This is a genomic window from Enterobacter sp. SORGH_AS_0287 (genome assembly GCF_031453695.1).
Classification (GTDB): Bacteria; Pseudomonadota; Gammaproteobacteria; order Enterobacterales; family Enterobacteriaceae; genus Enterobacter; species Enterobacter ludwigii.
The window spans coordinates 173,014-213,508 of the sequence record NZ_JAVIZW010000002.1 but is presented as its reverse complement, the minus strand read 5'-3'; the positions used below and the strand labels follow the sequence as shown (position 1 = coordinate 213,508).

Annotated in this window: 30 protein-coding genes; 11 read left to right on the top strand and 19 right to left on the bottom strand. The window is 54.0% G+C overall.

Annotated features, from left to right (window positions below; all coding sequences use genetic code 11):
• Window positions 1–199: 199 nt before the first annotated feature.
• Together QE396_RS23450 and QE396_RS23445 are read right to left on the bottom strand one after the other, a co-directional pair.
• Entirely contained in the window at window positions 200–1,117 is a 918-nt protein-coding gene (locus QE396_RS23450) for a hypothetical protein (RefSeq protein ID WP_309952930.1), read from the bottom strand.
• Window positions 1,118–1,678: 561 nt separating this feature from the next.
• Window positions 1,679–2,065 (bottom strand): helix-turn-helix domain-containing protein, encoded by a 387-nt coding sequence (locus QE396_RS23445; protein WP_185791775.1) that lies wholly within the window; start codon window positions 2,063–2,065, stop codon window positions 1,679–1,681.
• Between the two features lie 317 nt (window positions 2,066–2,382).
• Between QE396_RS23445 and QE396_RS23440 the strand changes: the two genes are divergently transcribed.
• The 5 genes from QE396_RS23440 to QE396_RS23420 all read left to right on the top strand — a co-directional run bounded on the left by QE396_RS23440 (window position 2,383) and on the right by QE396_RS23420 (window position 7,827).
• The gene (locus QE396_RS23440) at window positions 2,383–2,901 is read left to right on the top strand and encodes a PTS glucitol/sorbitol transporter subunit IIC (protein ID WP_185791774.1); all 519 of its coding nucleotides are present in this window, start codon (window positions 2,383–2,385) and stop codon (window positions 2,899–2,901) included.
• Window positions 2,901–3,281 carry a PTS glucitol/sorbitol transporter subunit IIA gene (locus tag QE396_RS23435; RefSeq protein WP_185791773.1) on the top strand — a complete coding sequence of 127 codons (381 nt, stop codon included), beginning with the start codon at window positions 2,901–2,903 and terminating at the stop codon, window positions 3,279–3,281. The genes QE396_RS23440 and QE396_RS23435 overlap by 1 nt, the downstream gene beginning before the upstream one ends.
• Complete coding sequence (locus QE396_RS23430; protein WP_185791772.1) at window positions 3,272–4,255, top strand: PTS glucitol/sorbitol transporter subunit IIB; 984 nt, start codon at window positions 3,272–3,274, stop codon at window positions 4,253–4,255. Before QE396_RS23435 ends, QE396_RS23430 begins: the two co-directional genes overlap by 10 nt.
• 282 nt (window positions 4,256–4,537) lie before the next feature.
• Window positions 4,538–5,809, top strand: coding sequence for an MFS transporter (locus tag QE396_RS23425; protein ID WP_185791771.1), 1,272 nt, complete (start codon window positions 4,538–4,540; stop codon window positions 5,807–5,809).
• Between the two features lie 20 nt (window positions 5,810–5,829).
• Entirely contained in the window at window positions 5,830–7,827 is a 1,998-nt protein-coding gene (locus QE396_RS23420; RefSeq protein ID WP_185791770.1) for a heparinase II/III family protein, read from the top strand.
• Between the two features lie 48 nt (window positions 7,828–7,875).
• Here the strand turns inward: QE396_RS23420 and QE396_RS23415 are convergent, their stop codons facing one another.
• Together QE396_RS23415 and QE396_RS23410 are read right to left on the bottom strand one after the other, a co-directional pair.
• Window positions 7,876–8,835: a sensor domain-containing diguanylate cyclase gene (locus QE396_RS23415; protein WP_185791769.1), complete on the bottom strand. Its 960-nt coding sequence runs from the start codon at window positions 8,833–8,835 to the stop codon at window positions 7,876–7,878.
• A gap of 619 nt (window positions 8,836–9,454) precedes the next feature.
• Window positions 9,455–9,844: a DUF1090 domain-containing protein gene (locus QE396_RS23410; RefSeq protein WP_185791768.1), complete on the bottom strand. Its 390-nt coding sequence runs from the start codon at window positions 9,842–9,844 to the stop codon at window positions 9,455–9,457.
• An 895-nt stretch (window positions 9,845–10,739) separates the two neighbouring features.
• Between QE396_RS23410 and QE396_RS23405 the strand changes: the two genes are divergently transcribed.
• Complete coding sequence (locus QE396_RS23405; protein WP_185791767.1) at window positions 10,740–11,807, top strand: hypothetical protein; 1,068 nt, start codon at window positions 10,740–10,742, stop codon at window positions 11,805–11,807.
• A 2-nt stretch (window positions 11,808–11,809) separates the two neighbouring features.
• Window positions 11,810–12,736, top strand: a complete 927-nt coding sequence (locus tag QE396_RS23400; protein ID WP_185791766.1) for a hypothetical protein — start codon at window positions 11,810–11,812, stop codon at window positions 12,734–12,736.
• Between the two features lie 443 nt (window positions 12,737–13,179).
• Here QE396_RS23400 and QE396_RS23395 read toward each other — a convergent pair whose 3' ends face one another.
• Together QE396_RS23395 and QE396_RS23390 are read right to left on the bottom strand one after the other, a co-directional pair.
• Window positions 13,180–13,932, bottom strand: coding sequence for a hypothetical protein (locus tag QE396_RS23395; RefSeq protein WP_185791765.1), 753 nt, complete (start codon window positions 13,930–13,932; stop codon window positions 13,180–13,182).
• Window positions 13,933–14,813: 881 nt separating this feature from the next.
• Window positions 14,814–15,545 carry a hypothetical protein gene (locus QE396_RS23390; protein ID WP_185791764.1) on the bottom strand — a complete coding sequence of 244 codons (732 nt, stop codon included), beginning with the start codon at window positions 15,543–15,545 and terminating at the stop codon, window positions 14,814–14,816.
• 279 nt (window positions 15,546–15,824) lie between these two features.
• On the opposite strand from QE396_RS23390, the gene QE396_RS23385 reads away from it, so the two are divergent.
• A complete protein-coding gene (locus tag QE396_RS23385) occupies window positions 15,825–16,325 on the top strand; it encodes an SHOCT domain-containing protein (protein ID WP_185791763.1) in 501 nt (166 codons plus the stop codon).
• 471 nt (window positions 16,326–16,796) lie between these two features.
• Here the strand turns inward: QE396_RS23385 and QE396_RS23380 are convergent, their stop codons facing one another.
• The 3 genes from QE396_RS23380 to sopA form a co-directional block, all read right to left on the bottom strand.
• Window positions 16,797–17,615 carry a LysR family transcriptional regulator gene (locus QE396_RS23380; RefSeq protein ID WP_185791762.1) on the bottom strand — a complete coding sequence of 273 codons (819 nt, stop codon included), beginning with the start codon at window positions 17,613–17,615 and terminating at the stop codon, window positions 16,797–16,799.
• Between the two features lie 2,985 nt (window positions 17,616–20,600).
• Window positions 20,601–21,560 carry a ParB/RepB/Spo0J family plasmid partition protein gene (locus QE396_RS23375; RefSeq protein ID WP_185791761.1) on the bottom strand — a complete coding sequence of 320 codons (960 nt, stop codon included), beginning with the start codon at window positions 21,558–21,560 and terminating at the stop codon, window positions 20,601–20,603.
• The gene (sopA, locus tag QE396_RS23370) at window positions 21,560–22,726 is read right to left on the bottom strand and encodes a plasmid-partitioning protein SopA (RefSeq protein WP_104440593.1); all 1,167 of its coding nucleotides are present in this window, start codon (window positions 22,724–22,726) and stop codon (window positions 21,560–21,562) included. The genes QE396_RS23375 and sopA overlap by 1 nt, the downstream gene beginning before the upstream one ends.
• An 861-nt stretch (window positions 22,727–23,587) precedes the next feature.
• Between sopA and QE396_RS23365 the strand changes: the two genes are divergently transcribed.
• A complete protein-coding gene (locus QE396_RS23365; RefSeq protein ID WP_086463268.1) occupies window positions 23,588–24,604 on the top strand; it encodes a RepB family plasmid replication initiator protein in 1,017 nt (338 codons plus the stop codon).
• Window positions 24,605–25,282: 678 nt separating this feature from the next.
• Here the strand turns inward: QE396_RS23365 and puuE are convergent.
• The 5 genes from puuE to puuD form a co-directional block, all read right to left on the bottom strand.
• Window positions 25,283–26,554 carry a 4-aminobutyrate transaminase gene (gene puuE, locus QE396_RS23360; RefSeq protein ID WP_104440591.1) on the bottom strand — a complete coding sequence of 424 codons (1,272 nt, stop codon included), beginning with the start codon at window positions 26,552–26,554 and terminating at the stop codon, window positions 25,283–25,285.
• Window positions 26,555–26,579: 25 nt separating this feature from the next.
• Window positions 26,580–27,860 carry an FAD-binding oxidoreductase gene (locus QE396_RS23355; RefSeq protein ID WP_086463270.1) on the bottom strand — a complete coding sequence of 427 codons (1,281 nt, stop codon included), beginning with the start codon at window positions 27,858–27,860 and terminating at the stop codon, window positions 26,580–26,582.
• A complete protein-coding gene (gene puuC / locus QE396_RS23350; RefSeq protein WP_185791760.1) occupies window positions 27,857–29,350 on the bottom strand; it encodes an aldehyde dehydrogenase PuuC in 1,494 nt (497 codons plus the stop codon). The genes QE396_RS23355 and puuC overlap by 4 nt, the downstream gene beginning before the upstream one ends.
• A 150-nt stretch (window positions 29,351–29,500) precedes the next feature.
• Window positions 29,501–30,058: an HTH-type transcriptional regulator PuuR gene (gene puuR, locus QE396_RS23345; RefSeq protein WP_086463272.1), complete on the bottom strand. Its 558-nt coding sequence runs from the start codon at window positions 30,056–30,058 to the stop codon at window positions 29,501–29,503.
• Window positions 30,059–30,083: 25 nt separating this feature from the next.
• Window positions 30,084–30,848, bottom strand: a complete 765-nt coding sequence (puuD, locus tag QE396_RS23340) for a gamma-glutamyl-gamma-aminobutyrate hydrolase (protein WP_185791759.1) — start codon at window positions 30,846–30,848, stop codon at window positions 30,084–30,086.
• 212 nt (window positions 30,849–31,060) lie between these two features.
• On the opposite strand from puuD, the gene QE396_RS23335 reads away from it, so the two are divergent.
• Together QE396_RS23335 and QE396_RS23330 are read left to right on the top strand one after the other, a co-directional pair.
• Window positions 31,061–32,479, top strand: coding sequence for a glutamine synthetase family protein (locus tag QE396_RS23335; RefSeq protein ID WP_104440588.1), 1,419 nt, complete (start codon window positions 31,061–31,063; stop codon window positions 32,477–32,479).
• A 354-nt stretch (window positions 32,480–32,833) separates the two neighbouring features.
• Window positions 32,834–34,225 carry an APC family permease gene (locus tag QE396_RS23330; protein ID WP_185791758.1) on the top strand — a complete coding sequence of 464 codons (1,392 nt, stop codon included), beginning with the start codon at window positions 32,834–32,836 and terminating at the stop codon, window positions 34,223–34,225.
• A gap of 486 nt (window positions 34,226–34,711) precedes the next feature.
• Here QE396_RS23330 and QE396_RS23560 read toward each other — a convergent pair whose 3' ends face one another.
• From QE396_RS23560 to QE396_RS23310, 5 genes are all read right to left on the bottom strand, one after another.
• Complete coding sequence (locus QE396_RS23560; protein WP_404997372.1) at window positions 34,712–35,050, bottom strand: CfaE/CblD family pilus tip adhesin; 339 nt, start codon at window positions 35,048–35,050, stop codon at window positions 34,712–34,714.
• Complete coding sequence (locus tag QE396_RS23325; RefSeq protein WP_309952909.1) at window positions 34,959–35,783, bottom strand: CfaE/CblD family pilus tip adhesin; 825 nt, start codon at window positions 35,781–35,783, stop codon at window positions 34,959–34,961. Before QE396_RS23325 ends, QE396_RS23560 begins: the two co-directional genes overlap by 92 nt.
• Before the next feature lie 61 nt (window positions 35,784–35,844).
• Window positions 35,845–38,034 (bottom strand): TcfC E-set like domain-containing protein, encoded by a 2,190-nt coding sequence (locus QE396_RS23320; protein ID WP_309952906.1) that lies wholly within the window; start codon window positions 38,032–38,034, stop codon window positions 35,845–35,847.
• A 217-nt stretch (window positions 38,035–38,251) separates the two neighbouring features.
• Complete coding sequence (locus QE396_RS23315; RefSeq protein ID WP_309952904.1) at window positions 38,252–38,443, bottom strand: CS1 type fimbrial major subunit; 192 nt, start codon at window positions 38,441–38,443, stop codon at window positions 38,252–38,254.
• Between the two features lie 50 nt (window positions 38,444–38,493).
• Window positions 38,494–39,228, bottom strand: coding sequence for a fimbrial protein (locus QE396_RS23310; RefSeq protein ID WP_133164448.1), 735 nt, complete (start codon window positions 39,226–39,228; stop codon window positions 38,494–38,496).
• Window positions 39,229–40,495 lie beyond the last annotated feature (1,267 nt).

The following is a 40,495-nucleotide window of genomic DNA, read 5'->3' as shown; positions in this document are numbered from 1 at the left end:
TTAATGTCATCGACTGCGCATAGGCTTTTCTTTTTATCGCCTTAGCTTGCTTACTTGATTTAATAACATTAGAAATAGAGTTTTCAGATCCAATTTTATCCACAGCCTGCAACAAGGCATCTGCTAGTATACTATTTTTCATTGGTAGTTAGCCTCCTGACATTCTGTAGATTATGAAGCAATTAATTAAGAGCATAAGCTAATAATTTTCACGGATAACTTGGTCATACCGTTCAATAAAAGTTATTATTTTCTCACCATCATACGTTTCTAACCATTTATCCATAGCACTTTCAAATAACGGTATAAAATCTAAATAATTAAAAAACACTATCCCATCATGCTCTCTTGTGGGTGTACCGACTGGGCCGACACTATAGCTTATACGCCTTTCAACACCCTGTATTACTTTACGGGAGTTGAGGTTTGTCATATGAAGAAGTGAATGTCTTAACTCGTAAAGTTCGTTTGATGTTATTTTTAACGACGACAGTTCACAGTATTTATCAAGCCAAACCGGAAAGGCTTTATTTACATCACCAAATTCTAAATAAGCCACAGTGTCGATAAATGACATTAACAATTTTATACTTGAAAGATAATGTTTATTATTAAAAAGAAGATGTATCGCTTTGACATGATCATCTACTAACAAATCTTTAATGTAAAATCGCCCATCAATAATGTATTTATCTAAATAGTCAGGCATGTCTCTCACTCCCGCTATTGAGTTAGAGGGAAAGTCATCTCTTCTTAGTTCTTTATTAACGTCAATATTTCCATTCACCTTTATTTGTCCATTAACAACAGCAGTACATATAACTAATGGATTATCTGTTGCGCTTTTGGCTTGTAGGGCAAGTTCATAAACTAACGTAGCAATTCCTCTTCTAGCTAAAGCCATGTAACGCCCCACAGATAAAGTTTTATTAGTTCCAAGGCACTGTGGACTGACGTCGAAGTATTCACACGAGCATAAGTCAGTATTAATATTCTTTTTCAAGAAAGAAAGTTTCTCATCGTCGCTCCCCGATAAATTATGAGTAGCGATTCCTACATGGCTGATAGTTTTACCATCGGGGGAGAAATAAAATAAATTATAGACTTCCTCTAACATGTTTTGTCCTCTTCGCCGGTTAACTCGTACGTTAAACCTGTCTTGTGAATGAGAACAATATAAGTCATAAAGCCCCGTTGGTGGTAAAGCAACAAGCGGAGTCTATGGCGACTACATCACAGTTATGTCAGTTAGTGAGGCTTATCGGGATGACCATGTACCCAAGGGGAGCGAAACCGAACAGCTGGCAGAGCTTGAATATGGTCTGCAAGTACCGTGACCACCATAAACCTGTTTATCCCCTGCGGCGTCTCGCGACGGAGACAGAACGGGACATCGGGCCAAAATGCGCCATACTAAAAGTTTTTGGGATTGTTTAGGGATGCTGGCTACGTAATAGCTTTCAAGTTGAGTCAGTACGTTACTGACGCTTGGGGCTACATGCTGCCATGAGTTAACATCCCAATTACCAATATCAACCACAGCGGTTTTTTCAAGGGACACAACAGAGCATCTCTTACAGGAAAAAATTCAGGCCTTATTATCTAACTGGTTGTATTGTAAAAAATTTAGTGACTTAGTACGAAGCCGAGATCAAGCCTAATATTCTTGAAGTCAGAACTACTCCCCTTCCCTATTTTCACAAACATCTTTATCCAATTGTCCAGATACACTCGCTAGTATTCTCTTCAAAACACTCGCTCTCTGTGTAGGTGTCATATACCGAAATAATGAATTTAACAATTCAATATCTTTCTCGACACTACGAGGCTCTGGAACAGCAGCAAAATCATTAGCATCTTCTCCTAACAACCAAGAGGCACTGACACCTGTAGAACGCGCGATCTTTTGAAGTTGATCAATTCCGCTAGGTATAGAGTCACCTGCGACATAACCCCTGATAGTCGAATAAGGAATCTCGCATTTTTGAGCAAGATCTTTCATTGAGTTGCCGGTCATCGCCAGCAATTGTGACAATCTATTTCCGAATTCTTTCTTATCCATCATGAATGCTCTGCAAGCTTACTGACGATTTGTATTTCTAACAAATCTAAAATTAGAGATTACACGCTTCCAATTATCTAATTTTAGATCTAAGATACTGTACATATAACCTGCACTTTCAATCGAAAAGCGCAACTAATGAGAATCGCATAAACAGGGCTGAAATGCCACGCCTGCGCTCGCCCTGAAAAAACTAAGCAGGCGACGTCTGTACCGCCACTGTTCCCGGGGGCTCTGACTGTTGTAGCCGTCAATGCTCGCTCCTCCCGTCCGGTTAGCCCGGGCACCCCGGATTTTTTTTCATCCAGAGAGGACTGAACATGACACTGCTCAGCCTGACCGGGGGCGTGTTTGGCTTTATCCACTGCGCCTACGGCCATTTGATCACCCTGGCGGTGACCGTCCTGCCCGCCTTTGTGCTGCTGCGGATCCTCCTGACGGTCACCCTGCGCCTTGCCGGGACCGCCCGGACCGAAGCGCTGGCCAGAACCTTCGGGCGCTCGCGCATCCTGACCTACGGGCTGCTGCCCGTGATCGGCTGGCTGCTGCTCCGGGCCCCCGGCGCGCTGGCGCTCGGGTTTGTGCTGCCCGAGAAGAGCAAGCCCGGCTTCGAGGATGCGCTTACAACCCTCGCCCATCCCATGTCCACCGCCTTTCCGGGGGTGGTCACGCCCGAGCTGGTCGCCTGGCTCAGCATCTGCGCCGGGCTCCGGGCCCACGGGCTCTCCGTTACCCAGTTGGCCCTGCGCTACGTGCTCACGGCCGTGGTGGTGGGGCTGATCCGGGGCATCGTCACCGAGCGGATTTTCCTCCGGCTCGCGGCGCGGAGGAAAGCCTGATGCAGCTCTATCGCGCGCGCATTCGCAAACCGGGGACGTATGTCGAACGCTGGCTCTCCCGGGGGATCCTGATTACCTGCCCGGACAGCCTCACCGGACGGCTGCGGGCGTACGCCCTGCCACTGGAGTGCACCTTCCGGGACGAGCAGCAGACCTTCGGGCCCGGCGACGCGCTGCGCCTCGGCCACCGGCTGTTTCTCATCACCGCCACCGGAGACCGGGCCCGGGAGTCACTTTACCGCAACGGGCTGCTGGTGATGTGCTTCGACCACGCCCTGACGCCCCTGCATGACGCCGCCCTGCACCTGGGCGGTCCCGCCCCGGACATGCGCGACCTGCGGGGCGACTTTATCATCGAGGAGGGATACCCATGGAACTGATCCACGTTATGCCCGGCCCCGGCGGCACCGGCACCGGCCTCTGGCTGCCGGTGCGCAGCGGGCGCGTCATTCTCTGCCTCACCGGAGGCGACTTTCACCCGGTGGCCATCGAGCTCGCCGCCCTCACCGAGTCTGAGCTGGTCAACGGCTACGCCATCCTGCCCCCGGACGAGCAGGTCCTGTGCGTGGTCCTGGACGATCCGGGGTCGTTCCTCTGCGGCCTGTACCCGCAGAAGCATATCCCGGTCATCAACGTCCGGCCAGGCAGCTACAGAGGCCGCCTCGCCTGCTTTATCGACGACGACACTTACGTCTCCGACGTCACCCTCACCGAGCTGGCCCAGGCGGACCGGCAGCGTCTTCCCGACCCGGAACCGCTCAGCCTCCCGGTGAACGACGCGGTGGTGCATCAGGTGCCCGAGCCGCCCCGGGGCGTGCGGCGCGTGGTGGCGACCGAAGTGCGTCTCGCCGCCCTGCTCGGGGAGATGCTGCCGCTGCTGCGCGATGCCGCCCGGGATGCGATCCAGGTGGCCCTCCGGGACATCCTCCCCTTTATGGCGCTGATTGCCCTGCTGATGGCGTTCGCCGAGGACTCCACAGTCGGGACCGCCCTCGCGCACCTGCTCACCCCCCTGGTGAGTTCCGTCTGGGGGCTGGTGCTGCTCTCGGTCATCTGCAGCTTTCCCTTTCTCTCGCCCCTGCTCGGCCCCGGCGCGGCCTTTACCCAGGTGGTGGGGGTCATCATCGGGACGCAGATCGGGGCCGGGACGCTGCCCCCTGCCCTGGCCCTGCCCGCGCTGTTCGCCATCAACGTCCAGATCGGGTGCGACTTCATCCCCGTCGGGCTCGCCACCCAGGGGGCCACCCGGGCCACGATCGCCGCCGGGGTCCCGGCCTTCCTGCTCTCCCGCCAGCTGACCGGTCCTCTCGCGGTGGTCATCGGCTGGGCCTGCGCCACGGGGCTCTTCACCTGACGCCGGACAGGTGACGGTTCGGGCCTGACGGACCGGACGTCGCCGGGGCGGGTGCCCGCGAGGGCCTGATAACACGCGTTGACAACATCCTTCACCGGGTGGGGATGACTGTTGCCTGAATTCGGCACACCCGACGACAGGGAGGCTCCTGGATACCACGAATCGCCTGTGTTTTACCGACGCCGGTGTCTGGCGGTCCCCCGGTATATGCCGGGTGCCGCTCGCGTCCGGAAATAACAACAAAATCTGTTCCTTACCCCTCAGATAAGGAGGCCCTACACCATGAAAATCAAGAATCTGCGATGGTACATTATTGTCCTGGTCATGCTGGGCACCATAACCAACTACCTGTCCCGCAACACGCTCGGGATTGCCGCCCCGACCATGCTGAAGGACATCGGCTTTACCGAGCAGCAGTATTCCTGGATCACCGCCGCCTTCAATTTTGCCTATCCGGTCGGCGGGGTCTTCGCCGGCTATATCATGGACCGGTTCGGGGTGCGCGCGGTCTTCTCCCTCATGGCTATCCTCTGGTCAGTGTTTAATGCCCTGACCGGGTTCTTCAGCTCGTGGATCCCCATGATGATACTGCGTCTCGGCATCGGCCTCACCGAATCCACCTTCAACCCCGCCGGGATGAAGGTCTCCACCCAGTGGTTCCCCGCCCGGGAGCGCGGGCTCGCCTGCGGGGTCTACAGCGTCGGCACCTCGGCAGGGGCCATGCTTGCCCCGCCCGTCGTCGCCTGGTCCATCCTCCACTATAACTGGCGGATCGCTTTCGTCATTGCCAGCGTCTTCGGCATCCTCTGGGCCGTGCTCTGGTGCGTGGCCTACCGCGCCCCGGAGAAGCATCCCCTGATGTCCGCCGGTGAGCTCGCCCTGATTGGCCGGGATACGACGCCGGTGGTCCGTCGCCGCGTCTCGCTGAAAACCCTGCTGCCCCGCCGCGACCTCTGGGCCATCTCGCTGCCCCGGATGTTTGCCGACCCCACCTGGGCGGCGCTGGGGTTCTGGATGCCGCTCTATCTCGTCAGCGTCCGCCATCTGGATCTGAAGCAAATTGCCCTCTTCGCCTGGCTGCCGTTCCTCACCGCCGACGTGGGCTGCCTCTTCGCCGGGTTCTGCGCGGAAAGGCTCAACCGCTGGGGGGTGACCCTGGTCAACGCCAGGCGGATCACCTTTACGTTTGCGGCCCTCCTGATGACCCTGGTCCCGCTCATCAACCACGTCACCAGCGCCGGGATGGCCATCATCCTCTTCTGCGTCGCCGGGTTCGCCCACCAGTGCGCCTCCATCACCGTCATCAGCATGTCCGGGGACTACTTTGACGAGAGCGAGGTCGGGACCGTCACCGGCTTTGCCGGACTCATCGGCGGCGTGGGCGGCTTTACCGGCACGCTGCTCATCGGCGCGGCCGTGGCCAGCATCGGCTACAACCTCGTCTTTGATGTGCTGGGCTTCCTCGATCTCATCGGGGCGGCCCTGCTCTGGACGCTGCTCAGCAAACCCCATCCCGCCGCAATGTGCGACAACGCCTTCAATCCGGGTCTGTGACCCCACAGGGAGAAACCACCATGAAACAGTTCAGTGAAGCCGATATCCAGCGCCTGAGACAGGCGTATCACGACGATCCGCGTATCCTCACCAGAATCCGCGAGGACAATGACGTCGTGCTCAACAACCCCGTTCTGGTGCCGGAAACCGGCTGCGCCAGCTGGGAGCTCTTCTACTACTGTCCCCGACACGGGGTCCCGCTTATCTGGGACCGGCACGCCTCCGAGCACTATCGCTGCCCGGTCGACGGTGAGGTGTTCACCGGCGAACCGTACCGCGGGGCCTGGTGGCGTAAACTCAACGACCTCAACGCCCGCGCCTGTTACCAGCTCGGCATCGCCTGGATGCTGACCGAAGACAAAACCTACTTTGACCGGGTGCGGGAGATCCTGATGCAGTACGCCCGGTACTATCCGGGCTACGCCGAACACGGGGGGATCCCCTACAACGGGCCCGGCAAAATGAACGCCCAGACCCTCTGCGAGGCCCTGTGTCTGAGCGAATTTGTGAAGGGGTACGACCTGATTTTTGACGAACTGACGGAGAACGAGCGGCGGGTCATCGAGCGGGACCTGCTCCGGGCCTGCGCCGATTTTCTCATCAGCAAACGCTGGGAGCAGCTGCATAACCATGAGGTGCGGATCAACAGCGCGCTCGCCATGACCGGCGCAGTGCTGGACGATGCACACTATCTGGAGATCGGGGTGAATGCCGGGTGGGGACTGCGGGACCAGCTCCGCTGCGGGGTGCTGAAAGGCGGTCTGTGGTTCGAAGGCTCCCTGCACTACCACCACTACGCCCTGCAGGGCTTCTTCGAGTTTGAGCGCATGATCCGCTACGCCCACCAGGAGTACAGCCTGATGGGCATGCCGCAGCACCGGAAGATGCTCACCCTGCCCCTGCACCTGCTCATGCCCGATGACACCGAGCCTGCCTTTAACGACTGTATTCCGCTCAAGGATACGGTGAGATACCCCGATCTCTATGAGTTCGCCTACGCCACTACCGGGGACGAGATGTGCGCCAGGATGCTCTCCATCATTTACGACCACGAGCCGCGCACCAGTCTGGCCGCCTTTCTCTATGGCGATCCCCGGCTGCGTCTCACGGAGCCAGTCCGGGAGACCGGCAACTACCACGATCCGGACAACGGCATCACCATTATCCGCCATCCCGAACACGGCCGGGCCGTGGTGCTCAAACACACCCCGTACGGGGGCGAGCACGATCACTACGACAAGCCCGGGCTCATTATCTACGATGACAACGTGGCGATCCTCCCGGACATGGGCACGACCGGTTACGGTGCGCCGATGCACTACAGCTACTACAAAAATACCCTCACCCATAACGTCCTGTGTGTGGAGGAGTTTAACCAGCCCCCCGTGAATCCCCAGACCCTCAGCTTCACGGAAACGCATGACTATGCGGAGATCACCGTCGAAATTGACTGGCGCCAGCCCCCGGCAGACGTGCCGAGCCTCACCCGTGTGGAGTGGAATACGCACGCTTACCGGGATATCGTCTACCGGCGAAAGGTGATCGTCTATGAGCACATGGTGATTGATATCTCCCGGGTGACGAACCCGCACCGCCGTCAGCTGGACAACACCCTGCATATTGACGGGGAGCGGCTCCTGACCACCGGTGCGTACACACCGTTGCGCGATTACGACCCGAGCGATCCGGTGTACTACTTCAGCGACTGCTTCGTCAGCCGGATGGAGCGCACGATGAACGTGCCGTTCCGCACCCTGTCGGGGAAAAAAATCCAGATCCACTGCGCCTGCAGCGATCCGGATGCGGAACTCCATCAGCTGACCGGTCCGGCAAATCCGCCAGTCGACTCCCTGAGCTACCTTAAAACCCGCTCGCGGGCCCGGACGGTGGTCAGTGTGTACGTGATCGACCTGCATCCTGAGGAGGAACAGATGCGCAACGTCTTCATCTCCCTGCGTCAGAACACCATCAACATCGCCTCCAGCCAGCACCGGGAGATCCTGACCCATCACTTCTGAGTCTCAGGCCTGACGGCGGTTCGCCGCCGTCAGGCTCACACGCGCTGACTACGGCAGCATTTTTTTCCGTTTCTGTGAATACATGACGCTGTCGCTTTTCGCCAGCATCTCCTCCAGAGAAACCGGTTTGGCCGGATCCAGATGCTGTACGCCATACGAATAATTAATGTTGTATGGCTTTTCGGCCTGCCGGTTATGGTTCTCCACCGCGTCCTGGAGCACCGTAAGATACGTGGCGGCATCGGGCGTGTTTCCCAGCAGGACCACGAACTCATCGCCACTCAGTCGCGCGGCAATATCCCCTTCGGCAAGTGGCCCCAGTAACAGCGCGGAGAACGTCTTCAGTACGTGATCCCCTTCAGCATGTCCCCACAGATCGTTGATGGATTTGAACTTATCCAGATCGAAGAAAATCAGACTGGCTCCGGCATGCCGCTCATTGACCTCAGACAGGCGTCTTTCCGCCCGCCGGTAAAATCCACGGCGATTCGGTAAGCCCGTCAGGCTGTCCTTCATCGCCATCTCTGTCAGCTTAAATTCATCTTCCACGATGAAGGCCATATCTTTCAGCATCTCAATGTCAGCCTCGCTGAACTCACGCGGCATGCGGTCAATGATGCACAACGATCCCCCCACATGCCCGTCCGGAAGATGAACAGGGTAACCGGCATAAAAGCGGATGTACGGTGAGCCGGTGACCAGGGGATTGTCATGAAACCGGTCGTCCAGAGACGCATCGTTCACGATGAACGGCCCCTGCTGCAAAATAGCGTGCGCACAAAACGAAATATCGCGCGGGGTTTCGCGCTCCGCCACGCCTTCACAGGCGAGAAACCATTGCCGATCGCGGCCAAGGAGGCTGATAAGCACCACCGGGGCCTGAAAGAGTTTCTTCGTCACCCGGGTTAACCGCTGAAACTGTTCATCACTGCGAACATCCAGCATATTGCTCTGATACAGGGATTGCAGCCGCGCTTCTTCATTGTGCGGAAGGCCAGGAAATTTCATATCACCTCATCATGGCGTCAGGGGGGGAACAGACGCCTGTCCGGAACCCACCCCGAATAATCATCTCAGGAAGTATAGAACGTAAACCTGAAGGCTCCTGCGAAGAAGGGGGCATTGCGATGACGGCTTTCCGATCCAGTGCCGGCAATATATCACGGGGAAAAAGGAGAGAACGCGTCGACCTGCACAGCGAGACACCGTGTGCAGACGCCTCAGGACTGGCACTCGCTGTTAAGGAAAAAACGCCCTCCAGTGGTGCTTTTCCCGTGTGAAACCGCAGGTACCCAGCGCGAAGGGGATCACGGATGACCACACGACAGATTTCATCACCGGTTCCGCACCTGAGTGGACCCCCTTACGTATAAGGTCCTGACGCCCTAATCCCCGCTCTGATGACGGGAATGGCCTGTCCCGGGTACCTTATACCGTTCGCAAGCAAAGCTAAGGGTTGCCGGGTAAAATCTGGGCGTGCCCGGGAAAAACGCTAACGAGCTTCCGGCGCAGCGCCGTTTTATTGGGACCTTTTGCTGCGCCCTCCCCTTCGCCTGAAAATCTCATCCGGGTATACGGCCAGTATGATGACGGGAGGTAAGCCATGTTTACTTGCCAGGGAGGTCGGTTACTGCGTCAGCGCTGCTCTGGCCGCCTCCAGCTCTGCCCGGGCCTCGTCCAGTTTTCGCTCTTTTTTGCGGATTTTGTCCGCACGGCCATCAGCCCGTGCCTCAGCGAGCTCCTGTTCGCGCGCCGTCACCTTCCGTGCTTTTTCGCGCACGTCCGCTTCGCGTTCTGCCCGTAAACCGCTGTCAGTACAGTGCGCGTTGACCTCAGACAGCGCCTTTTCCAGACCGGCAGTGCGGTGATCGTTTCCCTGCGCTCGGGCATAACGGAGCTGCTGTTCGATATCCTGGCGTTTGGCCTCGCAGCCGGTGGCGACCGGCGTTGCCGCCAGAGCGGATACTGTCGGGGCCAGCATCAGCAGGCCAGCCAGAAGGGAGTGAGAATGTTTCATAGAATGCTCCTGAGTGTTTGCTTCGTCCTCATAGACGAAAACAACTTACCTGTCAGAGCTTAACGATTCCTTAAAATACACACAAAGTACAGGGGCATGGGTGAAAATCAGATTTTTTCAGGGCGTAACGCACGCACCGCCGTATCTCCCTGCGTCGCAATGTTCCAGGCATTGCCTCAGGGCGGATCAAAGGAGCGCTGGCCATGACCGGCGCGGTGCTGGACGACGCGCACTATCTCGAGGCTGGAGTGAACGAGGGATGGGGCCTGCGGGGCCAGCTTCACTGCGGCGTGCTGAAGAGGTGGTATGAGCACGTGTAATTGATTTCACCCGGGTGACCAACCCGCACACCGCCAGCTGAACTAAGAAGAGTCTGTGCAGAGAGAATCTCCGGAACACCAAAGGGAATAAAAGGTATATCTGTTCGGAGGGGTCATAAATGCATAATCCAGCGCTTCTACAAAAGTCACAGACATCGCGCATTTTTTAACTTTTACCCGGAGAGAGAGCCCCATCACTGGACCATGAATGATCCGCAGATCCCTTCAATAAGGGGGTTGCGTCCATCGGTTGAGCTCACAACCAAAAGCATACGCGGATACTCGCGGCAGACTTCATCATAATAACCGCAGCTACAGAAGACGGGCCCCTCTGAACCGTCATCGGCTTTCGGGTTGCGATGTCAGCCTGACAATCTGGCGTGGCGGAAAGGAATACTTGGCCGTCGCGATGAAACCTTTCTTGTTGCGTGTATTCCTTATACATTATGCCATCCTTATCTGAACAGATAAGGAATGCATTCCAGATAAACATTAGCGATTTTCTTTTTCTTAGCTGTACAGATAAACTATGATGAAAATCTAAGAAAAATACATTTTCTTCAGGAGCATCCACAGTGATTCAATCAGAAAACCAGCTTCTACAGGATGTGACATCGACCCTTGAAAGCCTCTTTGAAGCCAGGATAAAAATACGGGATGGTCTGCCGGGCGACGACGGTATTGATTGTGTGCTGGAGGTCAGGGGTATTCAGGGGGTCTGGATGATGCCTGTAGAGATTAAAAAACAGGCTTACCCACGGGACATCAGGCAGGCAATCTGGAAAATTGAGGCGTTCTGTGAGAAAAACATCAATATGCCTGATATTGTTCCGATTTTTGTCGCTGAGCTGATCAGTGAGGGGGCAAGAGAAATGCTCAAGGCGCATGATGTTGGCTATTTTGAGCTGGGTGGAACTCTCTTTATCAAGCATAAACAGTCAATTATCGATATACAAAAACCACGCAAAAGAACAGCGAAACGCGGGAGTGGCGTTCTGTTCACTGAAGCGAGGGAAATGGTCGTTCATGCATTACTCCAGTCAAAGGGAAAATGGCTTTCAGGTGAAGAGCTTAGTGAATATTCCGGCACTTCAGCCTTCACGGTTTCGGGCGTTTTAAAAGAACTTGAAATGAGGGAATGGCTGGAAAAAACCCGTGAGGGCGGTCGTTCACAGCGCCGAAGACTGACTAATCCTGGGGCGTTACTTGATGCCTGGTCGGAGGCCACCAGAAAACGGAAAAATGATGCCTTCTACGGGTATTTGTTTGCACCGGATGCAGTGGGCTGTGTCAGAAAAATTGAAAGCAAGGTTAGTCATACAGGCGGTGACATCTGCTGGGCACTGACGGGTGCCCTGCCAGCAAATCAGGCCACGCCATTGCTAACGGGCGTCAACGTGGCAGAGATCATCGTCCCCGCAGGAAGTACAGAGCGGTTTACCCAGTTGACGGGGATTAAACGTGCAGAAAAGGGCTACAACGTGGTTGTACATGAATGCCCCCCCGCAGCCCTGCAATTTATACGCTATGAAAACAACATCCCAGTCGCCAGTGACTTCATTCAGTATCTGTCTCTGCTGGACGGCAAAGGGCGAAATGCTGAACTTGCAGAGCTTTTTCGCCTGAACATTCTGGAGATTTAACCATGGTAGTCCATGCCAAACCGAAAGACAGATCCGGATACTCAGCCATTAATACGGAAATGTGTGAGCGGGTATTAGTCACGTTAATGACCACCTTCGGCACCATGAAAGGCACGCTTCGCCTGATAGGCGGTCTCGTGCCGCGCTATTTAACCCCTGCGCAGGAACCTCAGGTACCTGAACATTATGGTACATCTGATGTGGATATCGTGCTCAACCTGCAAGTGATCGCTGAAGGAGAGAATTATGCGTCTCTGCACGATCAACTGGTTGAAAGAGGCTTCAGAAAACACTCTGAGACAAACTCATGGCGCTGGGAGTTCCCCATTCCCGATAGCCCTCCCGTACTGGTAGAGTTTTTACAGGGAAACAATGCTGACGGCAAACCCGGCAAAGAAGTCCCGATAGACGGCGAGGCGGTTTCTGCCCTTGTGATCCCCTTTGCTGAAATGTCATATGACTGGTACGTCGAGAAAGAGATCTCTGCGATGCTCTTTGGCGATATGGGCAAGGGGGACGCGGGGATTGTTTTTGAAACCATACGGTTTGCAGATGTAGTGGCATTCATCCTGCTGAAAGCGATTTCGTTTCAGAACCGCAATGAACCCAAGGATGCAGCCGATTTGATTCATGTGATGCGTTACGCCGGAGAACCTGAAAATATCGCACAGAAATTCCTTGATCGCATAAAGAGTGGAAAACATCAGAAAGCGATCGAGACGGGACTTCAGGCTCTGCAAAAATGCTTTGCAGAAGGTAACACCAGTGTTGAAGGATATCTGTTAACGGGCCCCGTGCGTTACGGGCAGTTCATGCATGGTACCGATGCCAGTCTGGAAAATGAGAGACTGCAGGAGCAGCGCTTCGCCGCTGCACTGGTAACGGAAGTTCTGCGCCTCATCAATGAAGGCCGGGATGACACTCAGTAAGGCTGATTGCCTTATATGTTCCGCAGTTTACCGCCAGAGTCCAGGTAGAATCATTCTGGTGAATACTGGCGTCAGGAAGACGCTGTGAGCGTACGCGAATAGATTCAGCCCGTATTCCTCCCTGGCTGTTGGCATCAGACCTCAGCCGCCAGGCCCGACAAGTCGATCCTGGCGGTGCATAGAGTTTACTGGCATGCCGCAGCGCCGGTGAAGGTCATACGACAATCATTGCGGGGGAGATGAAAAGTGCTGAAGCTGATGACAAAGCGACGTCTGCACTCAAGTACTCCGTACTCATTCCTCACAGCCGATATCCCGATACGACGTCCTTACTGAGGATGAGAAGGACCTTACCTGTCTTTCGCCGAATGCTGCCCTGTGGAAGACGGGCTGAGGCCCACGCACTGGAATGCGCGATACCACCTCCAGGCTCGCTGCCCCGTTTAAAATCGCGTGATGACTTTCCCTGTGGCTTCCAGTGCGCTAACCGGTTTATTGAATTTGACCAGAACATTGGTGTAGAGGGGAAGCGAGTAAATGCCGTCCTTCTCATGCGAGAGGGTAAGGTGCCGCTCTGTGGGGGACTTGATGTCAGCGAGTAGCCCCTGAGGCGCGTTGATATAATCGTCAAAGACCAGTTGATAAGACTGATTCGCGTTGTCCGTGCAGGAAACGGTTTTTATTGAAAACACAGCATCACTTGTCAGGGGATTAAAATCGGTCACAGCCCCCAAAAAACGGCAGTCACCGGCATCAAACGTGAAGTCAGCGTTAACAGGCTTAAACGGGCTGACTGAAACCAGCGCAAACCAGGAAGAATGCGTATACAGCTCAGGAGTGACTGTGGGTAACACATAGAACTTGGCCACCACTTCACTGGCGCTGGGAGTGTTATATCCGGTACCTTCCATTTTCGCCTGTGAAATTGCCTGGTCTATCGCGTTCTGACCAGGCACTTTCACAGACAACGCAGGTTCAGTTACGGTTAGCGCGGAGTACGCCCAGGTTGCGATCATGCCTGTTGCAACAGGCGCGATAATGCCAATCAGCACCGCTTTCAGCCACTGGAGCTTATGCTCATCGCAGAAAAGTCTCCAGTCTCCCTCTCGCCCGCAACGCTTCCATTTTTTAGTAACTGCATGGCAGCGATTATGTCTCATGGTTGCAATCCCTGTCCTGATAAATGAGATATTCAAAATCCAAAGTTTAAATGTAATAAGATCATTCGACGCTGTTAAGTCTGTAGAACAGATTATTATTCCCGACTACATCAACTATTGAGCAAAAAAGGGAACGATGACTCGCCTGTCAACTGACAACAAAGGGATAAATGACGGGCAGATGACAGGGCTTGACAGCCTTTTGAATGCGAACTTTCCGCCGTAAGACAGGATTTAAAGCACACCCACGCGTATCCACTGGCTGGTATTGCGATTAACTGATCTGAAGAAAAATAGCGACCCGCCCAGCCTCGCCCTGTAGAACATTATCATCAAGACCGGAATTACGAGCAGGTGAGCTCTCAGATGCTATTTCACGGCTACGGCTGCAAAACGGGGCGACTGACCTTCTGGAGCATGAACACGGAACGTTTGACCTTTAAAAATCCCCCCCGGCCTCCCTGCAGTGAAATATGAATCCTGTCCTGCGCACTCAATTAACTAAACTCATTCCTGTTATAAACCTGCAGGCAACCAAAATTGTCAGAGAGTAATGAAGGGAAGATCAGGGGATTTGCCAGCGATGACAGGCTTGACCTTCCGCATGACCGAAGTTCCCTTACAGTAGACCTCAGCACCTTACCCTCGCTGAATTACTCATGTACGTTTGCCAACTCTGCACAGCAGCACTGCGGTCCTCGGCTCAGGGATAAAAAACGGCAGAGTGACATCATCGCTCTGCCGTTGAAAAGTCGGACAACATTTTCTGCGAGTATAAAGAGCACGATATGTTAAGTAAATCAGATTGATGATTTCATGCTAAACATCCTGCCTCGCTTTTACCGTCACGGCACCGCGTGGGTCTGACGGATTCAGTTTTTCACGCTGTAGTCCCCGCCAGAGAATGCTTCACACCCTTAATTTTCATCTATCGAGATCACGTTTCCTGTCCGCAGATCCACGCGCGCAGAGACCGTCTCCTTGACGACCCCACCGAAGGCGTTTGTGCCGCGGAAAGTGGTCTGTACGGTGGCATGCGGATCGTCGGTAAGTACCAGACGGTACAGCGTCGAAAGGTGTTTGTAGGAGGAATCATCATGCATACTGGCTTTGATCAGCGTCTCCAGCGGACGGTAAGCCCCGTTCCAGCCGCTGAAATTATCCTGGAAGGTATCAAAGTTGATCCGTTTCTGCAGCAACGCTGGATTGTTCTGGTATTCATTGAAACACCAGCCTGAGACCACGCCAAGCGTCGTCTCAGGCTGGGTGGTATAGGTATGCTGACTGACGCAGGCATAAAAGGCCTCGGTATATCCGGCGGCGACGGGATTGAGGGCCATATAGGCATTTATGATGGTATGCCGCTTATCCTTACGCGCTTTACGGAATTCGTCCAGGGTCATGTCTGCATATTTAAAGGCTGGCTGAGCAGCTTCAGTCTTTTTCGGTTTGACCGCGTCTTTCGCCACAGACTGACGGCTGTCCGCCGGCTGGATGATCGCATTCACCGCGCACAACGCCAGAAAACCACCCAGATAGATGGCGCAGGATCGTTTGCGTGTGGGCATCCGGACAAGTGAGGGTTTAATCAGGCCGAGAATAAAGGCCACAAACAGTACAAAAGCGAGTAAAGAAAGCAAGGTGCTCATCATGTTCCTTATGGTTCATTATTTCCTGTGAAAACAAGCCTATACTACCAAATTAATCCGCAGGATGCGTGAAATTTTCAGGTACCATTCTGGCAAACTGACTGGGAATAACGCTGACACCGTCCTGAACCTGTGTGTCCGGGGAAGGACCGTCCGCTCTGCCCCACACTGGCGGATGCAGTTATCACTGCGATAGAATAATATAGGTAATTCAATTTACAGCGGTTTTAATCCGATGCCGGGTTAAGGCATTCTGGTGTTCTAAAAAGGAGTTTGTTAATGAAAGACAATAAGCACGTGGAGAAATTCAGGGCGAACCACCTTAATCCCGGTGAAACGGTTATCCAGTGGGGGGAAGGCTATATTGGCAAAATGATGGGTAATGGCAAGGACAGACAGCATAATGGCGTGCTCATCGTGACAGGACAGCGTGTGGCGTTCTACCGCAAGGGCTTTATCGGAGAAGTGATTGAGACCATCCCGTTAAAATCCATTACGTCGATTGAACGCAAATCCACACTGGGTCACCGGATCATCAGAATACATACCTCTCATGACGATCTGGAATTCAAAATGTTCAGTAAGGACTCCGAACTCGCCCTCATCAACGCCATTGAAGCCGGTCGGGGAGGAAAAACGGACACGCCTGCCGCCGCGCAGACACCAGCCAGCCAGGATCCTTACGAACAGCTTAAAAAATTATCGGCCCTCAAAGAGGACGGGATAATTTCGGAAGAAGAGTTCCAGGCGAAAAAAAGCAAATTAATGGAGCTGATTTAACCGCCATCACCGGTCTGAATAAACGTCGCGCCATTATATTAATCCGCAGGGTTGATGTTCTGATGGCGCTTCCTGCACAACGAACTGTCGGGTTGTTCAACCGGTCCACCGCTCCCCTCCCCTTCCAGTCTAATTATGAGCAGGGGATCATCCCGCAACAACGCAACCTTTTTTTGTCTGACAGAATTTACCTGTCACATCTCCCTGCCGTCGTGACACGGTCAGATTTTCGGTTCCGGTAAATAACACGATGAACAATAAAGGATAAGTGCGCGTTGTTAAAATCAGCGCTTCAGCGCCTGAACATTCTGATATTTAATCCTCATAAATGCATAAGACGGGATATCAGCTATGTTAGTATGATCTCAGAATATTTAACGTCTTCCCCCATTTGCGCTGCGTGTCGTAAGGCAAGGTTACAGGGGTGTACCAGGCCTGAAAACAGGCAGCGCATTTACTGTTCCTGATGCCCTATGCTTTTGTGCGACTCCCCGTATTTTCCCCTTCATTCACGAGAGACATCATGTTCTCCTCTGGAAGACGCGCGCGTGAATATTTATTCCGGTACACGTAGAACGGTTGCTGGTAAAAAACAGGGTCGCCGCACCGGACGGTTTCACACACGTTCGGTTTGCAGCGAAAGGTTAACCCTGCCCCACTCTGCTGCAACAGTGCCCTGATTTTCGCATTATCCAGCAATCGAACCTCCCCTTTAAACCCCTGAGCCCGTAACGTCTGCAGGGCGTCATGAAACGCCTCCGAATACAGCAGTTCACTGCCAACCAGCAGATTCAGTTCCGCCCACAGCGCCGCTGCCGTATTGTGGCAGGTCAGGGACAGTTCCAGACAACGAACAGACTCTTCAAAACAGGCCGGGCAGGCAACCGGATTCAGGTGGATAAACAGATCGTCATCGTCATGGATATGTTCGGCGTACTTGATGACCGGGCAGTCCCGGATATCCGGGACCACGATCTGCAGGATTTCGTCAAAAAAGGAGGCATGCACCACCGGCGACGATATCGTTAAGGGGGCCCGACTTTTACGCTTCGAAATACTCTGAAGGGAGAGATAGTGCGGCAAAATTTGCCGATAAACGTTGATGCCAAACGGAGTGAGTGTCACGTTGTTACGCTCGATAATGACCAGCTTTTCACCGAACCAGTTTTCGGTATTTTTCAGCATCCTCGAGACCGGCGGTACGGTCAGGCACAGTTTATCCGCTGTCTTTTTGAGACTCTTTTCCTGCGCCACCGTGACAAAAGCGGCCATAGCCTTAGATATAAACACAATCATCCCCTTTACATCGACTTCTGAACCTTCACCATAATGACCAACAGGGATATAAATCCTTAGCCTAATTTTTATTTCTAACGAAACAAAAAACATCCCAGAAATAGCAAAGCGGAGATAAACCCTTCCTCAACGGTGCCGGAGGGTCAGCCCGGAAGTTGTAACCAGTCATGAGTGCACGCCGTCACAGCAAGGTGAAGTCCCGCAGTCCCCTGCCCCACCCTGAGCCGGGCGCGCCGCATTGCGACAACCAGAAGCCAGTGCAGACAAAACGCGAGTCCTGAACCGTTGCGTAAGGTATTTGGCCAGCTCTAAGGCTGCCACCACTGTCTCTGATGAAAAAACACACATCAATAGTATAAAATTCAACAAGATACAATCGATGGCAGGTCGTAAGGCCCGGGTGACGTACAACAACGCACCCGATTTTTAAATTTCGGGCTGTAAAATACAGCAGGTGAGAGAACGTCTGTGGCTCACCTGCCCTTTTTCCAGAGAAAAGGACTGGCACTGACTATAAGATGTGAGCGGTCCATTGATGGCCGAACGGTTAGCGCATTCGAACACGCCACGCCGACCCGCCCAAAAGTTATTGCTCACTCCGGGACCACGGTCCCAACACATTCCCCTTCGTATTGGCGCAAGACGTAGCACGCAGGCGACAGTGAGCGGCCTGCCCCTGACAGGCAGTGATGTCTCATTATTCAGCTGATATTTCCCGATCGGGACCATGGTCCCGGTCAGTGCCCCCTTTTTTAAAGGTCATGCCTGTACCGACCCGGACAGGGCCAGGCTGGGCATGACATGCAGCACGGCCCCCTCTTTCAGCCTCAGACTTTATGGCTGGGACCGTGGTCCCGGCCATAAAGTCTGTTTTAAGGTAATGCCTTTAACAACCCGGACAGGGTCAGTCTGGATATATCAGGCGGCCGAACCCTTCTCTTCCAGCCCCAGACTTCCCGACTGGGACCACGGTCCCGGTCGGTATCCTTTACTTTCTTCTCAGGTTAACGCCAGGTTCAGACGATCCTGTTGGGTCAATACAGGCGGCGCGGGCCGCCTCTCTCAGTCTGAGATTTCCGGAGCGAGACCATGGTCCCAGGTCATGACCTTTACGTTTAAGTAAGGGTGAACGTATTCTTCAGACTGTCCTTTGGGATCAAACAGGTTGCGTTGAGTTGCTTGGTCAACATGAGATGTCATGATCGGGACCACGGTCCCAGTCCGTGTCCTTACTTTAACGCTATGCATGTATCCGGTCCGGACAGACCAGTCTGGGTATGACAGGCAACGATAACGTCTCTTTCAGCGTGTGATTTCCCCGTCGGGACCATGGTCCCAATGGTCCCAGCCAGTGCTCTAATCTTTTGTTAATGTAAAATACCCGACCCGGACAGGCAGGTCTGTCCGTTGCAGGCAGTGCTGCACCCTCACTCAGGGTGAGACCTCCTGGACGGGACAAGGGTCCAGGGGTTTCTTCTCACCGTCCCGGACACTGCCCATCCCGTGTATCCCCTGCCATTATCCTTTGCTCAGGGAAGAGATTGTCTTTGCGATGAACACCATAAGGTTCTGAATGGAAGCGTTTGGAGTCATACCCTTTCCACAATTGCCTCAGACTGCAGGATCATTCCTCTGCAACCAGGATCCATCATCTGAATGTTTCTCTCGTGTGGGACCGTGGTCCCGGTAGCTGATTCAGACAGTCTCCACAAGAGCCCGTCCCATTAGCCACTCGCACGCATACAGTGTTAAACAGTTAAATTTGCCGGGACCATGGTCCCACATGAATGTCCGGGTATGGAACAGTGAGTGGACGAAGTCACGGTCTGAATAACGGTGGGACCGTGGTCCCACCTTCGCCATGACACCCCGTATAAGCAGCGGTCGGGTCTTGTGCATCCACGAAACGGACAAGACATTCACGTTCTTCATCGACGACGGTTCTACGAACAGGAAGGTTTCTCGAAGGGTACCCGGGCCTGAAACGAATCATAAAAATTCCCCGGTTGTCGCAATACGGTACAACGCCGGGTATGCCTGCAGGCGGCACGGAACACAGATTTTTTACCGCGCATTGCGGCAGTCCTGGTTCAGGCGCACATTCAGCTCACGCAAGGAGATCAACCGGGACCATGGTCCCACCTGAACGGTACTGGCCAGAACCACTTGTCGTATGCAGGAAAAAAGCATGTATTTGCCTGAGCCGTCTGGCGTCCGGTAACAGTATGGGTTCTGCCGGGTCTGTATGTCCCGCACGGCATTGCTGGCAGGATGTACAGCAATAAACACAGGGCGGAAACATCGTGCCCACAAGAGCACCGGGACCGTGGTCCCACCGTGAAAATGCGCCGCACAAGTGTATCAAGAATAAGGAAGCAGACAGCGAGGCGAAGAAGAAGTGATCTCCACCCATACCGCGTAATGGGAGTAGGTTAAGAATAAATCGCCATGGTGCATGTTTTTGTTTCAGCAAGCTGTCAGGATTCGGTAATGGGACCGTGGTCCCGGTCTGACCCGATGAACCCGTCAACTGAGGCAGGAAGGGAATAAACGGCATCATGTGTCAGACTGCCGCCAGGCGTTACCATGATGAGGGTGATGTCTTATTCCTGCCCGGGATGGCTGTGAAAATGTCATAGCTGCCGGGCAGGGCAATTGTGAATAGCCTGAAGGATAAACCGATGCCGGCTGGGACCACGGTACCGGTAAACGCATATCCGTCATCATTCCAGAGCAAGCCCGCATATAACACTATGAAGGCGCTGATGTTTTGTTATGTTTATGAGATGAACGTAAAGATTAAAAGGCTGGCAGGGAAGGGAACGACAGCGTAGTTCAGTAGCGATGGGGCAGAGAAGGGGGCAACGTGGGACCGTGGTCCCATCCTTGCCCTGTAACCACAGCCGGTCTCGAAAAGCGCCTGGCGTTAACAGAGGCAAAAAAAAGGAGCCCGTCGGGGCTCCTGATGAAAACAGGCGTTCAGTCTTTCAGCTTACTGAGCAGCGCTTCAATCTGATCAATGACCTGGGCGGGCAGGAGAGAACGATCCAGCTGAAAGACCACCTTGTCTCCTTTATAGATAGCCGTAGCCCCTTTCACAATCTGCTTTTTTGTGGACAGGGCTGAACGTCTGACAGGGTCACGTGTAAGAGCACCGTTCAGCAACTGGATCACTTCATCCGCTTCAAAGATAACGCCGGCCGTTTTACGGTCGGCCAGCTGGCGCACCTGCTGCAACAACAGGTCCTCTTTCTCACTGAAACTTTTATGCAGGGCCTCACCCGCACGGGCAGAGAGTTCCCCGGGATGAGAGAAGAGGGCGATCAACTCTTTCGGTAATTTTGCCGTATTCATGCAGCGGGAGATGATTTTACGTGAAATATTTTCCGCCTCGGCCAGAGCAGAAATGTTGCCACCAAATTCATCTGCCAGGCGCGCAGCATAACGTTTGCCACGCTCATAAGCGCTCGTCGGACGGTAGTCATTGCCCAGTTTACAGAGCGCATCCATTTGCTCATCATCGAGGTCGCCTACCAGAACACGATAGTCACTCGACGTTAAAATCGCCGTTTTACGGCGGCGGCTACCGTCGGCAACTTCAATGCCTTCCGCCACGCGACGGCCGAACGCCGGGTTCTGCTGACCGGTCAGGAGAAAAGAGGGAATAAGATCGTCGAGCGACTCTTCCGTCAGCAAATCCTGATCTCGTTCATTACCCGCCCAGACCCGGGTAGCGCTTTCAACCGAATTGCCGGGAACGGTTTCCAGCGTAAATTTTACGTCCCGGCCGCAGACCGGGATGACGATGGAGTTGCCCCGAGCCATCGCGCCGACGCGTGCAATCAGGGAGTCCACCATCGGTGCTGCAGGCGCCTGTTCGGTTTCAACAGGGGTGGCTGCAGGAACGGTTGTTTTACGGATCACCGGTGCACGCTTCATTATCTCATCTCCCAACGAGGCTTAATCAGACGATCAAAAATTTCATTACAGACTGGCTCCCAGATAGCCAGTGCATTACGCCAGGCGCCGGTAGAAGAACGCTGATCGATCGCCTGTTCAAATACCGTACGCATGCGGATCTGACCTTTCCCGACTTCATCCGTCTCTCTGACCACATTCTTCAGAACCATACCGCCCCAGGCATCACGGATCTGTTCTTCCATCCACGGAGACTGCGAGCCGTTGTTATTACTGTATTTTGTCAGCAGGATACGCACATCGGGTTCAAAACCTTTCAGATCCACATTTTTCAGCAGATCGCGCAACATATCAAAGAACTGCAGGGCAGAGGTGTAATCAAACAGTTCGGCCGGCGTCGGGACGATCAGAACATCCGCTGCACAGACCACATTGATCGTACCGATACCCAGGTTCGGTGCACTGTCAATCACGATCACATCATAATCGTGTGCCACCGTTTCTATGGCCAGACGAAGCATCAGGTGCGGATCTGTAGGGAGTTTACCTTCGTCATATCGGCCCATCAGTTCAGTTTCGATACGGTGAAGGGCCAGACAGGAAGGAATAATATCCAGCCCCGGCCAGCAGGTGGGTTTAACAGCATAACTGGCATCATCCCGCTCACCCAGATAGAAAGGCAACAGCGTATCTTCAGCATGAATATGAAGATCGGGTACCCAGCCATGGTACATTGAGGCCGTACCCTGCGGATCGTTACCTTCCACCAGCAGAACACGCAGGCCTTTCAGGGCCAGATCCTGGGCGAGGTGCACGGAAACGGACGTTTTATAAACGCCACCTTTATGGGCTGCCACCCCAATGACCGGAGGAAAGGTTTCTTCTGAACGACGCAGTCGTGTGCCAAAAACATCACGCATATGGTTGATCTGCTCGATCGTGTACCCGACACGCTGCTCGACCCGTCCACGTGTTTCCATATCAGGGTGGGGGAGGCGTCCTGCTTTCTCAGCATCGCGAATGGCCTGAGAAGACACCCCCACCAGATCGGCAGCTTCCCCGATACGCCAGCGACGGGTTATTTTTCTGGCTTCCGGACTGTCATCGTTGAATTGCGCGACAGCAATCGCTTTTGTCATTTCGTGACCAGCAGAAATACACTGGTTCAGAGTATCCATAAGTCCCATTCTGAACATCCTTTAATCATTGCTTTGCATCATTTTATTAAATCTTGAAGAATAATGCAAAGCAACAGTTTATGTGCAAACCCTCAATAAAATTGCAAAGCTGATGCTTTAATGCAAAGTTGATCGCATTTTGTTCACCATACCGCATCTTTTTCTCTGGTGCTCATGCCTGTGTCATCATTTTACATACCGTAGTGAATAAAAAAGGATGCTTCCTTTATTGCGAAGTGTGGCGTGATTCACTTTAGTGACTGCGGTATGAGCAGAACAGCGGTGTCTGGCGTGGATATTGATGGTCTTTTCATCCGTTCATGACTGCGGCATGCAAATTTGTATTGTTAGCTTGCAGGAAAGGTAATGGCTTTATTGACTGTGGTATGCATTCAGAACGCGATCAGCCGTTATGAAGGTCATGACGCTGCATACCGCAGTGAAGGGTTTATAGAGCAATATCAGCTAATACAGGCAGTTATAAAAACACTGCTGGTTTCATTGACTACGGTATGGAGAGTACAGCACTGCAGAATGCAGGTGTGTCAGGTGGGAAGGTGCTGAGTGCGCAGAGATGATCGACAGAAGATCTGTTGTGGGTGAGTGAGTTATGCTGTTTTCTACAGGGACGATCCAATAAGAGATCCCTATAGAGATCCTATAGAGATCCCAAAGAGATCCCCGCTTCGCTGCAGGCCGCGCCGTTACTGGTCCAGGTAAGGATCGATCTTTACTGAAGGATGTATTATATTGACTGTAGGGTGCGATTACTAATACTGTGATATGCAAACACATTTACTGGGGTATGGATTTCCATTGACTGCGCTATGTAATGGGCCCTTCTCATGTGGATAACTCCTGGAATAACAAATGAAGAGTGAAAAGAAGGACTTACCCCTTAATCTTGAGGAAGTTGATAAGTCGTCCGGCGAAGTTGTTAACCTGGATGTCAACAGCACCAGCACGGTTCAGCCCGTGGCGCTCATGCGTCTCGGCCTTTTTGTTCCTACACTCAAGTCCACAGGGAAAAGTAAAGCTAACCGCAAAAACGTCACTGACGCCACGGATGAACTGATACAGCTCTCTGTGGCCCGCAGTGAAGGGTATACGGACGTTAAGATCACCGGATCCCGTCTGGACATGGACACCGACTTTAAGGTCTGGCTCGGGATCATCCGCTCCATGTCCGAATATGGCGTCAAAAAAGACACGCTCGAACTGTCGTTTGTTGAGTTCGTCAAAATGTGTGGATTCGATTCTCGTCGCTCTAACAAGAAGATGCGCGATCGAATCAGTAACTCCCTTTTTAAACTCGCGTCCGTGACACTCAAATTTCAGAGCGAGACGAAAGGGTGGACCACCCACCTGGTGCAATCCGCGTTCTACGATATTAATGAAGACGTCATTGAGATTAAAGCAGAACCTAAGCTGTTTGAGCTCTACCACATGGACAGACGCGTTCTGTTGCGTCTGAAGGCCATTGATGCCCTACAGCGTAAAGAATCTGCTCAGGCGCTTTACACGTTCATTGAGAGCCTTCCTCAGAACCCTGCGCCCATTTCAATGAAGCGTATGCGCGATCGGCTTAATCTCACCTCAAATGTCTATACGCAGAACCATACCGTTCGTAAAGCCATGGAACAGCTCAAGGATATCGGCTACCTCGATTATACGGAGTTTAAGCGCGGACGGTCTTCCTACTTCAGCGTCCACTATCGTAATCCTAAGCTTATCAGCAGCCCAGCGAAAACCATTAAGAAAGAAGACGTGCCTGCCGGGAATGAGACAGAACAGAATTACGAAGAAGTGATAAAGGCTCTCCAGGCGGCCGGTATCGATCCGAAAAAACTGGCAGATGTCCTCGCCAATATGAAACCCGAAAATTGACTGCAGTATGGAAATCATGACTGCGGTATGCCGGAAATAAACCATTGACTGCGGTATGCAGATCCATCCGCGAAATGTGCACAGGATCTCATGGATAACCCGTCTGCTGCGCATACCGCAGTCAATGCGATCCTGGTTGTGTCTGAAATGCCTCCCTTCTCGATCCCTTTAAAATATTGACTGCGGCATGAGCCCCCCTCTCAGACCCCTCATATCTTGACTGAGGTATGCGCCAAGTCCTTGATATACAGCTTGCATTGACTGCGGTATGTGAAAATGCATATCGCAGTCAAGATACTCGTACCAGCCAAAAGGATCCTTTTTGGATCGCAGGCAGGGCAGGGCATACCGCTGCGGGGATCGGATTGAGTCCCTCATTGAGCTTCAGGTTTGTGGAGGAGGCGGGTGACTGCGCGCTGCCCCTTACGACAGGGCAGTCCCGGTTGAAGACCGGGCAAAGATGAGCGATGGGGGCGTAGCGGCGGAAAGGACGTCGCGAGCAGCTTCTGCCAGGTGAAGAGATCACCGCGTGTTGCCTGCGGGAGGGGTAATGCGGGCCTCACACAACGCGAAAGGCGGTTCTGACGACGTCAGGCAGGCAATGCGCGTGGCCGGCTAAAGCCGGCCTGTCTGCCCGTCCCGCAAGGGGCGTTACGCGGGACAGGCTGCGGTGGGCGCTTACGCCTTCTCACTCATCACCTGTTGCAGGATAGCCAGCGCGTGACTGAACTGGACATCCGGGATGGTCAGCGGATACAGGAAGCGGATAACGTTTCCGTACTGACCGCAGATTAACAACAGAAGACCGTGCGCGAGAGCCTTTTGCTGGATCGCCTGCGCTATTGCTGCCGACGGTTCACGGCTGACGGGATCGAAAAACTCCGCCGCAATCATCGACCCCATCCCCCTTACCGCCACGAGAGCAGGATAGCCTCGCTGGATCTCCTCAAGCGTGGCGCTCAGACGCTCGCCCAGATGATGCGCACGGGCACACAGGGACTCGTTGTCGATAATCGCCAGTACGGCGTGTGCAGCCGCCACCGCAAGCGGGTTGCCCGCATAAGTGCCGCCCAGTCCACCCGGTGCCGGCGCGTCCATGATCTCAGCACGCCCCACCACGCCAGATAGCGGCATTCCGCCAGCCAGGCTTTTGGCCATGGTCATTAAATCCGGCTTGTCGTCATAGTGTTCCATGGCAAACAGTTTACCGGTACGGGCGAAGCCGCTCTGTACCTCGTCAGCAATCATGACGATCCCGTGTGTATCGCAGATGCGGCGGATGGCTGCAACCAGTTCTTTCGGTGCCACGTTGAATCCGCCTTCGCCCTGCACGGGTTCAAAAATGATCGCCGCCACCTGTTTCGCCTCAATATCCGCCTTGAACAGACGTTCCAGGGCCGTCACGGCATCCTGTGTCGTGATGCCGTGCAGTTCAGAGGGATACGGTACGTGATAGACCGAGCCGGGGAAGGGGCCAAATCCCTGCTTATACGGGGCGACCTTACCGGTTAATGCCATGGTCATGTAGGTACGGCCGTGAAAGCCGCCCCCGAAGGCAATCACCCCGGGTCGACCGGTGTGGGCGCGAGCGATTTTTATGGCGTTTTCCACCGCTTCCGCCCCCGTCGTGAAGAACGCCGTCTTCGCCGGACCCGGCACCGGGGCCAGCTCGTTCAGTTTTTCCGCTAAGGAAACGTAGCTCTCATACGGCACAATCTGGTAGGCCGTATGGGTGAACTGGTGCAGCTGTTTTTCCACCGCCGCCACCAGCGCCGGGTGACGATGCCCGGTATTCAGGACCGCGATCCCGGCGGCAAAATCAATATACTCATTCCCTTCCACGTCGGTGAGCGTGGCGTTCTCCGCGGTCCGGGCAAAAAAATTACACATCACGCCCACGCCGCGCGGGGTGGCCGAAAGTCTGCGCTGATGAAATGCATTGTTGCTCATGTCAGATACCCTTTAGTCAAAATGATCACACGCCAAGACGATCGCGCAGGCTGTAATACGCCGCGCCCATCGCCGTAAATGGAATTCGCAGACTGCGGCCGCCCGGGAAGGGGTAGTGCGGCAGGTTCGCAAAGGCATCAAATCGCTCGGCGTCACCGCGCAGCAATTCTGAAATCAGCCGTCCGGCAAGGTGGGTGCAGGTCACGCCGTGGCCGCTGTAACCCTGCATGTAGTAAATGTTCTTATCCAGGCGACCAAACTGCGGCATCCGTGACAGCGTCAGCAGGAAGTTACCGGTCCAGCGATAGTCAATTTTTACCCCTTCCAGCTGAGGGAAGGTTTTCAGCAATTTTGGCATCACCAGCCGTTCAACATCCTCCGGATCACGCGCGCCATACACCACGCCGCCGCCGTAAAGTAAACGGTTGTCAGCGGTAAGACGGTAATAATCCAGCAGGTAGTTACAGTCTTCCACACAGTAGTTGCGCGGGATCAGCGAGCGGGCCAGGTCGTCGGACAGCGGCGCGGTCGTGACCACCTGGGTCCCGCAGGGCATGCTGCGTTTTGCCAGTTCCGGCTCAACCTTGTCACCCAGATAGGCATTGCCGGCAACGATCACATAGCGGGCGGTGACCTGGCCGTGTCGGGTGCTCACCACGGCCGGCGTGGTGTGCTGAATGGCGGTGACCGGTGACTGTTCATACACCCGGCCCCCGTTAAGCCGGATGGCGTCGGCTTCACCGATGGCCAGATTCAGGGGATGAATGTGACCGCCGCTGCGATCGAGCAACGCGCCGGTATAGCGTTCGCTGTCGACTTCCCGGCGGATCTCACTCGCGTCCAGCAACTCCAGCTGCGTATGGCCATAGCGTTCCCAGTTTGCTTTTTGCTCCTCCAGCGTCTCCAGTTGCTTATGATTCAGCGCGACAAAGAGTCCACCGGGGCGGTAGTCGCACGGGATCTGATAGCGCTGAATACGCTCCCGGATGATGTCTCCCCCTTCAAACATCATACTGCCGAGCATCCTGGCGGTATCGGGGCCGTAGTTTTTCTCAATGACATCAATATCGCGGCTGTAAGAGTTAACCAGCTGCCCGCCGTTGCGCCCGCTGGCACCAAAACCAATGCGTGCGCCTTCAAGCAGCACCACGTCATAACCCATCTCGGCAAGGTGCAGGGCAGAAGAGAGACCGGTATAGCCGCCGCCCACCACACACACGTCACAACTGATGGATTCCTTCAGCGTCGGGAACGGTGCATAGGTATTCGCGCTGGCCGCGTAGTAACTGGTGGTATGTTCGGTCATGGTTGAGACTCCAGAGCTATCCAGATGGTTTTCAGTTCGGTGAATTTTTCCAGGGCATGCAGGGATTTATCGCGACCGTTGCCACTCTGCTTATACCCGCCAAAGGGGACGGTCATGTCCCCGTCGTTATAGTTATTCACAAAGACTGAGCCCGCCTTCAGGCGGCGACTCATGCGGTGGGCGCGGGACAGATCGCGGGTCCATACCGCCGCACCCAGCCCGTATTCACTGTCGTTTGCCAGCGCTAACGCATCCTCTTCACGTTTAAAACGGGTGACGACCAGAACCGGTCCGAAGATCTCTTCCCGGCAGAGCGGGGAGGCAGGATCGATGTCAACAAAAATGGTGGGACCTACGGCGGCCGGCCAGGGCTGTTCCCGCCCGTCCAGCAGCAGAGTGCCCTGACGGGTTCCCTCACGAATGAAGGTGTGCACGGTATCGGCATGCGCATTGTCGATGAGCATGCCCATCGTGGTATCAGGATCGAGCGGGTCACCCGGTTGCCAGTGACGGGCCTGGGCTTGCAGCCGGGTCAGAAAGTCATCGGCGATGCTGTCCTCCAGCAGCAGGCGGGTACCCGCGATACACACCTGCCCCTGGTTATAAAAAATCCCGGCAGCGGTCGCGCTCACGGCCTTGTCCAGATCCGGACAGTCGGCAAAGATGATGTTGGCACTCTTGCCCCCCGCCTCGAGCCAGACGCGCTTCATGTTGCTTTCCCCGGCATCCTTCAGTAACTGCTTACCGGTGCGGGTAGAACCAGTAAAGGTCAGCACCTCGACGTCCGGATGCCGCGCCAGCGCCTCACCCGCTTCGTGCCCGTAACCGCTTATCACGTTCAGCACACCGTCCGGCAGACCCGCCTCTTTCGCCAGCCCGGCCAGCCGCAGGGCGGTAAGCGGCGATTTTTCCGACGGTTTTAATACCACGCTGTTACCCGCGACCAGCGCCGGTCCCAGCTTCCAGCAGGCCAGCAGAAGCGGGAAGTTCCAGGGGACGATAGCCGCGACGACACCGACCGGCTCCCGCACGATCATCGCCAGTTCACCCGGACCCGTGGGGGCGACTTCGCCGTACACTTTATCCGCCGCTTCGGCGTACCATCTGATGGCGCGTGCGGCACCGGGAATATCGTCGCGCAGACTGTGTCGGATGGGTTTACCGGTATCCAGGGTTTCCAGCAAGGCCAGCTCCTCACGATGCTGCTCCATCAGATCGGCGAGCGTGTTCAGCACCGCCTTTCGCTGTGCCGGCGTCGCCTGTGACCAGTCACCACGGTCAAATACGTCTCGTGCGGCCTGCACGGCACGATCAACGTCCGTTTTTTTACCCCGGGCCACGTTAGCCAGCGTCTGCTGCGCGCCCGGATCGACGGTTTCAAAGGTCGAACGATCGGCGGCATCGCAATAGAAACCGTTAATAAATAACCGGGTCTCAATGGCGAGCTTTTTGGCTTTTTCCTGCCAGTACGTCAGGTGCTGAAAATGCATATTCACTCCTTTTTTCGCAATCAGATAAATACAGGCACGACAGTTTTCAGGCGATACGAGGCCGTGAGGCATCCCGGGGATGAACCCGTAAAATGCCGTTAAAGCGCGTCTGTCAGTAGCGTCCCGGCAAGAGCCGGGACTGAACGATAATCAGAAAGTGGTGGGGGTGTGGGCGCTGATAATGCGGCAAATACCGGCCGAGGTGTTGCTGAAGCTGTGCGGGATGCCGGTATTAATGGCATAGCTCTGCCCTGCAACAAGGTGATAGGGCTGGCCATTGATGGTCAGCAGAATTTCACCTTCCAGTATCGTACCGATCTCCTCACCCTGATGTTTGATCCTCTCCCCGGTTGTGGTGCCAGGCTGGTAAGTTTCAAAAATCATCGCCAGCGTACGGTTCGGATTTCCGTTATGAACCAGCTTCATCGAAACCCCCTGACTGCCTATTTCGATAAGATCATCCTGATTAATGACCACCTGCGGTTCATCAGGTTTTTCCGGTTCCGAAAAGAATTCCGAGAGCGACAGCCCATAGACTTTCAGCAGCTTCTGCAGCGTACTGATGGCAGGACTGACTTTATCCTGCTCGATGGTGCTGATGGCACTGTGTGTTAACCCAGACAGTTCGGCGGCACGCCGCTGCGAGAGACCCAGCTGCTGGCGGATCTCAGACAGACGTTTCCCTGGCGCCAGTCCGTCATCGCTCATAGTTGCATTTCCTTAACGGTAGTGGTCAAAGCCGTTGCTTCTCGGCGATGTGGCTTTGACAGGCGGTGATAAAACCTTCAAACAACATACGTGACAGGGCGTACTCACTGCTGTTCCATTCGGGATGCCATTGCACACCGAGGGCGAAAGGGTGGTCATGCACGCTGACCGCTTCGACCAGCCCGTCTGTCGAACGGGCCTCCACGCGTAGCCGTGGTCCCAACGTTCGTGCACCTTGCCCGTGTAACGAGTTTACCCAAAATGTGTTACAGCCTGGTATTAATAGAGACAGCAGTCCTCCCTCCTGAACCTGCACTTCATGAGACGGGGCGTATTGTAGCTCAACCGGCAGCTCAGGATCTTCCCGGTGCTCAAGCAGATCGTTCTGCTCGAACAGGCGACGATACAGCGTCCCTCCTGTGGCAACAACCAGTTCCTGCAGCCCCCGACAGATGGCGAAAATGGGGATGCGCCTTTCGAGCGCGGCGGCAATCAGCGCCAGGCTCAGAAGATCACGCCCGGGATCGGCGTCAGGCTCATCGCCGTTTTCACCATACAGGTGCGGCTGCACATTACTGGGGCTGCCCGGCAGGTAAATCCCGTCCAGGGTGGGCAGCAGCGCGGCAAGCAGATCGGGTTCCGCCAGTGCATGGGGTAACGCGATCGGCAATCCGCCCGCGTTGATAATGGCATTCAGGTACTTTTCTTGCAGGGTCTGGGTCTCATGACCCTTAAGCCTGTTTCGACACATCACCACGCCAATGACTGGCTTGTTCATTATATTTTCCATGATCGCCCTCACAAAGTGGACTAAATTTAGGCCAGTTTCACCTGTAAAACGGCCTTTTCGTTCAATATTTTCTCAATCTAGCAACGGGATCTGCCTTTTGCAAACTTAATTTAACATTTGACAAACAATTTGTTTGCATACAAATTCGATAGGGTGGACATTATATTTGACAGTCCTGGCAGCGAACGCAAATCCAAACACGGTGGTAAATCATGGAAACCAATATCGTAGAAGTTGAGAACTTTGTTCAACACACGGAGGAGAGGCGGGGCAGCGCCTTTTCGCAGGAAGTGAAGCGCTATATAGACCAGTATCCGAACACCCAGTTTATTGATGTCCTTCTGACCGATCTGAACGGCTGTTTTCGCGGCAAACGTATTCCGGTAGCCGGACTGAGCAAGCTCGAAAAAGGGTGCTATTTCCCGGCATCGGTTTTCGCCATGGACATTCTGGGTAACGTGGTGGAAGAGGCCGGGCTGGGGCAGGAACTCGGTGAGCCGGACTGCGTCTGTGTACCGGTGCCAGGTACCCTGACACCATCCGCCGCCGATCCGGAATACATTGGTCAGGTGCAGCTCACCATGGTCGATGAAGATGGCGCTCCCTTTGACGTTGAGCCGCGGAATGTTCTCAACCGACTCTGGCAGCAGCTGCGCCAGCGCGGTCTGTTCCCCGTGGTAGCGGTAGAGCTGGAGTTCTATTTACTTGACCGCAATCGCGATGCCGACGGCTACCTGCAGCCACCCTGCGCGCCGGGTACCGACGTGCGCAACACGCAAAGCCAGGTCTACTCGGTCGATAATCTTAACCACTTTGCTGACGTGCTGAATGACATCGACGAACTGGCGCAACTGCAGCTGATCCCCGCCGATGGCGCCGTCGCAGAGGCCTCGCCGGGCCAGTTTGAGATCAACCTGCACCATACGGAAAACGTGCTGGATGCCTGTGATGATGCGCTGGCATTAAAACGTCTCGTTCGTCAGATGGCAGAAAAGCATAAGATGCATGCCACCTTTATGGCAAAGCCGTATGAAGAGCATGCGGGGAGCGGGATGCACATCCACATCAGCATGCAAAACAACAAAGGCGAAAACGTGTTCGCGGATGCCAGTGGTGAGGATTCTGCGCTCTTAAAGCGCACCCTTGCCGGGATGATCGACCTGATGCCGGCGTCCATGGCGCTGCTGGCACCGAACGTCAACTCGTACCGCCGTTTTCAGCCGGGGATGTACGTGCCGACGCAGGCGTCATGGGGACACAATAACCGCACGGTTGCCCTGCGTATCCCCTGCGGCGATCGCCATAACCATCGGGTCGAATACCGGGTGGCGGGGGCAGACGCGAATCCGTATCTGGTCATGGCAGCGATTTTTGCCGGCATTCTGCACGGGCTGGATAACGACTTACCCCTGCAGGACGAAGTCGAGGGTAACGGGCTGGAGCAGGACGGACTGCCGTTCCCGATCCGTCAGAGCGATGCGCTGTGGGCCTTTATGCAAAACGATCACCTTCGCGAGCGGCTGGGTGAACGGTTCTGTCATGTCTATCACGCCTGTAAGAACGATGAGTTGTTGCAGTTTGAACGCCTGATCACCGAAACAGAAATTGAGTGGATGTTGAAAAACGCCTGATCACGTGCCCCGTAAGGGGCCGCTTTGTTTCATCTCATACGCATCATCATACGGCCTGCGCGGAGCCTGGCCGAACTGTTTGCTGGCACGCCAGCACTTCCCGTGAGCCGCGTTATGGAGCGCAGGCGGCACAGGGATTCTCTTAACGACACTGTGTGACGAGGTAGGAAATGATACAGATGTTCAGCTATCCGCAGGGCGAAGGGGGCCACTCTGGCTGCCTGGGTGAACGCGAACCAGAGAGGGTACGCAGATTTGCTCACGTGTGTTCTTTGCCACTCCCCCCTTTGCTATGCAGGTTTGCGTTGAGGTCAACGCGATTGCAAACCGCGGTAAGCATGGGGGGGACGATCTATGGCGACTAATACGTCTCTCGATTCACCGGGCATGGCCGGACGAACCCGGCTTCGCAGCTCCCTTAAACTGTGGCAGGTCGTGATGATGGGGCTGGCTTACCTCACGCCCATGACCGTGTTTGATACTTTCGGCATTGTCTCCGGCATCAGTGATGGCCACGTGCCCGCCTCGTATCTCCTGGCGCTGGCCGGCGTCATGTTTACCGCCATCAGCTACGGCAAGCTGGTGCGACAGTTCCCCGAAGCGGGCTCCGCGTATACCTACACCCAGAAATCGATCGGACCGCACGTCGGCTTTATGGTCGGCTGGTCATCGCTGCTGGACTATCTCTTCCTGCCGATGATCAACGTGCTGCTGGCGAAAATTTATCTGTCCGCGATGTTCCCCGACGTGCCGCCATGGATTTGGGTGGTGGGGTTTGTGACGATCCTGACGCTGGCGAATCTGAAGAGTGTGAATCTCGTCGCCAACTTCAATACCCTGTTTGTGCTGGTGCAGGTCGCGATCATGGTGGTGTTTGTCGTCCTTGTGGTGCACGGGTTACATAAGGGGGAGGGGGTCGGCACCGTCTGGTCGCTTCAGCCTTTCATCAGCCAGAATGCCCATCTGATCCCCATCATTACCGGCGCGACCATTGTCTGTTTTTCATTCCTCGGTTTTGATGCGGTGACCACCCTGTCGGAAGAGACACCCAATGCGGCGCGGGTTATCCCCAGAGCCATCTTCCTGACCGCACTGTATGGCGGGCTGATTTTTATTATCGCCTCGTTTTTTATGCAGCTCTTTTTCCCGAGTATCGCGCGCTTCAAAAACCCGGACGCTGCGCTGCCGGAAATTGCACTGTATGTCGGCGGCAAGCTCTTCCAGTCGATCTTTTTGTGTACCACCTTTGTGAATACGCTCGCCTCGGGGCTGGCCTCGCATGCGAGCGTCTCGCGTCTGCTGTACGTGATGGGACGTGACAATGTCTTTCCGGAGCGGGTGTTTGGCTATGTGCATCCGAAATGGCGCACGCCCGCCCTGAACGTCATTATGGTGGGGATCGTGGCGCTCTCGGCCCTGTATTTCGACCTGGTGACCGCCACAGCCCTCATTAATTTTGGCGCGCTGGTGGCCTTTACGTTTGTAAACCTGTCGGTCTACAACCACTTCTGGCGACGAAAAGGACGCAACAAAACGTGGAAAGACCGTTTTCACTATCTCCTGCTGCCGCTTATTGGTGCGGTAACGGTTGGTGTGCTGTGGATCAATCTTGAGGCGACTTCCCTGACGCTTGGCCTCATCTGGGCCGCCCTGGGCATGCTTTACCTGACCTGGCTGACGCGCCGCTTCCGAAAACCGCCTCCGCAGTTTGATGCCGGTAAGGCTGAGCAGGCCTGGGACTCCTGAGCGCTCAACGGCGCCAGCGAGCTGGCGCCGTTGACAGCCTCACGACAGGACGGCAGATTATGTAACGTCTGCAGCTGTCGCCCTGCGAACGCCAGGATGTAACGAACTCTCTGTCTGTTTGTTCCAGGAAAGGCCTGTGCGCAGGTGCTGAAACTAAGTCAGTTACGTCTCAGCAGCGCTGGCCGCAGACCGGTGACCAGACAAGGCTCGTGAACCGGCGAGGAAGCGGAATATCTTCATTGCATAAACGGGCGTTTATGCGCCGTTGTGCGATCACCGGAAATGCATGTCTCATCAGTTAACGCATCGGTGCAGGACTGGTGCCTGGAACCATCGTTTTTTTGCCATCCGCTGCAGCATCTCCTCCTTACAGAATTTCTGGTGTTAGTCCTGCAGCGTGCGAGGGGCGTAACACGGGTGGACCATCGCACCGCCACGGTATTAGCGCAACTGTCTTTGCGGGAACTGATTCTCTGCACGTTCTGGTTACCCCGTGGAGGGCGTGTAGATAATACTTAACGTGCCCGTGTATTTTCCAGACTGTTTGCCGGATACCGTAAAAGGCGGGGTTGTGAACGTCAGCGGCGCCGGGACGCAGTAGGTCTGCGTGCTATATCCCGGCAGAGTCACCAGCCGCCCGGTGAAATGGGTCGCCGTATTCCACACGAGCCCGGTACCGTTCACCACCCTCTGCGCTATGCCGGTGACGGGGTTATGCACACTCAGGGCATAATCAATGCGGTTCGCCGCGTCTGATTTGCTTCCACCCGCCCGGTATACTGAAAAATAGTCCCGCCTGTCGTCCGGGGGCAGGCGCTCCCTCATCCTTGAAAATAAGGTTGATTATTTTTCCCGTTCCGTTGTTACCATCATACAGGCACATGTCCAGCGATGTGCTGCCGCTCGCGGTGGTGGACCGGTACGATCCCGCGCTGCTGGCCAGGTTCAGGTCAACGGTGGCCGCGGTGGAGGGGAAGGCTGGCAGGTACACTTGCTGCGCACGTTTGCTGATTACCGTCAGCACCAGGTTTGCGGTCCAGGTGCCAATTTTTGTTGTTTGTCTGTATTTTTGATAATTCATAATGAGGGTCGCGCGCCAGACACCGTCCGTCAGATTGCCAAGCTCACTTTGTGAGACATAGTAATTAAATACTGGCGCCTTTTGGGATTCAGAATTGGCAGACGTCCAGGGTTGACGCGTTAATCCGCCATTACCCCTGGTCGCAGTTATAACGATATCTTTGGTAGCGCCGGTACGGTCCTGAGTAAAACGCAGGGGAATACTGCCAGCGCCAGCGCCGGATTCGTCCGTCCAGACCGGCACGGTTGGACATGCGCCGTTAGTCGTGTCAGTCCTGCTGTTGCACACCATGGCCACGTTCATGGCCTCACTCCCTTCCCCCGCGACCTGATTGTTCAGGATATAAAGGGGTGAAGGGAGGGCATCGGTATCAAAGCTGGTTGTCAGATTCGTGGTGCCGGTTGACGGCAGCGTCGCGCAGGTTGGCAGCGTCGTGCAGAGCAGCAGCATTAACAGGACAGTAATCGTCAATTTCATATTTAATTCCCGGCGCATTTCGCCGCTTCAGTGCTTTAAGCGTTTATATCTTTATTGGTTTTTAGGGGGAAGGTGATGCGGACATTGCCACGGGCTTTGCTTCACCCTGAGCGCCGGCCGCCAGCAGCCGGGCCTGCCTGTGCTCGGCCTCAGGCAAGGCTGCCAGGTCTGTCCTGCTACAGGCGGTGGCTCCCAGATAACGCACCACGTCCCGGACCGCTCGGACCTTGATGCGACACCGCCAGAAGCCCTCACTCCGCATCACGTAGAGCGCGTTAATTTTGCGATTTGTTTCCATGGTAAAGCCGCCGTCACCCACCGGTGACCAGGTCGCCACGTTGAGTGGGATACCGCCGTCCAGGGGACGCTGCTGCTCGTCAAGCAGACGCCCCAGCCAGATGTAGCGCGTTTCCACCGCCACGTTCCGGGTGAGCAGCTTGCCCGGGGGGAGAAATAAGCTGCTCCTGCCCATACCTTTCCTTATCTCGCTCGTCATGCCCTCCGGCGTCGCCAGCGACTCGTTTACACTGTAGGCTGTTTTCTGGTAACCCGGAGCCAGGAATGTTCTGCGGCGGCCACTAACCACGTCTCCGCTCGCGCCGCCGTCCATCGATACCGTTACTGTACCGGGACCGTCTTCCTCATCGATATCTGTCCCCACAGTGACCGACAGCGCGGAGGCAGCCTGCCCGGTTCCCCACCGGCCGAGCGACACGCCTTCACCGCTCATCACAAGTGACGAACTGTAGGTACCGCTGCTGCCCGTATTATGCGTCCCGCTGCTTTTATCCCACGCATCACTTAGCGCGAGAGAACCGCTGCCATACTGCCCTTCCGCACGGGCATACAGCTGGCCGTTGATAATGTCCGTATTCACGCCGCTGAACGAGGCACCAACGGCGTTATCAGACGATGCATCATGGTATCGCGTGTAAGACACGCCATATCCCAGCTGGCTGTCACCCCGCCGGCTCTGCTGCCAGCTGGCGTCTATGGAGGCCGCATGTCGTGCCCTGCTATCCTGGTGGCTGACTCCCGACAGAGAAAAGCTGAAATAGAGTCCCTTATCCAGGCCCGGGTCGTTGTCTGACCGGCTGGCAAAGGCGCTGAAACTGGTACCGAGACTGAAGTTATTCAGAACAAAAACGCGGTTTATTCCGGCCTGCCACGTCTCGCTGCGGGAGTGAGACTGGTATACGCGCTCCCAGGGGGCACCGTTGGCATAGTCTGCGTTGTCTGTTGGCAGATCCCTGCGGTATACGTAGCGACCCTGGCTGCCGCTCACGGAGTACCCCAGCGTCCCGTTCCAGCCAGCCACGGGGACGGACAGCATAGCGTTTGTACTCCTGTAGCAGCCAACTGCCCCGTAGGCATGCGCGTTCTGCAGATTGCAGTTACCCGCCGTCAGGGCGGTACGGTAAAAACTGAGGGAAAAACCATCATTATATGTTACCTGCTGTGTACTGCCTCGCGACCCCTCGCTGCCCTGCAGCCAGCTCAATCGCGCGGAGAGCAGCCCGTCCAGCGGACCGGATTCAAAGCCGTGAGACCATTCCGCCGCCGTCTCAGCGTATTGTGCCGAGCTGTAGACGGCGGCTCCCGCGGTGATCGACGAGCTTTTAGTCAGGGGTAACCGCCCGCCAGCATGAACGGCATAGCGTTCATGCTCCGAGCGTGTGCCGTTCGTGACGTTCGAGTCATCGGGCATACCCGCCTGGAGAAACCACTGAAAATCACTGGCCCAGCCCTGTCCCTGCCGGCTGTATAGCTGCGTCTCTGTCCGGACCAGCTGATTATTCTCATAGATACGCAGGGTCAGGGTATAACTGCCTGACGGGAATGAGCGGGTATCCAGCATCTGCGCACCGGCCTTGAGATAAAAGGTGGAGAGAAGCTGGTTATTACGGTACGCATCCACGCGCGCATCATGGTTAAGGAGCACGCTGACGGGCGTGCCTGCAGAAACCGTTTCCCGGTTAAGCCAGGCAAGAGTGGAACCAATACGGAGGCCGCGTATCCGACCGATAGGCAGTTGTGCAAGCGTAATGTTCCCGCCGGCATTTGTGTAAATGTCGCGCTCATCCATAACACCCGCCTGCAGATAAATGCGCTTCAGGAAGTCCTGCCGGAAGTAGGCGTTTGAGGCATCGAGCTGCTGCGCCGTTTCGTTGCCGGAACGCTGCGCGAGCCAGCTCCAGTCTACGCCAAGGAAACTGCTCTCCCCAACGCCGAGTGCGCCATTACCCTGCATTGACAGGGATTGATAGTGGCCACTGGTTGCGAAATTAATATTCTGCTGATGGACAAGCGCATTCCCTGCCTCCGGCGTGCTGTCGTAATAGCGGCTGCCGGTCGCGGCCAGGGGGGGGTACCTGTCACTGATGAAAAGCCGGATAACCGCATTATTTTCATCATATATGAGTCCGAGACTATCCGTTTTCAGATAGTCGCAGCCCGTTCGATTTCCGTTAGTACTGCAGGCCCGTGATGACGTTATAGTCCATGGTCACCGCGCTCGGCAGGGCGGAGCCGTCGGCCAGGGTAATGTCTACCGCCGGATCGACCGTAGCCGTGACGGTGATATCGCGCTGCACGGCTTGCGTGGCGAATGCGCTCAGCATAAGAGTTGAAAGGACGGTCGCGTTTAAAATACGTTTCATTTTATTTCCTCTTGTTTTTTCCATTATTCCATTCACCATGAGTGGAATTTTTAGGAATTATTTGCGTTTATTTTAATTTCACGGATACGGTTTTGTGTTTCGTCCATATATCTTGCCCGATAATCACTTCCAGGATGAAATGCCACGCCTGAAAGTGAATTGACCATATCCGGATAAATGGTCTTTATAACTTTGCTCCATACACACTGGTCATTAACCTTGCATACTCCAATTTCTTTTATTGGCACTCTGACATTACCGGAGTTTAAGATTTCGCCAGTGCTGGTTTTATAACTCAATGCAGGATCATTAGTTTTCGGCAAAACATGAATCAATGCACCCCATATGATATTAACACCCACCGTAGCGGATTTTTTAACGCTGTTATTTAATTCGCCATTATCATTAAATTCTCTTTCATCGACGCTTTCAAAATAGGCTCTCCATGTTGTTTCTTTTTTAGGAGGCAACAACGAAACAATACGAACGACACGCTCAGTTCCTGCGGCAAGAGCAATTTTGGCAGGAACAATAGCCACTTCATCAGCGTTACTTTCATCTGCAATAACTTCTTTCTCACTTGACGTGCCGGGGTTTATAATTTTTTTCAGCGTAATCTTAACAAACTGAACCTCATCGCTTTTGGAAATTAGCTTAATCTGAGATGTTCCTTTTGTGTCAACTGATACTTCCATCGGATAGACCGACATGGCAGCAAGCACCGGATTGAACGATAAAAAAATCATCATCAAGGTCGCGGCGCTGATTTTTAAAAAAAATGTCATTTGAAGATCTCACAAAACTCAACAATGTACTTATGGTGGACAAGGATGTAATCAATCCATTCTTCCCATTGATTATCACAGTAAAACCAGATTGATTTTGCTTAATGTGAATGACTTAAGTCTTGATTGATGATCTACTCCTGTTGCTATCAAATGGTATCCTGAGGATTAAAAATACAGACTGACTGTTTTTTTATTTGCAATCTTCTGTTGCCTGAACATGTAAAAGATTAATGTGGATTTTCAATAAAGAAAAATGAAACAAGATAAAGGAGTAAAAATTAAGAATGTGAATGAATCTTAAGTAATGTAATAAACCAGGGCACCCGATTGCAAAATCTTAACCGAAATGTTTTTTTCATGCAGAATCGCTTAAGATTTACGTTGAATTCATTTTTCCTTTCATAGTAAGCAATTGTAATATATGTGTTTTAATGCGAAACCTCCGCTTGGTTGTGCCATTCACATTCAGTGATCATCCTGCATAAGCGCTCTGCCAGCGAAGGCAATCGCTATGCGTAACCGATTTTACTGAGAACCAGATCATCACTGTGATTAATTCAGTTGCAGCCTGGCAAAGCGTTAAAGCTATCTGCCGGGAGGCCTGTATATCTGAGACCACTTAGTACTTTTGGAAGTGAAGAAGCAGCGGCTTGGAGGCTTCTGATATTAAAAAATCACGGATCTTGAGGTCAAGAGCCGACATCTAAAACCGATGGTATTCTAATCTGAGTCGGGAGGGTTCAGACCCGGAAAGACGTTAGTGGACAAAGCTATAAAAACCAGCATTTAAGTTTGAACTGGCGCTCATCAGATAACGCCGTTCGGACTCAGCATCCGTCTGAAATGCTGAAGTCATATTATGAGCAATTCATTGAATACTTTAAATAGACATACCGTACAGAAATACTCGACTTTACGTGTTCAGAACGCTGAATGAAGTACGGAAGATTATGCAAAAGGGGGGCGCCCGCAAGAATCACTAAACACTATGACGCTGCAGGAAGACGGGTAGCATCATTATTTGGCCTGGTTTTCTAAAAATGCATTGACCTAAAGCGGGTCTGTTTACATAATTACACGGCTGTTATCCAGTTAAAGGGCAGTGAATCCAGGACTGAAAAATTTTTATTAAAGCCCTTTGGTAAATTTCTGGGTTAAACGCTAAATAAATATTTTTTCCTTAACCAGAAAAAGGCATTAATGCAGCAACTTCCGGAGGACAAACCTTATAGCATCCCAGTATTTTATTGCTTATATTGGCGTA

Bases quoted from the DNA above. Each gene is read 5' to 3' on its own strand.
- QE396_RS23435 (WP_185791773.1), top strand. From the start codon at position 2,901: ATGCAGCTCTATCGCGCGCGCATTCGCAAACCGGGGACGTATGTCGAA.
- QE396_RS23400 (WP_185791766.1), top strand. From the start codon at position 11,810: ATGGTAGTCCATGCCAAACCGAAAGACAGATCCGGATACTCAGCCATT.
- QE396_RS23365 (WP_086463268.1), top strand. From the start codon at position 23,588: ATGAAGAGTGAAAAGAAGGACTTACCCCTTAATCTTGAGGAAGTTGAT.
- QE396_RS23420 (WP_185791770.1), top strand. From the start codon at position 5,830: ATGAAACAGTTCAGTGAAGCCGATATCCAGCGCCTGAGACAGGCGTAT.
- QE396_RS23325 (WP_309952909.1), bottom strand. From the start codon at position 35,783: ATGAAATTGACGATTACTGTCCTGTTAATGCTGCTGCTCTGCACGACG.
- QE396_RS23440 (WP_185791774.1), top strand. From the start codon at position 2,383: ATGACACTGCTCAGCCTGACCGGGGGCGTGTTTGGCTTTATCCACTGC.
- sopA (WP_104440593.1), bottom strand. From the start codon at position 22,726: ATGGGACTTATGGATACTCTGAACCAGTGTATTTCTGCTGGTCACGAA.
- QE396_RS23415 (WP_185791769.1), bottom strand. From the start codon at position 8,835: ATGAAATTTCCTGGCCTTCCGCACAATGAAGAAGCGCGGCTGCAATCC.
- QE396_RS23335 (WP_104440588.1), top strand. From the start codon at position 31,061: ATGGAAACCAATATCGTAGAAGTTGAGAACTTTGTTCAACACACGGAG.
- QE396_RS23390 (WP_185791764.1), bottom strand. From the start codon at position 15,545: ATGAGCACCTTGCTTTCTTTACTCGCTTTTGTACTGTTTGTGGCCTTT.
- QE396_RS23450 (WP_309952930.1), bottom strand. From the start codon at position 1,117: ATGTTAGAGGAAGTCTATAATTTATTTTATTTCTCCCCCGATGGTAAA.
- QE396_RS23560 (WP_404997372.1), bottom strand. From the start codon at position 35,050: ATGAGGGAGCGCCTGCCCCCGGACGACAGGCGGGACTATTTTTCAGTA.
- QE396_RS23375 (WP_185791761.1), bottom strand. From the start codon at position 21,560: ATGAAGCGTGCACCGGTGATCCGTAAAACAACCGTTCCTGCAGCCACC.
- QE396_RS23410 (WP_185791768.1), bottom strand. From the start codon at position 9,844: ATGAAACATTCTCACTCCCTTCTGGCTGGCCTGCTGATGCTGGCCCCG.
- QE396_RS23315 (WP_309952904.1), bottom strand. From the start codon at position 38,443: ATGAAACGTATTTTAAACGCGACCGTCCTTTCAACTCTTATGCTGAGC.
- QE396_RS23330 (WP_185791758.1), top strand. From the start codon at position 32,834: ATGGCGACTAATACGTCTCTCGATTCACCGGGCATGGCCGGACGAACC.
- QE396_RS23445 (WP_185791775.1), bottom strand. From the start codon at position 2,065: ATGATGGATAAGAAAGAATTCGGAAATAGATTGTCACAATTGCTGGCG.
- QE396_RS23320 (WP_309952906.1), bottom strand. From the start codon at position 38,034: ATGCAGGGTAATGGCGCACTCGGCGTTGGGGAGAGCAGTTTCCTTGGC.
- QE396_RS23310 (WP_133164448.1), bottom strand. From the start codon at position 39,228: ATGACATTTTTTTTAAAAATCAGCGCCGCGACCTTGATGATGATTTTT.
- QE396_RS23355 (WP_086463270.1), bottom strand. From the start codon at position 27,860: ATGACCGAACATACCACCAGTTACTACGCGGCCAGCGCGAATACCTAT.
- QE396_RS23385 (WP_185791763.1), top strand. From the start codon at position 15,825: ATGAAAGACAATAAGCACGTGGAGAAATTCAGGGCGAACCACCTTAAT.
- puuR (WP_086463272.1), bottom strand. From the start codon at position 30,058: ATGAGCGATGACGGACTGGCGCCAGGGAAACGTCTGTCTGAGATCCGC.
- puuC (WP_185791760.1), bottom strand. From the start codon at position 29,350: ATGCATTTTCAGCACCTGACGTACTGGCAGGAAAAAGCCAAAAAGCTC.
- puuE (WP_104440591.1), bottom strand. From the start codon at position 26,554: ATGAGCAACAATGCATTTCATCAGCGCAGACTTTCGGCCACCCCGCGC.
- puuD (WP_185791759.1), bottom strand. From the start codon at position 30,848: ATGGAAAATATAATGAACAAGCCAGTCATTGGCGTGGTGATGTGTCGA.
- QE396_RS23425 (WP_185791771.1), top strand. From the start codon at position 4,538: ATGAAAATCAAGAATCTGCGATGGTACATTATTGTCCTGGTCATGCTG.
- QE396_RS23430 (WP_185791772.1), top strand. From the start codon at position 3,272: ATGGAACTGATCCACGTTATGCCCGGCCCCGGCGGCACCGGCACCGGC.